Consider the following 57,204-nt stretch of genomic DNA (forward strand, 5'->3'; position numbering starts at 1 on the left):
CTCAACACGATGGTCGACCAGCTGTCGAACTTCGCCGAGCAGGTGACCCGGGTGGCCCGCGAGGTGGGCACCGAGGGCATCCTCGGCGGGCAGGCGGAGGTGAAGGGCGTCTCCGGCACCTGGAAGGACCTGACGCAGTCCGTCAACTTCATGGCGAACAACCTCACCTCGCAGGTGCGCAACATCGCCGAGGTGACGACGGCGGTGGCGACCGGAGACCTCTCCAAGAAGATCACGGTCGACGCCAAGGGCGAGATCCTGGAGCTGGTGACGACCGTCAACACGATGGTCGACCAGCTGTCGTCGTTCGCGGAGCAGGTGACGCGGGTGGCCCGGGAGGTGGGCTCAGAGGGCATCCTCGGAGGCCAGGCGCGGGTGCGCGGCGTGACGGGCATCTGGAAGGACCTGACCGACAACGTCAACCTGATGGCGAACAACCTGACCTCCCAGGTGCGCAACATCTCCCAGGTGTCGGCGGCCGTCGCCAACGGCGACCTGACCAAGAAGGTGACGGTGGAGGCGCGCGGCGAGGTCGCACAGCTCGCCGACACGGTCAACACGATGGTCAAGACGCTGTCCTCCTTCGCCGACGAGGTCACCCGCGTGGCCCGCGAGGTGGGCACCGAGGGCCGCCTCGGCGGCCAGGCGCACGTCCCGGGGGTGTCGGGGACGTGGAAGGACCTCACCGACTCGGTGAACTTCATGGCGTCGAACCTGACCGGTCAGGTGCGCCAGATCGCCATGGTCACGACGGCGATCGCCAAGGGCGACATGACCAAGAAGATCGACATCGATGCCCGGGGCGAGATCCTGGAGCTGAAGAACACGATCAACACGATGGTCGACCAGCTGTCGTCGTTCGCGGAGCAGGTGACGCGGGTGGCCCGCGAGGTGGGCACCGAGGGCATCCTCGGCGGTCAGGCCCGGGTGCGGGACGTCGACGGAACGTGGCGGGACCTGACCGAGTCCGTGAACGAGATGGCCGGCAACCTCACCCGGCAGGTCCGCGCGATCGCGGCCGTCGCCACGGCGGTGACCCGCGGCGACCTCAACCTGAAGATCGACGTGGACGCGGCGGGCGAGATCCAGGTCCTCCAGGACAACATCAACACGATGATCGCCAACCTGCGCGACACGACGCTGGCGAACAAGGAGCAGGACTGGCTCAAGGGCAACCTCGCCCGGATCTCGGCCCTGATGCAGGGCCGCCGCGACCTGGACGACGTCGCCTCGCTGATCATGAGCGAGCTGACGCCGGTGGTCTCGGCGCAGCACGGGGCGTTCTTCCTGGCGTCGCCGGCCGGCGGGACCACCGAGATCGGCACCGAGGGCGGCCCGGACGGCTCGTACGAGCTGCGGATGCGCGGGAGCTACGCGTACGCGGGCGGGCAGATGCCGACGGCGTTCAGGCCGGGGGAGGGGCTGATCGGGACGGTCGCGGAGGAGAAGCGGACGATCCTCGTCGAGAACACTCCGCCGGGCTACCTGAAGATCTCCTCGGGGCTCGGGGAGGCGCCCCCGGCGCACGTGATCGTGCTGCCGGTGCTCTTCGAGGGGAAGGTGCTGGGCGTGATCGAGCTGGCGTCGTTCCAGCCGTTCACCCAGATCCAGAAGGACTTCCTGAGCCAGATCGCCGAGATGATCGGCACGAGCGTCAACACCATCAGCGTCAACTCCAAGACGGAGATGCTGCTCAAGCAGTCGCAGGAGATGACGGAGCAGCTGCGCGAGCGCTCCGACGAGCTGGAGAACCGGCAGAAGGCGCTCCAAGCGGCCAACGCGGAACTGGAGGAGAAGGCGGAGCTGCTGGCGCAGCAGAACCGGGACATCGAGGTGAAGAACACCGAGATCGAGGAGGCCCGGCAGGTCCTGGAGGAGCGCGCCGAGCAGCTCGCGGTCTCGATGCGCTACAAGTCGGAGTTCCTGGCGAACATGTCGCACGAGCTGCGGACGCCGCTGAACTCGCTGCTCATCCTGGCGAAGCTGCTCGCCGACAACGCGGACGAGAACCTCTCGCCCAAGCAGGTGGAGTTCGCGGAGACCATCCACGGGGCGGGCTCGGACCTGCTGCAGCTGATCAACGACATCCTGGACCTGTCGAAGGTCGAGGCGGGCAAGATGGACGTCTCGCCGACGCGGATCGCGCTCGTGCAGCTCGTCGACTACGTGGAGGCGACCTTCCGGCCCCTGACCGCGGAGAAGGGCCTGGACTTCTCGGTACGGGTCTCCCCGGAGCTGCCCGCCACCCTGCACACCGACGAGCAGCGGCTGCTGCAGGTGCTGCGGAACCTGTTGTCGAACGCGGTGAAGTTCACCGACACCGGCGCGGTGGAGCTGGTGATCCGCCCGGCGGGGTCGGACGTGCCGCCGGCGATCCGCGAGCAGCTGCTGGAGGCGGGCTCGCTGCGCGAGGCGGACGCGGACCTGATCGCGTTCTCGGTGACGGACACCGGCATCGGGATCGCGGCGAGCAAGATGCTGGTGATCTTCGAGGCGTTCAAGCAGGCGGACGGGACCACGAGCCGCAAGTACGGCGGCACCGGCCTCGGGCTGTCGATCAGCCGGGAGATCGCCCGACTGCTGGGCGGCGAGATCCACGCGGCGAGCGAGCCCGGCCGCGGCTCCACCTTCACGCTGTACCTGCCGCTGCACCCGAGCGAGCTGCCGCCCCAGGGGTACGCCTCCCCGCAGCCCGGCGGCGGCCGGCCGGAGGGCCACCGGCTGCCGGGGGGCGGGGCGCGCGAGGTGCAGGCTCCGGCCGCCCAGGCGGCGCTCCCCGCGGCGCAGCCTGGGCCGGTCCCGCCGGCGGACGCACCCGGCGGGCAGGGCCGGGGCGGGGCGGCGCTGTTCCGCCGCCGCCGCAAGGCGCTGGGCGCCGAGCCGGAGCCGCGTACCGCCGGCGCGCCCGCCGCCCGGGCGGTCGGGGCGGCGCCGGAGGAGGAGGGCTGGACGGCCCCGCAGGAGGAGGCGGCGGCGACGCCGGCGTACGACTTCCACGGGGAGAAGGTGCTCATCGTCGACGACGACGTCCGGAACGTCTTCGCGCTCACCAGCGTGCTGGAGCAGCACGGGCTGGCGGTGCTGTACGCGGAGAACGGCCGGGAGGGCATCGAGGTGCTGGAGCAGCACGACGACGTGGCGGTCGTGCTGATGGACATCATGATGCCGGAGATGGACGGGTACGCGACGACGGCGGCGATCCGGCGGATGCCGCAGTTCGCCGGGCTGCCGATCATCGCGCTCACCGCGAAGGCGATGAAGGGCGACAAGGAGAAGGCCATCGACTCCGGGGCTTCCGACTACGTCACCAAGCCGGTCGACCCGGATTACCTGCTGTCGGTGATGGAGCAGTGGATGCGCGGGGAGTGACAGCCGCGGGCAGGGGACGCCCGGGGAACCCACGGGCGTCCCGCCCCGTTTCCCCTTCGTGCACAGTGACATCTTGGTGACAGGGTGTGGCGATCTCGGGACTGGGGCTACGATGACCGGCACAAGAACGGGCGGCGCAAGGATGCCGCCCTCTGGGGCGGGGCCCGGCGCGCGCGCCGGAGCCAGGAGCCGGGGAGGCCCCATGCCGGGGCGAGGAGGACAGGGCATGGTGCAGAAGGCCAAGATCCTCCTGGTCGACGACCGGCCGGAGAATCTGCTGGCGCTGGAGGCCATCCTCTCCGCGCTCGATCAGACCCTGGTCAGGGCGTCGTCCGGGGAGGAAGCACTCAAGGCGCTGCTCACGGATGATTTCGCGGTCATCCTGCTGGACGTTCAGATGCCGGGGATGGACGGCTTCGAGACGGCCGCGCACATCAAGCGGCGGGAGCGGACCCGGGACATCCCGATCATCTTCCTGACCGCGATCAACCACGGTCCGCACCACACCTTCCGCGGCTACGCGGCGGGTGCGGTGGACTACATCTCCAAGCCGTTCGACCCGTGGGTGCTGCGGGCGAAGGTCTCCGTGTTCGTCGAGCTGTACACGAAGAACTGCCGGCTCCGGGAGCAGGCGGCGCTGCTGCGGCTCCAGCTGGAGGGCGGCGGCACGGCCGACGGTGGCAAGGAGACCGCCGGGCTGCTCGCCGAGCTGTCGGCGCGGCTCGCGGCGGTGGAGGAGCAGGCCGAGGCTCTGACGAAGCAGCTCGGCGAGGAGGCCGCCGATCCGGCGGTCGTGGCGACCGCGGCCCACCTGGAGCGCAAGCTGACCGGGCTGCGGCGGGCGCTGGACGCGCTGGAGCCGGGCTCGGGCGGGGGAGCGCAGGTCATGCCCGCGCAGCACTGACCGGAAGCGGAAGGCCTGGCGGGTCGTCAAACCGACGCTCTCGTGGGCGACACGAAAGGGTGAAGGGGTGGGCACGCGTGTCCACCGGCGTGCGCACCGGTAACCTCGGGCCCATGGCCTCACGTACGTCCGGCAAGGGTTCCCAGAGCACGGCGGGCACCGCGAAGGGCCGCACCGGCCGTACGACGGCGCCGGCGAAGAAGGCGGCCCCCGCGCGCGGCGCGGCCCCGCGGAAGGCGCCCGCCAAGCGGGCCCCCGCGAAGAAGGCGCCGCCGAAGCCCGCCCCCTCCCCGACCGGGGGAGTGGTGCGGCTGGTGCGCGCCGTCTGGCTGGGCTGCGCGCACGCCGTCGGCGCGGTGTTCCGCGGAATCGGGCAGGGTGCGAAGAACCTCGACCCGGCGCACCGCAAGGACGGCGTCGCCCTGCTGCTCCTCGCCCTCGCCCTGATCGTCGCCGCCGGGACCTGGTCGAACCTGAGCGGCCCGGTCGGCGACCTGGTCACGATGCTGGTCACCGGCGCCTTCGGCCGGCTCGACCTGCTCGTGCCCGTCATCCTCGGCGTGATGGCCGTGCGCTTCATCCGCCACCCCGACCAGCCCGATGCCAACGGCCGGATCGGCGTCGGAATGTCCGCACTGGCCGTCGGCGTCCTCGGCCTGGTCCACATCGCCTGCGGCGCGCCCGGCCGGGGCGAGGGCACCACCGCGATGCAGGACGCGGGCGGGCTGATCGGCTGGGCCGCGTCCAAGCCGCTGATCTTCACCATGGGTGCGCCGCTGGCCGTGCCGATGCTCGTCCTCCTCACGGTCTTCGGGCTGCTCGTCGTCACCGCGACGCCCGTCAACGCCATCCCCGAGCGGCTGCGCCGGCTCGGCATCCGCCTCGGCGTGATCGCCCCGAACGAGTACGACGAGGAGTACGGGCTGGCCCCCGCCGCCCGGCGGGGCCGCCACGACCCCGGGCAGTGGCGGGCCCGCGGCGGCCCGGCCGACGCCGGCCCGGACCCGGTGGACGTGGAGGAGCAGGCCCTGGCGGCCCGCCGGCGCCGGCCGCGCCGGACCCCGGTCGACCCCGCCGTGGAGCGGGAGATGGACGCCGTCGACGTGGCCGCGGCGGCCGCGGCCGCCCTGGACGGGGTCGTCCTCGGCGGGATGCCCCCCTCGCCGGTGGTCGCCGACCTCACCCAGGGGATCACCCCCGGGCAGGACGGCGCGGAGCCCACGGCCCCGGTGCCCCCGGCCCGCGCCGGCGCGAAGCCCGGGGCACCCGCCGGGGTGCGCGGCGCCGCCGCGCCGGAGCCGGCCGGCGGGCTGCCGCACGACACCACGGCAGCGGCGTCCGGCACGCTGTCCGTGCCGGACCTCACCAAGGCGCCGCCGGAGCCGCAGCCGCTGCCGCCCCGGGCGGAGCAGCTGCAGCTGCGCGGGGACATCACGTACGCCCTGCCCGCGCTGGACCTGCTGGAGCGCGGCGGGCCCGGCAAGACCCGCAGCGCGGCGAACGACGCCGTCGTCGCCTCCCTGCGCAACGTCTTCTCCGAGTTCAAGGTCGACGCGGACGTCACGGGCTTCACCCGCGGCCCGACGGTCACCCGGTACGAGGTCACCCTCGGCGCGGCCGTCAAGGTGGAGCGGATCACCGCGCTGACCAAGAACATCGCGTACGCGGTCGCGAGCCCCGACGTCCGGATCATCAGCCCCATCCCGGGCAAGTCGGCCGTGGGCATCGAGATCCCGAACACCGACCGCGAGATGGTCAACTTGGGTGACGTGCTGCGCCTGGCGGACGCGGCCGAGGACGACCACCCGATGCTCGTGGCGCTCGGCAAGGACGTCGAGGGCGGCTACGTCATGGCCAACCTCGCGAAGATGCCGCACGTGCTGGTCGCCGGCGCCACCGGCTCCGGCAAGTCCTCCTGCATCAACTGCCTGATCACGTCGATCATGGTGCGGGCGACGCCGGAGGACGTCCGCATGGTGCTGATCGACCCCAAGCGGGTCGAGCTGACGGCCTACGAGGGCATCCCGCACCTGATCACGCCGATCATCACCAACCCCAAGCGGGCCGCGGAGGCGCTCCAGTGGGTCGTGCGCGAGATGGACTTGCGCTACGACGACCTGGCGGCCTTCGGCTACCGGCACATCGACGACTTCAACCAGGCCATCCGCGAGGGCAAGATCAAGCTGCCGCCCGGCAGCGAGCGGGAGCTCAGCCCGTACCCGTACCTCCTGGTGATCGTCGACGAGCTCGCCGACCTGATGATGGTCGCCCCGCGCGATGTGGAGGACTCCATCGTCCGCATCACCCAGCTGGCCCGCGCGGCCGGCATCCACCTGGTGCTCGCCACGCAGCGCCCCTCGGTGGACGTGGTGACGGGCCTGATCAAGGCGAACGTGCCCTCGCGGCTCGCGTTCGCCACGTCCTCGCTCGCCGACAGCCGGGTGATCCTGGACCAGCCGGGCGCCGAGAAGCTGATCGGCAAGGGCGACGGGCTGTTCCTGCCGATGGGTGCGAACAAGCCGGTCCGCCTCCAGGGCGCCTTCGTCACGGAGGAGGAGGTCGGCAAGGTCGTCCGGCACTGCAAGGACCAGATGGCTCCGGTCTTCCGGGACGACGTCACCGTCGGGCAGCAGCAGAAGAAGGAGATCGACGAGGAGATCGGCGACGACCTCGACCTGCTCTGCCAGGCGGCCGAGCTGGTGGTCTCCACCCAGTTCGGCTCGACGTCGATGCTCCAGCGCAAGCTGCGCGTGGGCTTCGCGAAGGCGGGCCGGCTGATGGACCTCATGGAGTCGCGGGGGATCGTCGGTCCGAGCGAGGGCTCCAAGGCGCGCGACGTCCTGGTGAAAGCGGACGAACTGGACGGGGTCCTCGCGGTCATCCGCGGCGAGGCCCCGTAGGGGCGGCAACCCGGACCGGGAGCGGATTTCGCGGGCAACCGTTTCCCTTGGGCCCACGTCTAGTTGAGGGGGGTGGCGGCACCGTCCGGTGCGGTACCCGGTGCGCGTGCGGGTCCGGGCGGCCGCCGGAACGGCACGGGCCCCGGCACGCCATTCGGATGGCGTACGGAGTCCACCCCTCCGGTTGCTCCTCCCTTTCGTCACCCCCCTAGACTGGACATCCAGCAGGTGGCTACACGCTCGAAAGGCGCCCTCGTGTCCATCGGCATCTCCAACTCCCCCGAAGATGAGCGTCCTTCGACCGGCGACCGGTCCGAGGACCGCCCCACCGAACGCACTTCCGAAGGACCGTCCATCGGGACGGCCCTGAAGAAGGCCCGGATCGTTGCCGGGCTCACCGTCGACGAGGTCAGCTCCACGACGCGCGTGCGCATCCCGATCGTGCACGCGATCGAGGCCGACGACTTCACGCGGTGCGGCGGCGACGTGTACGCCCGCGGCCACATCCGCACCCTCGCCCGCGCCGTCGGACTCGACCCGGCCCCCCTGGTCGAGGCGTACGACGCGGCCCACGGCGGCCGGCCGGCGCCCACTCCGGCCGCGCCCATGTTCGACGCGGAGCGGATCCGCCCCGAGCGGCAGCGGCCCAACTGGACCGCCGCCATGGTCGCCGCCATCGTCGCCGTGATCGGCTTCGTCGGCTTCACCGCCTTCGGCGGCGGCGGGGCCGGGGAGAAGCGGCCCCAGGCCGAGGGCTCCCCCGCTCCCAAGGCCGCGCCCAAGCAGCCCGCAGGCAAGCCGGCGCAGCCCCAGCAGAGCCCGGCGGCTCCGAAGCCGGAGCCCTCCGACAGCGCCATCGCCGCCGCACCCAAGGACATGGTCACCGTCGTCCTGACCGCCAGCGACGGCGACAGCTGGATCTCCGCCAAGGACCACAGCGGCCGGCTGCTCTTCGACGGAACCCTGGACATCGGCGAGTCCAAGACCTTCACCGACAAGGAATCCGTCGACCTCGTGATCGGCGACGCCGGTGCCGTCACTCTCTTCGTGAACGGCAAGGAGATCAAGGACAAATTCCAGCCGGGCCAGGTGGAACGCCTCACATACACCAAGGACGATCCCGCACAGGGACCGGCCCAGGCGGGCTGAGCTGCACTGAATGCAGAATTCCGGATCCCCGGGGTGTCGCACGGCACTCCGGGGATCTTGGTTTGCCCGGCCTTGGGGCGGGGGGCGCCGTTCGGACAAAGTAGTCTTGAGTCCATGCCCGAACGCCGTACCGTCGCCCTTGTCACTCTTGGCTGCGCCCGTAACGAGGTGGACTCGGAGGAGCTCGCAGGCCGCTTGGCGGCGGATGGCTGGGAGCTCGTCGAGGACGCCGCCGAAGCGGACGTAGCCGTCGTCAACACCTGCGGCTTCGTCGAAGCCGCGAAGAAGGACTCCGTGGACGCCCTCCTCGAGGCCAACGACCTCAAGGACCACGGGCGCACCCAGGCCGTCGTCGCCGTCGGCTGCATGGCCGAGCGCTACGGCAAGGAGCTCGCCGACGCCCTCCCCGAGGCCGACGGCGTGCTCGGCTTCGACGACTACGCCGACATCTCCAACCGGCTCCAGACCATCCTCAGCGGCGGCAGCGTCGAGGCGCACACCCCGCGCGACCGCCGCAAGCTGCTGCCGATCAGCCCCGCCGAGCGCCAGCAGGCCGCCGACGTCGCCCTGCCCGGGCACGCCCAGGAGCCCGTCCAGGCCCCTGCCGACCTCCCCGAGGGCGTCGCGCCCGCCTCCGGCCCGCGCGCCCCGCTGCGCCGCCGCCTGGCCACCAGCCCGGTCGCCTCGGTCAAGCTCGCCTCCGGCTGCGACCGCCGCTGCTCCTTCTGCGCCATCCCCTCCTTCCGCGGATCGTTCATCTCCCGCCGCCCCTCCGACGTGCTCGGCGAGACGCGCTGGCTCGCGGAGCAGGGCGTCAAGGAGGTCATGCTGGTCTCCGAGAACAACACCTCGTACGGCAAGGACCTGGGTGACATCCGCCTGCTGGAGACGCTGCTGCCCGAGCTGGCCGCCGTCGACGGCATCGAGCGGATCCGCGTCAGCTACCTGCAGCCCGCCGAGATGCGGCCCGGCCTGATCGACGTGCTGACCTCCACCCCGAAGGTCGCCCCCTACTTCGACCTGTCCTTCCAGCACTCCGCGCCCGACGTGCTGCGCGCCATGCGCCGCTTCGGCGACACCGACCGCTTCCTGGAGCTGCTGGACACCATCCGGGGCAAGGCGCCGCAGGCCGGCGTCCGCTCCAACTTCATCGTGGGCTTCCCGGGCGAGACCGAAGCGGACTTCGCCGAGCTGGAGCGCTTCCTCACCCACGCGCGCCTCGACGCGATCGGCGTCTTCGGCTACTCCGACGAGGAGGGCACCGAGGCCGTCGGCTACGAGAACAAGCTGGACGAGGACGCCATCGCCGAGCGGCTCGCCCACATGCAGCGCCTCGCCGAGGAGCTCACCTCCCAGCGCGCGGAGGAGCGGATCGGGGAGACCCTGGAGGTACTCGTCGAATCCGTCGAGGCGGTCGACGAGGACGGCGACGGCGCCTACGGGCGCGCCGCGCACCAGGCCCCCGAGACCGACGGCCAGGTCCTCTTCACCGACAGCACCGGCCTGGTGCCCGGCCGCATGGTGACCGCCAAGGTCGTCGGCACGCTGGGTGTGGACCTGGTGGCCGAGCCCCTGGAGCTGGAGGAGGCGGCCGGATGAGCGGAGTCCCGGCATCTGCGGCGGGCGGGACCGGCCGCCGGCCCGTTCCCGGCGCGAAGCTGGGGGCCGCGGCGGTCGATCAGGCCAGCCTGTGGAACATCGCCAACATCCTGACGATGATCCGGCTCGTCCTGGTGCCGGGATTCGTGCTGCTGCTCCTCGCCGACGGCGGGTACGACCCGGTGTGGCGCGCGTTCGCCTGGGCCGCGTTCGCCGTCGCCATGATCACGGACATCTTCGACGGGCACCTGGCCCGTACGTACAACCTGGTCACGGACTTCGGGAAGATCGCCGACCCCATCGCCGACAAGGCGATCATGGGGTCGGCGCTGGTCTGCCTGTCCTGGCTGGGCGAGCTGCCCTGGTGGGTCACCGGGGTGATCCTCGGGCGGGAGCTCGGCATCACCCTCCTGCGCTTCTGGGTGATCCGCTACGGGGTGATCCCGGCCAGCCGGGGCGGGAAGCTCAAGACGCTGGCGCAGGGCACCGCGGTGGGCATGTACGTCCTCGCGCTGACCGGGGCGCTTGCCACGATGCGCTTCTGGGTGATGGCGGTGGCCGTCGTGCTGACCGTGGTCACCGGTTTGGATTACGTCCGCCAGGCCGTCGTGCTCCGGCGCAGGGGCGTGGCGGCCGAGCGGGCGGCTGCGGCCGAGGGGGCGGCCGCGAGGTGACGGACGCGGTGGGGGATTCCGCAGGGGCCGCAGCGGCCCCGCGGAAGGCGCCGGAGCCGGCGCCCGCGGGCCGGACGGCCGCGGAGGCGGCGGCGGAAGCGCTCCGGCTGCTTGCGGACGGTGACCAGACCCTCGCCGTCGCCGAGTCGCTGACGGGGGGCATGGTCGCCGCCGCGTTGACGTCCGTACCCGGTGCTTCCCGGTCGTTCCGCGGATCGGTCACGGCCTACGCGACCGACGTGAAGGCGCGGGTGCTCGGCGTCGACGCCGAGCTGCTGGCCGCCGAGGGCGCCGTGAACCCGCAGGTGGCGGTCGAGATGGCGGCCGGGGTGCGCCGCGTACTCGACGCCTCGTGGGGGATCGCGACCACCGGCGTGGCCGGCCCGGACCCGCAGGACGGGAAGCCCGTGGGAACGGTTTTCGTCGCGGTTTCCGGACCGCTGTTCGAGAAAAGCGCCGCGTTGAGGTTGAACGGCTCCCGGGAGGAAATCCGTAGGGAGAGTGCACGCACAGTGCTCGAACTCCTCTTGAGCGAACTCCGCGAGAATGTGCGGGGGCAGGATACGGAACAGAACGGGGGGATTTGATGTTTGCAGCCCTGAGTGAACACGACATCGCTCCCCGCACGGCCGCGGCGCGAGGCGGTACGGTGGGGCGTGAAGGATGCGGCTACACGGTCAGAGGAGGGAGCCACCGATGATTCTGCTCCGTCGCCTGCTGGGTGACGTGCTGCGTCGGCAGCGCCAGCGCCAGGGCCGTACTCTGCGCGAAGTCTCCTCGTCCGCCCGAGTTTCTCTCGGCTATCTTTCCGAGGTGGAGCGGGGGCAGAAGGAGGCGTCCTCCGAACTGCTCTCCGCGATCTGCGACGCGTTGGACGTACGGATGTCCGAGCTGATGCGCGAGGTCAGTGACGAGCTGTCGCTGGCCGAGCTGGCACAGTCGGCCGCGGCAAGCGAACCCGTACCGGTGCCGGTACGCCCGATGCTCAACTCGGTCTCCGTGACGTCCGTCGCGGGCGGGCCGGAGCGGGTGACCATCAAGGCACCTGCGGAAGCGGTGAACGTCGTAGCCGCTTGAGCGCGAGTGCGCGCGCCGTGAAGGCAAGAGCGTGGCCGGAGCCCCGGTCGGTGCGCAAGCGCCGGCCGGGGCTCCTCGCCGTTTCGGGTGCGGGTGTGCGGAGTGTACGGGAGGATGGACCGCGTCCGGTCGCGGCCCTGAACCCGGGAGGCAGCCGTGCGGCGGTTGGCCGTGCCCCTCGCAGTGGCGGCGGGCGTGCTCTGGTGCTGGGCCGTGTTGCGGCTGGTGCTGGAGCCGGAGGCCTCCGGGCCGCTGGAGAGCGCGGTGGCCGTGGGCGGCTGGGGGCTGGGCGTGCTGCCGGTCCACTGTGCGCCGAACCGCGGCCGGCGGAAGGGCCGGGCCCCCGGCGGCGGGGCCGCGGCGGGCGGGCGGCCGGATGCGGCGGAGGGGGTGCCGGGACCGTACGCCCGTGACTGACGGACCGTCAGGCGGGGTGCGGGCCGGACTGGCAGCTCGGGCACCAGTACGTCGGGCGGTCGTCCTGGTCGGCCTTGCGCACGGGGGTGCCGCAGCGCAGGCAGGGCAGGCCCAGGCGCCCGTAGACGAACAGGGCGCGTCCGGGCCGGCGGCTGCCGGTGGTGTTGCGGCCCTCGCCCGGGCCGGTGTTGGCGGCGAGCAGGCGTTGCGCCGCCGCGGCCAGGCGGACGGCGGTCCTCGGCGCGTCGGGCAGGGCGCCGACCGGCGTCCAGGGGGTCGCCCCGGCCATGAAGCAGAGCTCGCACTTGTACACGTTGCCGATGCCGGCCAGGTTGCGCTGGTCGAGCAGGGCCTCGCCGAGCGGCCGCTCCGGGGCGGCGAGCAGGTTGGCGGCGGCCCGGTCCGCGTCCCAGTCCGGGCCGAGGAGGTCGGGGCCCAGGTGGCCGACGACGCGGTCCTCGTCGGCGGTGCGCAGCAGCTCCACGACGGGCAGGCGGTAGCCGACGGCCGTGCGGTCGGCGGTGCCCAGGACGGCGCGGACCTCGTACAGGGGGCCGCCGCGCCATTTCTGGCCGGGGGTGAAGACGTGCCAGGCGCCGTCCATGCGCAGGTGGGTGTGGAGGGTCAGGCCCCCCTCGAAGCGGGCGAGGAGGTGCTTGCCGCGGGGGACGACCTCCAGGGTGGTGCGTCCGGTCAGGTCGGTGGTGGCCAGGCGGGGGACGCGCATGTCCCAGACGGTCAGCTCGCGGCCGGCGAGGGCGGCGTGCAGCCGGGCCGCCGCACGCCAGACGCTGTCTCCTTCGGGCATGGGCCCATTGTGGGCCCGGGGGGCCCGGAGACGGGCCGAGCCCCTGCGGCCGGGTGGCGCCGCAGGGGCCCGTACGGGGATCGGGAGGGTTCACCGGGCCGCGGACGCGGCCTGCGGGTCACTTCCAGACGAGGCCCTTGCCGTCGCTGAGGGAGTTGTACGGGTTGCCCCAGTACTCGGCGCCGGAGACCTTGGTCTCGGCGGAGGGGGCCAGGGCGACGGCGCAGCCCGTGGCGGTCTGGCCGTTGGTGAAGCCCTTCGGCAGGGAGTCGTTCGGGCACTTGTCGAACTTGCCGATGACGGAGAGCTTGCCGGCCTCGCTGCCGTCGCCGAGGAGGCCCTTCATGTGGCCGACGGTGGTGAACGACAGGTCGACGGTGCCGACGTTCTTGACCGAGTAGCGGATGTAGTACGGAACCTTGCCCTTGACCTGGTCGCCGAGCTTGAAGACGTCGAGGTCGGAGGGGTTGCCCTGCTCGATCGCGGTGACGGTGAGGGCGATCGTGCCGCCCTTCGTCTTGCCGTAGTCGAACGGCACGGTGGCCGTTTCGCCGATCTTGAACGTCTGGCCGGGCTTGGCCATGCCGGCGGGCGTGCCGCCGGCCGGCGCCCCGCTGCTCTGGCCGGCGTCCGGGGTGGCCGGGGCGGCGCTCTGGTCACCGCCCGCGGGGGCGGAGGAGGCCGGGGCGGACGGCGCCGGGGCGAGCTCCTCGTTGCCGTTCTTGCAGCCGGTCAGCGTCAGGGTGCCGGCGACCGCCAGGCCGATGACGGCGGTGGTGGCTCGTCGCGTGTTGCTCACAGTCTTCGTCCCCCATGTAGGTGCACTTTGGTGTGGCATCGTCACGAGCGATGCCTGCGGGAATCTTGATAGCCGAGGCGCGGGGCCAGATTCCAGCCATGACCGGGTCTGTGACATGCTCCGTACATAAGCGCGACGTAAGTGCAACGGCCGAGACCTGACCGCAGCCTTACGACCGCAGCCGCAGCCCCCGCGGACTCGCGTGGAAGCCGGCCGCCTCCAGCACCCCGCCCAGCGGCGACGTCAGCGCCGGCGCCGCATTGATCCGCTCCACCGTCAGTGCCGGGAGCGTCCCCGCCCGCGACGCCTCCGCCAGCGCGGCCGCCGCCGCGGCCAGCCTCGGATCCCCGGCCTCCGGCCACGCCAGGAGCGTCTTCCCGCCCCGCTCCAGGTACAGCACCAGCTCCCCGTCCACCAGCACCACCAGCGAGCCCGCCTTGCGGCCCGGCTTGTGCGAGGCCCCCGCCGGAGGCTCCGGCCACGGCAGGGCCGCCCCGTACGCGTTCGCCGGGTCCGCGGCGGCCAGCACCACCGCCGCCAGCGGCGGCGGATTGCGCTCCGCCGACCGCAGCCGGTCCACCGCGCCGTCCATCGCGAACTGGGCGGCGCCCAGCCCCTCCACCACGTACCCGCGGCGGGCCTGCCCGCTGTCCTCGAACGCCGACAGCACCCGGTACACCGCGCTGAAGCCGCCCTCGACGCCCTCCGCGGCCACCGCCCCCCGCGTCACCACCCCGTGCCGGTCCAGGAGCGTCCGGGCCAGCGCGTGCGCCCGGTGCGTCGGATCCGGAGCCGGCTCCGGCAGCAGCGACCAGCGGCCCGAGACCGTGGGCGGCCCCTGCCGCACGGCCTGGGCCGCGCCCACCGACCCGTACCGCCCGCGCGGCACCGTACGGCGCGCCCGGTGGGCGGTGGCGCCGGCCGTGCGGCCCGACCCCAGCACCGCCCGAAGCGGCGCCAGCGTGTCGTTCGTCAGCCGCCCCGACCAGGCCAGGTCCCACAGCGCGTCCGCCATCTGCGGCTCGGAGGCCTCCGGATGGCGGGCCCGCACCGCCTGCGCCACCTGGCGGAAGAACAGCCCGTACCCGCCCGACAGCGCTTCCAGCAGCGCCTCGTGAAGCGGCGTCAGCTCCAGCGGGTGCGCGGGCGGCAGCAGCAGCGGCGCCGCGTCCGCCAAGTACAGCGACACCCACCCGTCCTTGCCGGGCAGCGCCCCGGCGCCCGCCCACACCACCTCCCCGGTGGTGGTCAGCTCGTCCAGCATGGCCGGCGAGTAGCCCGCCACCCGCGAGGGCAGGACCAGCCGCTCCAGCGCCGACGCCGGCACCGGGGCGCCCTGCAGCTGCTCGATCGCCCTGGCCAGGCCGTCGATGCCGCGCAGCCCCCCGCCCAGGTGCTGCCACTGCGGCAGGAACACCGCCAGCGAGGCCGGAGGCACCGGCTCCAGCTCCTCGCGGAGCGCGGCCAGCGAGCGCCGCCGCAGCCTGCGCAGCACCGCCGCGTCGCACCACTCCTGGCCGATGCCCGCCGGATGGAACTCCCCCTGCACGACCCGACCGGCCGCCGCCAGCCGGTGCAGGGCCCCCTCGGTGACCGCCGCCCCCAGTCCGAACCGGGCCGCCGCGGCGACCGTGGTGAACGGGCCGTGCGTCCGCGCGTACCGCGCCAGCAGGTCCCCCAGCGGATCCTTCACCGGCTCGGTGAACGCCTCCGGCACCCCCACCGGCAGCGCCGTGCCCAGGGCGTCGCGCAGCCGCCCCGCGTCCTCGACGGCCGCCCAGTGCTCCCCGCCCGCGATGCGCACCCGGATCACCCGCCGGGCCCGCTCCAGCGCCCGCGGCCACGCCTCCTCCGCCCCCCGCTGCACCAGCTCGCCGTCCGTCAGCGGCCCCAGCAGCCGCAGCAGATCGGCCACGGACTCCTCGTCCTTGGCCCGCCGGTCCGGCGTGAGCCACTGCAGCTCCTGCTCCAGCTCCGCCAGCACCCCGGCGTCCAGCAGCTCCCGCAGCTCCGCCTGGCCGAGCAGCTCCGCCAGCAGCCGCGAGTCCAGCGACAGCGCGGCCGCCCGCCGCTCCGCCAGCGGCGAGTCCCCCTCGTACAGGAACTGGGCGACGTACCCGAACAGCAGCGAGCGGGCGAACGGCGAGGGCTCCGCCGTCGTCACCTCCACCAGCCGCACCCGCCGCGCCTCGATGTCCCCCATCAGCTCCGCCAGCCCCGGCACGTCGAAGACGTCCTGCAGGCACTCGCGGACGGCCTCCAGCACGATCGGGAACGACCCGAACTCCGAAGCCACCTGGAGCAGCTGGGACGCCCGCTGCCGCTGCTGCCACAGCGGCGTGCGCCGGCCCGGATTGCGCCGCGGCAGCAGCAGCGCCCGCGCCGCGCACTCCCGGAACCGCGAGGCGAACAGCGCGGAGCCGCCCACCTGGTCGGTGACGATCCCGGCGACCTCGCCGTGGTCGAAGGCCACGTCCGCCGCGCCCAGCGGCGCCTGCCCGTCGTCGAAGGCGAACGACTGCACGGACGCGGGATCGTGGTCGAGGAGGTCCGCCGACAGCAGGTCGGCGTCCGGCAGGCGCAGCACGATGCCGTCGTCCCCGTGCATCACCTGCGCGTCCATCCCGTACTTCTCCGCGAGCCGGGCGCTGAGCGCCAGCGCCCACGGCGCGTGCACCTGCGCACCGAACGGGGAGTGCACCACGACCCGCCAGTCCCCGAGCTCGTCCCGGAACCGCTCGACCAGGATGGTCCGGTCGTCCGGCACGTGCCCGCAGGCCTCCCGCTGCTCCGCCAGGTACGCCAGCACGTTCTCCGCGGCCCGGCCGTCGAGTCCCGCAGCGAGGAGCCGCAGCCGGGCGTCCTCGGCGGTCATCGCGCCGACCTCGCGCAGGAACGCGCCGACCGCCCGGCCCAGTTCCAGCGGGCGGCCCAGCTGGTCGCCCTTCCAGAACGGCAGCCGCCCCGGAACCCCGGGGGCCGGGGTGACGAGCACCCGGTCCCGGGTGATGTCCTCGATCCGCCACGACGTGGTGCCGAGGGTGAACACGTCCCCCACGCGGGACTCGTACACCATCTCCTCGTCGAGCTCGCCGACCCGCCCGCCGCCCTTCTTCGGGTCCGCCCCGGCCAGGAAGACGCCGAACAGCCCCCGGTCGGGAATGGTTCCGCCCGAGGTGACCGCCAGGCGCTGCGCCCCCGGCCTGCCCGTGACCGTCCCCGCGACCCGGTCCCACACCACCCGCGGCCGCAGCTCCGCGAACGCGTCCGACGGGTAGCGCCCCGCCAGCATGTCCAGCACCCCGGTGAACGCCGACTCCGGCAGCGCCGCGAACGGCGCGGCCCGCCGCACCAGCGCCAGCAGCTCGTCCAGCTGCCAGGTGTCCATCGAGGTCATCGCGACCACCTGCTGCGCCAGCACGTCCAGCGGGTTCGACGGGATGCGCAGCGACTCGATGGCCCCCGCCCGCATCCGCTCCGTGACGACCGCCGCCTGCACCAGGTCGCCCCGGTACTTGGGGAAGACCACACCGGTCGAGACCGCACCCACCTGGTGCCCGGCCCGGCCCACCCGCTGGAGGCCCGACGCCACCGACGGCGGCGACTCCACCTGCACCACCAGGTCCACCGCGCCCATGTCGATGCCCAGCTCCAGGCTGGAGGTGGCGACCACCGCGGGCAGCCGGCCCGCCTTCAGGTCCTCCTCCACCAGCGCCCGCTGCTCCTTGGACACCGAGCCGTGGTGCGCCCGCGCCAGCAGCGGCGGCGCGCCCAGCGCCGCCCCCGACTGCGCCATCACCTCCGCCGGAGGCGCGCCCTCCGGCAGCCGCTCGCCCATCGCGCGCTCGTACGCGATCTCGTTCAGCCGGTTGCACAGACGCTCCGCGAGCCGGCGCGAGTTGGCGAACACGATGGTGGAGCGGTGCGCCTGCACCAGGTCGGCGATCCGCTCCTCCACGTGCGGCCAGATCGACGGCCGGTCGCCGCCCTCCCGGCCCTCCGTGGCGGGGGAGCCGCCCAACTCGCCCAGGTCCTCGACCGGTACGACCACCGACAGGTCGAACTCCTTCTCCGACGGCGGCTGCACGATCTCCACCCGGCCGCGCGGCGAGAGGTACCGGGCCACCTCCTCCACCGGGCGCACCGTCGCCGACAGGCCGATCCGGCGGGCCGGGCGCGGCAGCAGCTCGTCCAGCCGCTCCAGGGACAGCGCCAGGTGCGCGCCGCGCTTGGTGCCCGCCACCGCGTGCACCTCGTCCAGGATGACCGTCTCCACCCCGGACAGCGCCTCGCGCGTCGCCGACGTCAGCATCAGGAACAGCGACTCGGGCGTGGTGATCAGGATGTCCGGCGGCCGGTTCGCCAGCGCGCGCCGCTCGGCGGCCGGGGTGTCGCCCGAGCGGATCCCGACCCTGATTTGCGGCTCCGGCAGCCCGAGCCGCACCGACTCCTGCCCGATGCCGGTCAGCGGGCTGCGCAGGTTCCGCTCGACGTCGACCGCGAGGGCCTTCAGCGGCGACACGTACAGCACGCGGCAGCGCTTCTTCGGCTCCGCGGGCGGCGGTTCGGAGGCCAGCCGGTCCAGGGCGGCGAGGAACGCGGCCAGCGTCTTGCCGGAGCCGGTCGGCGCGACGACCAGGACGTCGGACCCCTGCCCGATGGCCCGCCAGGCGCCCTCCTGGGCGGCGGTGGGAGCACGGAAAGCCCCCGTGAACCAGGAGCGGGTCGCGGGGGAGAACGCCTCGAGCGCAGAGCCGGCCATGCCCCCATCCTGCACCTCGGCACCGACAACGGCCGTGACCTGCGCACCCGCCGCAGCCGCCGCGCCGGGCCGCCCGGCCCCGCCGCCTGCCGGGCTCCGGCCGGCGCGCAGAATGGAGGGGTGGCGCGAGCGGACGGCAGGGAGTGGGCGCGGCACTGGCGGTACGCGGAACTGCCGGGCCTGGACCTGCTGCGCGCCCGCTACGTGAGCCACTCCTTCCCCCGCCACGCCCACGACGGGTACGTCATCGCGGCCGTCACCGGCGGCGTCGAGGAGGTCGGCCTGCCCGGCGGCGCCCTGCGCGCCGGCCCCGGCAGCATCGTCCTGATCAACCCCGAGGTCCCCCACACGGCGCGCGCCGGCGTCCCCGAGGGCTGGGCGTACGCCACCCTCTACCCCTCCCGCGAGCTGGTCGGCCGCGTCGCCGCCGAGATCGCCGGGCTGCGCGGCACCCCCGGCTTCACCGTCGACTCCGTATCCGATCCGCAGACCTCGCACACGATCACCGAGGTGCACCGGGCCGCCGAGGAGGGCAACGCCCTCGCCGCCGACACCCTTCTGCACACCGCCGTGGCCCGGATGCTGGCCCGGCACGCGGGACCGCTGCCGGCCGCGCCCGCCGCGAGTGCCGGGGCCGCGGGCGCGGTGCGGGCCCGGGCGGTGCTGCTGGAGCGGATGGCCGACCCGCCGTCGCTGGAGCAGCTCGCCGCGGAGCTCGGAACCAGCCCGTTCGCCCTGCTGCGGGCGTTCCGCGAGCGCTACGGGATGCCGCCGCACACCTGGCTGACCGACGCGCGGGTGCGGCGGGCGCGCCGCCTGCTGGACGCGGGCACCGCCCCGGCCGAGGCGGCCGTCGCCGTCGGCTTCACCGACCAGCCCCACCTCAACCGGCACTTCACCCGCATCGTGGGGGTCCCGCCGGGCGCCTACCGGCGGGAGCGGGCCGGATAGCCGCGCCGCGCCCTCCGCCCGCCGGGCCTGCAAGAACGTACAAGACCGGCCCCGCCTGCCGTGCGTACCGTCGCGGCGTGCGAGAACGTCAGACGGTGACACGACAGGACCGGCCCGGCCCCGGGGACACCCCCGGCGGGACGGGCGCGGGCGGCGCCGCGGAGCCCGCCGGCCGGCCGCGCGCGCAGGTGGTGCGCGACGCCCTCGGCGTCGGGGTGGCCGTCGGCCTGTCCGGCTTCGCGTTCGGGGTGACCGCCGCCGGATCCGGGGTGAGCGCCCTCCAGGCGTGCCTCCTGAGCCTGCTCGTCTTCACCGGGGCGTCGCAGTTCGCGCTGGTCGGTGCGCTCGCCGCGGGCGGCAACCCGTTCACGGCCGCCGCCGGCGCCTTCTTCCTCGGCACCCGCAACGCCTTCTACGGGTTGCGCCTGTCGCAGCTGCTCGCCCTGCCGCGGGCCGTGCGGCCGCTCGCCGCGCACTGGGTGATCGACGAGACCGCCGCCGTCGCGCTGGCCCAGCCCGACCGCCGCTCGGCGCGCCTCGGGTTCACCGTGACCGGCCTGACGCTGTACGTGCTGTGGAACCTGACCACCCTGCTCGGCGTGCTCGGCGCCGAGGCGATCGGGGACACGGCCGCCTGGGGGCTGGACGCCGCCGGGCCCGCCGTCTTCCTGGCCCTGCTCGCGCCGATGCTGCGGACCGGCACCGAGCGCGCCGTCGCCGTGCTCGCCGTCGTCCTCGGGCTGGGCCTGCTGCCCGTGCTGCCCGCCGGGCTGCCGGTGCTCGTCGCCGCGCTCGCCGCCCCCGCGATCCTCTGGCTGAAGGGACGCCGCAAGTGAACGTGTGGCTCGCCATCGCGCTGACCGCCGCCGGCTGCTACGCCGTCAAGCTGGCCGGGCTCCTCGTGCCCGCCGGGGCGCTGGAGCGGCCCCTGGTGCGCCGGCTCGCCGGACTCCTGCCGGTCGCCCTGCTCGCAGCGCTCACCGCCCAGCAGACCTTCGGTGCCGGGCAGCAGGTCGTCCTCGACGCCCGCGCCGCGGGCCTGGCCGCCGCCGGGATCGCGCTGCTGCTGCGGGCGCCGTTCCTGCTCGTGGTCGGGGCGGCCGTCGCCGTCACGGCGGGCGTGCGCGCCCTGGGCGGATAGGGCCCGGGGACCGCCGCGGGATACTGGGGCCATGCGGTTGACGATTTTCTGGGAGCGGATGGCCGAGCACTTCGGGGCCGGCTACGCCGACTCCTTCGCGCGGGACCACGTCATGTCCGAGCTCGGCGGGCGCACCGTCCACGAGGCGCTGGAAGCCGGCTGGGAGGCCAAGGACGTGTGGCGCGCGGTGTGCGCCGCCGTCGGCGTGCCCGATTCGCTGCGCTGACGCCGGCTGCCGTTTGCCCGTACGCCCGGAGGGTGGGACAGACTGGGCGGCGTGGCAGCCACCGACGACACGACCGAGCGCACCGGGCCGCCGCCCGCGCGCACCGACGACGAGGCACGGCCCGCGGGCGGCGACCCTGCCCCGGGTCCGGCCGCCGGACCCGCGGCGGCGCCGGCCGCGACCGCGGCAGGGGCGGTCCGCGCGGCGGCCGCCGGCGAGCGCATGCCCCGCTGGCTGCCGCGCGCCGTCGTCCTCGTCCTGGCCCTGATCGCCTGCTACCGCCTCGGCAGCTGGGCCTTCCACCAGCTGATCGGGCTGCTGGTCAACATCCTGATCGCGTTCTTCCTCGCCCTCGCGATCGAGCCCGCGGTGTCCCGGATGGCCGCCCGCGGCATGCGCCGGGGGCTCGCCACCTTCCTGGTGTTCCTCGGGGTGCTCGTCGCCTCCGCAGGGTTCGTCGTCCTGCTCGGCTCGATGCTCGCCGGGCAGATCGTCGAGATGGTCGGGAGCTTCCCCCGCTACCTCGACTCGGTGATCGGCTCGATCAACGCGACCTTCCACACCGAGCTGTCCCGGCTCGCGATCCAGGACAGCCTGCTGCACTCGGACTGGCTGCAGAAGTACGTCCAGGACAGCGCGAGCGGCGTGCTCGACGTCTCCGCCACCGTCCTCGGAGGGCTGTTCCGCCTGCTGACGGTCGGCCTGTTCGCCTTCTACTTCGCCGCGGACGGGCCGCGCCTGCGGCGCGCCCTGTGCTCGGTGCTGCCGCCGGCGAAGCAGGCGGAGGTGCTGCGCGCCTGGGAGATCGCCGTCGCCAAGACGGGCGGCTACCTGTACTCGCGGGGTCTGATGGCCCTGGTGTCCGGGCTCGCGCACTACGTGCTGTTCGCGTTCCTGGGGGTGCCGTACGCGCCGGCGCTCGCGGTGTGGGTGGGGCTGGTCTCGCAGTTCATCCCCACCATCGGCACCTACCTGGCGGGCGCCCTGCCCATGCTGATCGCCTTCCCGGTCGATCCGCTGTACACGCTGTACGTCCTCGGCTTCGTGGTGGTCTACCAGCAGTTCGAGAACTACGTCCTCCAGCCGAAGCTGACCTCGCGGACGGTGGACATCCACCCGGCCGTGGCCTTCGGCTCGGTGATCGCGGGGACGGCCCTGCTGGGCGCGGTCGGGGCGCTGATCGCGATCCCGGCCGTCGCCACGCTGCAGGCCTTCCTCGGCGCGTACGTCAAGCGGTACGAGCTCACCGCGGACGCCGACGCGGGCGCCCCTACGCCTGGTCCGCGCCGCCGAGTACGGCTGCCAGGGCTTCGCTGACGGCCGCCTCGGTGGCGGCCTTGTCCAGGCCGGTGCCGGAGAGGACGCCCTCGCCGTGCTCGAGTTCGAGCAGGGCCAGCAGGACGTGCTCGGTGCCGACGTAGTCGTGACCGAGGCGCAGGGCCTCGCGGAACGTCAGTTCCAGGGCCTTCTTCGCGGAGGCGTCGAAGGGGATCAGCTCGGGCAGGGCGCCCTCGGCAGGCGCGGGCAGCGCGGCCTCGGCGGCGGAGCGGACGGCGTCCGGGGCGACGCCCTGGGCCTTCAGGGCGAGCATCGCGAGGCCCTCCTGGTCGGCGACCAGGCCGAGGACGAGGTGCTCGGTGCTGATCTCGGTGTTGCCGGCGGTGCGGGCCGCCTCCTGTGCGGCCACGACGACGTTGCGGGCGCGCGGGGTGAAGCGGCCGAAGCCCTGGGCGGTCTCGCCCGACCCGCCCTCCTTGTCGGCCTTGGGGACGAAGCGCTTCTGGGCGGCCTGGCGGGTGACGCCCATGCTGCGGCCGATGTCGGTCCAGGAGGCGCCGGAGCGGCGGGCCTGGTCCACGAAGTGGCCGATGAGGTGGTCGGCGACGTCGCCCAGGTGCTCGGCGGCGACGACCGCGTTGCTGAGCTGGTCGAGCGCGTCGGTGTGGGACTTCTTGATGACCTCGATCAGGTCGTCGAGGCGGACCGGGACGGTCGTGCGAACGGGTTCCTGAGAAGGGTTCGTCATGGGCGCAACCCTAGGTTGACAGTCGTTGAGTGTCAACCGTCGGTTGTCAGTCGGGCGGGGGTGCGGCTGTCCGGGGGAGGTCGGCGGAGGCCTTGAGGGGTCGGCTTGACAGGGAAATCGAACATCCATTCTGATGGGTTATCCACAGCCGAAACGGGCGTGGAAGCGGATTGTCAGTGGCACGCGTTAGCGTCAATGACGTGAAGCGATCGACTCAAGCAAACCGGGTGGAACCCATGGCAGGCACCGACCGCGAGAAGGCTCTCGACGCCGCCCTCGCGCAGATTGAACGGCAATTCGGCAAGGGTGCGGTCATGCGCCTGGGCGACCGGCCGAACGAGCCCATCGAGATCATCCCGACCGGGTCGACCGCTCTGGACATCGCCCTCGGCGTCGGCGGCCTGCCGCGCGGCCGCGTCGTCGAGATCTACGGCCCTGAGTCCTCCGGCAAGACGACCCTGACCCTGCACGCCGTGGCCAACGCGCAGAAGGCCGGCGGCACCGTCGCCTTCGTCGACGCGGAGCACGCCCTCGACCCCGAGTACGCCCGCGCCCTCGGCGTCGACACCGACAACCTGATCCTCTCCCAGCCGGACACCGGCGAGCAGGCCCTCGAAATCGTGGACATGCTCGTCCGCTCGGGCGCCCTCGACCTCATCGTCATCGACTCCGTCGCCGCGCTCGTGCCGCGTGCGGAGATCGAGGGCGAGATGGGCGACTCCCACGTGGGCCTCCAGGCCCGCCTGATGAGCCAGGCCCTCCGCAAGATCACCAGCGCGCTCAACCAGTCCAAGACGACCGCGATCTTCATCAACCAGCTCCGCGAGAAGATCGGCGTCATGTTCGGCTCCCCCGAGACCACCACCGGTGGCCGGGCGCTGAAGTTCTACGCCTCCGTGCGCATCGACATCCGGCGCATCGAGACCCTCAAGGACGGCACCGAGGCGGTCGGCAACCGGACCCGCTGCAAGATCGTCAAGAACAAGGTCGCGCCGCCGTTCAAGCAGGCCGAGTTCGACATCCTCTACGGCCAGGGCATCAGCCGCGAGGGCGGTCTGATCGACATGGGCGTGGAGCACGGCTTCATCCGCAAGGCCGGCGCCTGGTACACGTACGAGGGCGACCAGCTCGGCCAGGGCAAGGAGAACGCCCGCAACTTCCTGAAGGACAACCCCGACCTCGCCAACGAGATCGAGCGGAAGATCAAGGAGAAGCTCGGCGTCGGCGTCCGCAAGGGGGCCCAGCCCGCCGCGGAGGGCACCGCCGAGGAGACCGCCGCCGCTGCCGACGGCGACGCCAAGAACGTTCCCGCCCCCGCGTCGAAGGCGAAGACGGCCAAGGCCGCCGCCGCCAAGAGCTGACCCGGTGCGGGAACACGACGGGGACGGCGGCTCCGGCACGACGAGGGCCGAGCGGGAGCTGCCGCCCCAGAGTCCCGAAGAGCAGGCGCGGGCGATCTGCCTGCGCCTGCTCACCGGGATGCCGCGCACTCGGCGCCAGCTCGCGGACGCCCTGGCCAAGCGCGGCATCCCCGACGAGGCAGCCGAGGAGGTCCTCTCCCGCTTCGAGGAGGTGGGCCTCATCGACGACGCCGCGTTCGCCGGTGCCTGGGTCGAGTCCCGCCACCGCGGGCGGGGCCTCGCCCGCCGGGCCCTCGCGCAGGAGCTGCGCACCAAGGGCGTCGGCGCCGCCCTCGTCCAGGAGGCCCTCGGGCGGCTGGACTCCGAGCAGGAGGAGCAGACCGCTCGGGAGCTCGTCGAGCGCAGACTCCGCTCCACGCGCGGCCTCGACCGCGACAAGCGGATCCGGCGCCTGGCCGGGATGCTCGCCCGCAAGGGCTACCCGGAGGGCATGGCCCTGCGGGTGGTCCGCCGCGCCCTCGAAGCCGAGGGCGAGGACGGGGACCCCGGGCCCGGTGCGGGGTACCCGGAGGACTGACCGGGGCGCAGGGCCGGGGTGTCCGTCACGTGTCGGCGGGGCCGGTACCGGGGCCGGTGGTGGGATGGCCTTCGGAGCGCCAGGACTGGTAGCCGCCCGTCATGTCCGTGGCGCGGTGCAGGCCGAGGGCGTGCAGGGACGCCACCGCCAGGGACGAGGCGTAGCCCTCGTTGCAGAAGACGATCACCCGCAGGTCGTGGGAGACCGCCTCGGGGAGGCGGTGCGAGCCCTGCGGGTCCAGCCGCCACTCCAGCTCGTTCCGCTCGACGACGAGGGCGCCCGGGACCAGGCCGTCGCGTTCGCGCAGGGCCTGGTAGCGGATGTCCACCAGGACGGCGCCGCCCGCCGTGGACTCCTCGTACGCCTGGGCAGGCGAGACCCGCTCGTAGGTGCCGCGGACCCGCTCCAGAAGGGCGTCGATGCCGGTCGGCCCCGACTCCGCGCCGCCGCTCACTGCCATTCCTCGGGGCGCTCCACCTGCTCCAGCGCCAGGATCGGGCCGTTCCGGCTGAACCTGCGGATCAGTGGCAGTGGCGGGTGGTAGACGTGCACCGAGACCGCGTGCTCCTCCGCGGACGTGTTGAGCACCTCGTGGACGTGGTGCTTGCCGAAGGCGCGGCCCGTACCCGCCTCCAGGGTCCGGCTGCGGTCGACGCCCGGCGCGAGTTCCAGGCTGCGCCAGCCCTCGGAGGGGAGGCGGGCGGCGAGCGAGTGCTCGGTGAGGGAGCCCCGGGCGGTGGCGAACGCGCCCCGCGACTCGGCGTGGTCGTGCCAGCCGGTCCCCGAGCCGGGCGGCCAGCCGATCAGCCAGGCCTCACTGCCGCCCGGCCCGTCCAGCCGGATCCAGGTGCGTTCGTACGGATCGAGGGGCAGGGCGGCGACGGTGGCCGTGTCGGCGGTGGTGCGCAGGGCGAAGTCGAGGAGCTCGGCGGCCGTCACGGCCGGGGTGGCGGCGGGGGCGGGGCGTGCAGGGGCGTGCGCGGGCAGGGCCGCGGTGGCAGACATGGGGATGACCGTCCTGGAGGTTCGCGGAAGGTCGCGCCGGAGCGCGCGGGAAGGAAGGCGAATCAGCAGGAGCGGCGACACACGCAGCCCGCGTAGCGGACCAGGTCCATGTGGACCCTCCGCCACAGGCGTACGTCGTCGCTGCCGGTCATGGCGGCGAGTCAAGCACGGCGACCGCGCGGCGGTCAATCGATCACGGCGGAGGGCGTGGTGGACGGGGTGCGGTCCGGCGCGGCGGGGGCGCCCATGCGCACGGCGTCCGCCGCCTCGTACAGCTCGGCCGGCCGCACGCCCGCGAAGGTCGCGGCGAGGTGGCCGTCGGGCCGGACCAGCAGCACGGTGTGGGCCGGCGCCCCCGGGTAGCCGTCGGCGACGAGCAGGTCGGCCCGCACCGGAAGGGCGCTCACCGCCGCGGCGAGCCGCGGCATCAGCCCGGCGCCGAGCCAGTGCCGCCGGTCCCAGACACCCGTGCCGGGGGCGACGAGCACCACCAGCAGCCTGCCCCGGCCGAGCATGTCGCGCAGCGGGACGGTCGACCCGTCGGGGGCCGACACGGGGACGTTCGCGACGGCGCCGCCCGGCTCGGTCGCCGTGGGGACCTCGCGCACCGCCACCGGCGGGGCGTACGCGGGCAGCGCGCCGAGCGGGCCGCGGCCCAGGTGGCCGTCGGTGAGGAGGGCTTCGCCGCCGCGGGCGGAACCCGGCAGCAGCGTCCGCAGCCCGCCGCCCCCGCGCAGCGCGGGCACGGCCTGGTCGGCGGCCCGCAGCCGGGCGGCGACCGCGGTGCGCCGCTCGTCCTCGTAGCTGTCCAGCAGCGACTCCGACGCGCCGTGGTGCCAGGCCAGCGCCAGCTTCCAGGCGAGGTTCTCGGCGTCCCGGAGCCCTTCCTCGACGCCCTGCGTGCCGAGGGCGCCCAGCAGGTGCGCGGCGTCTCCCGCGAGGAAGGCGCGTCGCTCCCGCCAGCGGATGGCGAGCCGGTGGTGCAGCGTGTGCACGCCGGTGTCGAGGAGGTCGTACGGGGGAGTGGTGCCGTCGCACCAGGAGGCCATCGTGTCCCGGATCAGCGTCACCAGGGCGTCGGGGGTGACGAGTTCGCCGCGGGCCGGAAGCAGCCAGTCGAGGCGCCACACCCCGTCGGGCAGCGGCCGGGCCGTGGTCTCGTGGGGCGGGTCGCGGTGCAGGAGGGCCTCGCCCGGCCAGGGCAGCTCGGTGCGCAGCGCGGCCACGGCGTGCCGCTCGACGGCGGTGCGGCCCGGGAAGCGGATGCCGAGGAGCTTGCGGACGGTCGAGCGCGCCCCGTCGCAGCCGACGAGGTGGCTGCCCCGCCACCAGGTGGTCTCCGCGCCGCGGGTGTGCGCGGTGACGCCGCGGTCGTCCTGCTCCAGGGCGTCGAGCTTGCTCTCCATGACCAGGTTGACCAGCGGATGTGCCGCGGCGGCGCCGCGCAGCCCGCGGGTGAGGGCGTGCTGGGGCACGTGCAGCGGAGCCGGCTCGTCGTCGAAGGTGATCCGGCCGGTGTCGCGGCCGCGCCGCCGCGTGCGCCAGGCCGCGTACGACGCGCCCTCGTCGCGCAGGGGCGTACAGCCCAGGCGGCGCACCATGGCGGCGGTGTCGGAGTGGAGTACGACCGTCCGGGCAGGGCGGGGGAGGTCCTTGCCGGGCCCCTCGTCGAGCACGACGGACGGCACGCCCTGGCCGGCCAGGGCGAGGGACAGGGCCAGCCCGACCGGCCCGGCACCGACGACGATCACCGGGTCCACGAGGCGGCTCCCGATGTCCGGTATGTGATCACACAACGTATGCAACCCACTGGAGGTGCCTGCGTCAAGTGACACCCTCCCCGGTCATGCGTGTGGTGCGGCGGATGGGATCCGCCGCACCACACGTGCCACGCCTGTTCACTGACCGGGTGTCAGGAATCCGGCGCCGGGCCGGCGCCGTCCCTCCCGTGTCAGGGGGCCTTGCCCACGCCGGCCGCGCCGCCCGCGTCGACCTCGGCCACGTCGCCCTCGACGACCGCGCCGGTGCCCTTCTTCGACTGCCGCAGCCGGCGCTCGAGGAAGGAGGCGAGGGCGGTGAGCGCGAAGTTCACCGCGATGTAGATGAGGGCGATCACGACCATCGTCGCGATGGTGTTGCTGTAGTTGGCGGAGATCTGCCGGTTCATCGACATCAGGTCCGCGAAACCGAGGACGGCGCCGCCGAGCGCGGTGTCCTTCAGGATCACGACCAGCTGGCTGACCAGCGCCGGCAGCATCGCCGTGACGGCCTGCGGGACCAGGACGTAGAACATCATCTGGCCCTTGCGCATGCCGATCGCCTTGGCGGCGTCCGTCTGGCCGCGCGGCAGCGACAGGATGCCGGCCCGGACGATCTCGGCGATGACCGAGGCGTTGTACAGGACGAGGCCGGTGACCACCGCGTACAGCGGACGCAGGTCCGAGCTGACGGTGCCGAGCATGACGTACAGCGCCGAGCTGAAGATCATCAGCATCAGGACCGGGATGGCGCGGAAGAACTCCACGACCGTGCCGATCGGGACGCGCACCCACGCATGGTCCGAGAGCCGGCCGATGCCCAGCAGCGCACCCAGCGGCAGGGCTATCACCATGGCGATCAGGCCGGCCTTCAGCGTCTCGCCGAGCCCGGGGAGGAGGAAGGTCGTCCAGATCTGGCTGTCGGTGACGAAGGGGAGCCACTTGTCGGCGTCGAGCTGGTTCTGCTGCGCCATGCGGTCGAGGATCCACCACAAGGCCAGGGCGACCACCACCGCGAAGACGCCCGTGTAGATCCAGTTGCGCACCTTGGCCTTGGGGCCCGGGGTGTCGTACAGAACGGAGCTCATCGCTTCACCGCCACTCGCTTGGCCACCCAGCCCAGCAGCAGGCCGGTGGGCAGGGTCAGCAGGACGAAGCCGAGAGCGAAGACCGCGAAGACCGCGAAGAGCGCGTCCGCCTCGTTCTCCAGCATTTCCTTCATCAGCAGGGCCGCTTCGGCCACACCGATGGTTGCCGCCACCGTCGTGTTCTTGGTGAGGGCGATCAGTACGTTGGTGAGCGGCGCGATGACCGCCCGGAAGGCCTGGGGGAGCACGATCAGGGTGAGCACCTGGAAGAAGTTCAGCCCCAGCGCACGCGCGGCCTCAGCCTGCCCCACCGGCACCGTGTTGATACCGGAGCGCAGTGCCTCGCAGACGAACGTGCCGGTGTAGGCGATCAGACCCAGGACCGCGAGGCGGAAGCCGATCTCCTTGAAGTCCTCGCCGCCGAGCGTGATCTTCAGCGTCTGGTTGAGGCCCAGCGAGCATCCGATGATCAGCAGGGTCAGCGGCGTATTGCGCACGACGTTCACGTACGCGGTGCCGAAGGACCGCATGATCGGAACCGGGCTGACCCGCATTCCGGCCAGCATGGTTCCCCAGACAAGGGATCCGACGGCTGAATAGAGGGTGAGCTGAACCGTCACCCAGAAGGCTCCGAGCACGTCGTATTGCCCGGAAGTAAGAAAGTCGAACACGTTGCCCTGCGCTCTCCCCAGGATGGCCGGTGAGCCGCGCCGCCGCCCGCGAGGAGCGGGCGGCGGCGCGCCTCACCGAAGAATCAGCTGCCTTCGGTGATCTGCGGGGCCGGCTCGGCCTTGTAGCCGGCGGGGCCGAGGTTCGCGTCCACCGCCTTCTGCCAGGAGCCGTCCTCGACCATCTTCTTCAGCGCGGCGTTGACCTTGGTCTGGAGCTCCTTGTCGCCCTTCTTCAGACCGATGCCGTAGGGCTCGTCGCTGAGCTTCAGGCCGACCAGCTTGAACTTGCCCTTGTTCTTCTCCTGCGCGGCGAAGCCGGCGAGGATCGAGTTGTCCGTGGTCAGGGCATCGACGGTCTTGTTCTCCAGGCCCGTGAGGCACTCGGAGTAGCCGCCCTGCTCGAGCAGGTTCGCGTCAGGCGCCAGCTTGGTCTTGACGTTCTGCGCGGAGGTCGAACCGGTGACGGAGCAGAGGTTCTTCTTGTTGAGGTCCTCGGCCTTGGTGATCGAGGTGTCGTCCGCGCGGACCAGCAGGTCCTGGTGGGCCAGGAAGTAGGGGCCCGCGAAGTCGACCTTCGCCTTGCGCTTGTCGTTGATCGTGTACGTCGCGACCACGAGCTTGACGTCGCCGTTCGAGATCAGGTTCTCGCGCTCGGCGCTGACGGCCTGCTTGAACTCGATCTGGTCGGGCTGGTAGCCCAGCTCCTTGGCCACGTAGGTGGCGACGTCGACGTCGAAGCCCGTGAACTTGCCGTCGGGCGTCTTCAGGCCCAGACCCGGCTGGTCGAACTTGATGCCGATGACGATCTTGTCCTTGCCGCCGCCGGCGGTCCCGCCGTCGCCGGCCGAGCCGCTGCCGCCGCCGCACGCGGTCGCGGTCAGGGAGAGGACGACGGCCACGGCTGCGGCCGCGCCGGCCTTGAAGAGCTTCATGGTGAACTTCCCTCGGATGAGACGTTGTTGGACGGCGAGCGGCGACGGGGGCCGCCGGGCCGCCACGGGATCAGTACCAGACGGAGCCGTCAGTGGTGCAGGATCTTCGAAAGGAAGTCCTTGGCGCGGTCACTGCGCGGGTTGCTGAAGAACTGCTCGGGCTGGGCCTCTTCGACGATCTTGCCGTCGGCCATGAAGACGACCCGGTTGGCCGCGGAGCGGGCGAAGCCCATCTCGTGCGTGACGACGACCATCGTCATGCCCTCGGCGGCGAGCTGCTGCATGACCTCCAGCACCTCGTTGATCATCTCCGGGTCGAGGGCCGACGTCGGCTCGTCGAAGAGGATCACCTTCGGGTCCATGGCCAGCGCACGGGCGATCGCCACGCGCTGCTGCTGGCCGCCCGAGAGCTGTGCCGGGTACTTGTCGGCCTGTGTTCCGACGCCCACCCGGTCCAGCAGGGCCTGAGCCTTCTTCGCCGCCGTGGCCTGGTCCGTCTTGCGGACCTTCATCTGGCCCAGCATCACGTTCTGCAGCACCGTCTTGTGCGCGAAGAGGTTGAAGGACTGGAAGACCATGCCGACGTCGGCACGCAGCCGGGCCAGCTCCCGCCCCTCCGAGGGCAGTTCCTTGCCGTCGATCGTGATCGTGCCGGAGTCGATCGTCTCCAGCCGGTTGATCGTCCGGCACAGCGTCGACTTGCCCGATCCCGAAGGACCGATCACCACGACGACCTCACCGCGGGCAATGCTGAGATTGACGTCCTGAAGCACGTGCAGCGCGCCGAAGTGCTTGTTGACGTTGCTCAGTACGACCAGGTCGTCAGCGGCTTCGGCCGCACCCTCCGCGTCCTTGGTCACTGATACTCCGCTCATCGGCTTCTTGCTCCGTCCTCCTCGGTTGGGAGGACAGTAGTGATGCCGTCCTCACACCGTCACCACATCTGAGGGAGAATTGAGGATAACGATACGGCCTCGCCCCGATACGCTCCGTACGCGCCGCGGCGCCCTCCGCTCCGAGGCCCGTACCGGGTGCATAACGGAAGCCGCGCGGGACCGGAACCCCCTTGACGCGGGGGCGCTCATCAGCGTGGATGCTCTGTGGCCCTGACCGCAGACCAAGATCGACAGGACGCCAGGAAAGGGGGACGCCCGTGAGGCTGCTGCTCGTGGAGGACGACGACCACGTCGCCGCCGCCCTGTCCGCGATCCTCGCGCGGCACGGCTTCCAGGTGACGCACGCCCGCAACGGCGAGGAGGCCCTCCAGGCCCTGCTGCCCGCCGGGGCGCCGCCCTTCGGCGTGGTGCTCCTCGATCTCGGGCTGCCCGACCAGGACGGGTACGAGGTCTGCGGCAAGATCCGCAAGCGCACCTCGACCCCCGTGATCATGGTCACCGCCCGCTCCGACGTGCGCTCCCGCATCCACGGCCTCAACATGGGCGCCGACGACTACGTCGTCAAGCCCTACGACACCGGCGAGCTCCTCGCCCGCATCCACGCCGTCGCCCGGCGTACCGGCGCGGCGGAGGAGGCCGCCGCCTCCCCGGCCGCGGCGGGAGTCCCGGGCGCCGTCCGCGTCGGGCCCGTCAGCATCGAGCTGCCGACCCGCCGCGTCAGCGTCGACGGCACCGATGTGCCGCTCACCCGCAAGGAGTTCGACCTGCTGGCCCTGCTCGCGCAGCGGCCCGGCGTCGTCTTCCGCCGCGAACAGATCATCAGCGAGGTGTGGCGCACGAGCTGGGAGGGGACGGGGCGCACCCTGGAGGTGCACGTGGCGTCGCTGCGCTCCAAGCTGCGCATGCCCGCCCTGATCGAGACCGTCCGCGGGGTGGGCTACCGGCTCGTCCCCCCGGCCGCCCCCTAGGCGGGCCCCGGCGTGCGCGCCCGGCTGCTCCCGCTGCTCGTCGTCCTCATGGCGGGCGTCCTGCTCGCCCTCGGCTTCCCGCTGGCCGTGAGCCTGGCCGCCGGCCAGCAGCAGCGGGTCATCGTCGACCGGATCGACGACAGCGCCCGCTTCTCCGCGCTCGCCCAGTTCGTCTTCGACGCCGAGGCCTCCGGCAGCACGGGCGCGGCCGACCGCCGCGAGACCCTCCAGCAGGAACTGGCCCGCTACCAGGAGCTGTACGGCATCCGGGTGGGGATCTTCTACCGTGACGACAACGCCATGGTCCGGGCGCCCGGCTGGTGGCAGCTGCCGGAGGAGGGCGAGGGGCGGGAGGCCTTCACGGAGGCCCTCGCCGGGCGGCGCAGCCACGATCCGCCGCAGGTGTGGCCCTGGCAGACGCAGGCCAAACTCCTCGTCGCCTCGCCGGTCGTCCTCGACGGCGACGTCGTCGCGGTCGTCGTCACCGAGTCGCCGACCGACCAGCTGCGGGCCCGCATCCTCAGCGGCTGGCTGATCATCGCCGCGGGGCTCGCCGCGGCGATGCTCCTGGCGTTCGGCGCGGCGCTCCAGCTGACCCGCTGGGTGCTCAAGCCCGTCCGCACCCTCGACGCGGCCGCCCACGGCATCGCCACCGGGCGGATGAACTCGCGGGTGGCGGCCTCGGGCGGCCCGCCGGAACTCCGGCGGCTGGCCCGCTCGTTCAACGAGATGGCCGACAACGTCGAGGAGGTCCTGGAGCAGCAGCGGGCGTTCGTCGCCGACGCCTCCCACCAGCTGCGCAACCCGCTCGCGGCGCTGCTCCTGCGGATCGAGCTGCTCGCCCTCGAACTGCCCGAGGGCAACGAGGAGATCGCGTCCGTGCGCGCCGAGGGCAAGCGGCTGGCCCAGGTACTGGACGACCTGCTGGACCTGGCCCTCGCCGAGCACGCCTCGGCCGAGCTCAGCCTGACCGACATCGGTGCGCTGACGGGTGAGCGGGTCGCCGCCTGGAGGCCGTACGCCGAGGAGAAGGGCGTACGCCTCCGGGAGGCGGGGCGGTCCGCCGTCACCGGGTGGGCCGACCCCATCGCCCTGTCCAGCGCGCTCGACGCAGTGATCGACAACGCCCTGAAGTTCACCCCCGCCGGCGAGGAAGTGGAGGTCTCGGTCGCCGCGGACGGGGCGTTCGTCCACGTCGTCGTCGCCGACCGGGGGCCCGGCCTGACCGAGGAGGAACTGCTCCGCATCGGCGACCGGTTCTGGCGCAGCGGGCGCCACCAGAACGTCAAGGGCTCCGGGCTCGGCCTGTCGATCTCCCGGGCGCTGCTCACCGCGGGCGGCGGCTCCCTCTCCTACGAGACGAACCGGCCGCACGGCCTCCGCGTGACCGTCGCCGTGCCGCGCAGCGCCCCGCACGGCGGCTGACCCCGGCCGGGCGGCCTCCGCCCTGCCGGGGCGGCCCGGTCAGCCGGGCCACGCGAGCGCCGTGCGCGCCGGGGCGGAGGCCGCGTACAGCTCGTCCACGGCCCGCACCTCGAAGGCCGCCGCCCGCTCCCGGCCCGCCCGGACGACCTCCGGCAGGTACAGCGCGGTGCCGCAGGTGCCGCCGAGGAAGGTGCGGCCGCCGCCCGGGAGCAGCCGGTGCAGCTCGTAGTGGCGGACCGGTCCGGCGGCCCGCCGCCACGACAGGCGCAGCCGGGCCGCGCCGTCGCGCACGGCCGCGGCGTCCACGCGCAGGGTGTGCGGGGCACCCGGGCGCCGGCCGGCCGTGTCGTCGCGCACCGATACGGCGCCGACCCGCCACGCCACCGCCGTGCGGCCGAGTGCCGTGACCCGTACGGCCAGCCCGTACGCGGTCCGGCCCGCCAGGCGCGACAGCCCCACCCGCGCCGTGCGCCACCCGGCCCCCGGCCGTGCCCCGCCCGCCGCGATCCAGGTGTACGGGACCGGCCCGCCCGGGGACCGCGGCTCGCGGACCGCGACGCCGACCTCGACCGACACCGGCGCCGAGCCGGGCTCGGCACGGTGCACCAGCTCCAGCACGCCCACCGCCGGCAGCACGAACCGGGTGCCGTGCAGCCCGACGGCCGCGGGCGCGGTGAGCGGGCCCGCCACGAGGAGGCTGGAGCCGCCGCGCCAGGCCGCGGCGAAGTCCAAAACCACCTCGGGCCGCGGCCCGGCCGTGTCCACGACCCAGCGCCGGCCCGGCAGCCGGTCCTGGAGCCCGAGGTGGCTCCACGGCGCGTCGGACACGGCCCGCCCGGCCTCGTACCAGCGCTCGCCGTGGCCGGTGTTGAAGGAGCAGGCGAACGGCAGCGCACCGACCGTCGAGCGGTCCGCGACGACCGTGGCGGGCGCCCGCCAGCCGCGCTCGGGCGCCGGGCGGGCCGGGTCCGCCGACTCGCCCGTCCAGAACCGGTCGTCGGCGCGGTGGAAGGCGCCGGGGGAGCGGTCCGCGAGGTGGTTGCGCGTCCACTCCGGCCGGTAGAAGCCGATGCCGGACACGTGCTCGCGGTCGCGCGGCACGATCGCGTCCCAGTCGACCGGCGCGTCCCAGCCGCGGGCCTCCGTGTCGACCGCCGCCCACAGTTCGCGGCGGCTGCGGCCGAGCCGCTCCGCGAGCGCGCCCGACTCGGCGAGGCTGCGGCGGCTCCAGCGGAAGTCGACGAAGAAGCCGTCCGAGACGGGCCCCGCGCGGTCCTCGAAGAACTCCTGGTTCAGGTGGTTCAGCGCGCCCTGCCAGCCCACCCGCCCGGTGCCGTTCATCGCGTCGTACCAGGTGGTCCGCAGCCCGTGCGGGGCGCCGGCCGCGCGCAGGGCGCGCAGGAAGCGGCGCATCCGGCCGGCGAGCAGGCTGTCCCCGCCGTCGGTCTCGGCGTTGACGAACCAGCCGTCGAAGCCGTAGGCGGCGGCCACCTCGGCCAGCTTCTGCGCGAGCGGGAAGCGTCCCGCGGCGTCCTGCTGCACCAGGTCCCGCGTCCACTGCAGGTCGCCGCCGTACGCGACGGGCGGGAGGAAGACGTTCCCGAGGACGCGGACGCCGTTGCGGTGCGCGGCGTCGACGACGGGCGCGGTCGGGGCGAGGACGGTGCCCTCGCCGGCGGAGCCGCCCCAGAACACCAGCTCGTCGATGTAGGCCCAGTGCGTCAGGGCGTAGGTGTCGCAGGTCGGGGAGCCCTGCGCGGGGTTTCCGGCGGTCGGCCCGAAGGAGACGAGCGAGGCGATCCGGGCCTGCCCGGCGCGGGCGCCGGGGTGGACGGGCACCGGGGTGAAGCGCTCCGCGAGCGGCACGGAGGCGGTGTTGTACGCCAGGTCCGGATCGGACTCGGGGGTCCACTCCTTCAGCGAGCGCCACACGATGCCGGGGCCGGGGGAGCCCGGCGGGAGGGAGTCCGGGAACCAGTAGGAGGCGTACGGGGCGAGGTCCCCCGGGCCGCCGGACGCGGAGGCGGGCACCGGCGGGGGCGCGGCCGCGTGCGGGGTGGCTGCTCCCTGCGCCGCGTGCGCCGCGTGCGCCGCGTGCGCCCGGCCCGTCACGCCGAGCAGCGCGGCGGCCCCGGCCCCGGCGCCGGCGGCGATCAGCCAGCGCCGGGCGGGGCGCGGGCCGGCGGCACGGGCGGCCGGGGAGGGGAGCGGGGGCCGGGAGGGCGTACGAGGGTGGGCGCTGTCGTCGGCCTCGGACATGCGGGCTCCTCGGAGTGGGGTCAGGTGTCGGATCTCGGACGCCGTACGACGTCCCGTACGCGCAGCACCTCGGTGATGCCGCGCGCGGACAGGTGGGCGGGGTCCTCGGCCGCCTCCGCGAGGACCACCGCGGGGCGGACCCCGTCGGCGGCGAGCGCTGCCCAGGCCTCGAAGAACGCCCCGCCGGGCGCGCACGCCGCGCGGCCCGGCGCGGCCGGACCCCCGCCGGCGTCCAGGACCAGCGCGGTGAACCGCACGGGCGGGCGGTGCGGCCGGCCGCGCCACTGCGCGGCGATGCGGGCGACCTCCGCCGCGGCCGGCTTGGGGCGCCGGTCGTTGGCCAGCAGCCCGAGCCCGTACTCCAGCTCGGGGAAGTCGGCGAGCTCCCGGGACACGTCGTGCGAGCACCACCAGGTGACGCCCCACAGGTCCGGGCAGTCCAGGACGGCGGAGAGCGTCGCCGCGGTGAAGGCGGCCGCGTGCTCCGGCGGGATCAGCGGCGTCGGCGCCCCGACCTCCTGGAGCCACACCGGGCGGTGCGGGTCCGCGGCCCACGCCTTGGACAGCTCGACCAGGTACGCGGCGTGCTGCTCGGTGGCTGCGCCGGTGCGGCCGTGCCGCTGCGCCGTCCCGTTGAACACCCAGGAGTGCACGGCGGTGGCCGCACCCAGGCGGGCCGCATGGGCCGGGATGAAGGGGTGCCCGTCCCGGAACCAGACGGCGTCGTACTCGGCGTGCAGGTGGAGCCGGCCCGGCGCGCCGCGCTCGCAGGCGGCGAGCATCCGCTCCAGCCAGCGGCCGGCCTCCCCGGGGGTGACCGGGTCCGGGTCGGGGTGCGGAGGGCCGGAGAACTGGTTGACCTCGTTGCCGACCGTCATGCCGAGGAAATTGGGCCGGTCGGCGAGGGCGGCGGCGAGGGTGCGCAGGTACTCCTCCTGCCCGGCGACCACCTCCGGATCGCGGAAGATGTTCCTCCGGTGCCAGGTGGCGGTCCAGGACGGCAGGAAGTCGAAGCTCGACAGGTGCCCCTGCAGGCCGTCGACGTTGACGTCGAGGCCGCGCTCGGCGGCCGCGTCCACGAGGGCGGCGAGCTGCTCGACGGCGCGCGGCCGGATCAGCGTCCGGTTCGGCTGGAACACTGGCCACAGCGGGAAGACCCGTACGTGGTCCAGGCCCAGAGCGGCGATCGAGTCCAGGTCGGCCGCGACCTCGTCCTCGTCGAAGTCGAGCCAGTGGTGGAACCAGCCGCGCGACGGCGTGTAGTTGGCGCCGAACCGGAGGGTCCGGGCCGGTGCTCGGGCGGGCGGTGGCGGTGGCGGGGTGGCGGCGGTGCCGTCGTGCATGAGGGGTCCCGAAGGCTCGGCGTCGTTCTCCGGACGCCGACCAACGTGCCGCGCGGGGGAGCGGATGGCAACGACGCGGATTCCGCCACCGGCGCGGCTCCGACCCCGCGGGACCGCGGGTCCGGCGCCGGCCGCATACTGGGACCGACCCCGTCCAGGAGCCGCCGTGACGACTTCCCGCCCCGCCTTCCCCGCGCCCGGCACCGCCGACCCGGGCGACGGCGCCACCGTGGCGATCGACATCGGCGGAACGAAGATCGCCGGCGCGCTCGTCGGGCCCGATGGGACGATCGCGTGCGCCACCCGCCGCCCCACCCCGCGCGGCGCGGCCGGCGACGGCGACGCGGTGTTCGCGGCCGTCGCCGAGGTCGTCGCCGAGCTGGCCCGCTCCCCGCTGTGGCCGGGCGCCGTGCGCTGCGGCATCGGCAGCGCCGGCCCCGTCGACTCCTCGCGCGGCACGGTCAGCCCGGTCAACATCGGCGCCTGGCGCGACTTCCCCGTCCGCGCCCGGGTCGAGGCCGAACTGGCCCGCCACGGCGCGCCCCTGCCGACCGTGCTCGTCGGGGACGGCGTCGCGATGACCGCGGCCGAGCACTGGCTGGGCGCCGCGCGCGGGCGTGCCAACGCGCTGTGCATGGTCGTCTCCACCGGCGTCGGCGGCGGCCTGGTCCTCGACAACCGGCTCCACCCCGGTCCCACCGGCAACGCCGGCCACATCGGGCACATCAGCGTCGCCTTCGACGGCGAGCGGTGCGTCTGCGGCGGCCGCGGCTGCGTGGAATCCCTCGCCTCCGGCACGGCCATCGCCCGGTGGGCCCTCGCCCAGGGCTGGGTGCCCGACCGCGACGCCTCGGCGGCCGGGGTCGCCGAGGCCGCCGCAGCCGGGGACCCCCTCGCCCTCGCCGCCTTCGACCGGGCGGGCCGCGCCCTGGCCGCCGCCATCGCCGCCTGCGCCACCCTCGCCGAGACCGACCTCGCCGTCATCGGCGGCGGTGTCGCGGCCGCCGGCGACGTCCTGTTCGGGCCGGTCCGGGCCCACCTCGCCGACTACGCCGCGCTGTCCTTCACCGGCGGCCTGGAGGTCGTACCGGCCGCCCTGGGCACGGACGCCGGGCTGATCGGCGCGGCCGCCGCCGCGATGATGCTGCTGCCGGCGGCCTGACGCGCCGGACAGGCCCTACGGCTTCACGGAGCGGTAGTAGCGCTGCGCGCCCTCGTGCAGGTCCAGCGGGTCGGTGTAGATCGCCGTCCGCAGGTCCACCAGCTGCGCCGCATGCACCTGGCGTCCGATCCCGTCCCGGCTGTTGATCACGGTGCGGGTGAACTGCTCGGTCAGCTCCGGATCCGCCTCCTCCGTCGTGACCAGCAGGTTCGGCACGGCCAGCGTCGCCACCGCCGAGGTGTTGCGCGCCCGCGCGTACGCGTCCTGCGGCATCACCGCCGACCGGTAGTAGCGCGCCGGGCTCCCGCTGCCCTGGAGGTCCTCCACCAGGTCGCCGAGCTGCACGAGCCGGATGTCGAAGCGCTCCGACAGCTCCTTCACGGCGTTCGTCGGCAGGCCGCCGGACCAGAAGAACGCGTCGATGCGCCCGGCCTCCAGCTCCGCCGGCATGGTGTCGATGCCGATCGACACCGCCTTGACGTCGCGCGCCGGGTCCAGCTTGGCCGCCGTCAGCAGCCGCTCCGAGATCAGCCGCACCCCGGAGCCCGGCTGCCCGATCGCGACCCGCTTGCCGCGCAGGTCCCGCGCCGACTGCACCGGCGACCCGGCCGGCACCACGAGCTGCACGTAGTCGTCGTAGAGCCGCGCGCACCCGCGCAGCTCGTCCGCGCCGCGCTTGCCGTCCGCCCGGTACTTGGCGACCGCGTCCGCCGTCGCGATGGTGAAGTCCGCCTCCCCGGACGCCAGCCGCTGCAGGTTCTCCTGCGAGCCCTCGCTGGTCTCCAGCCGGACCTCCACGCCGGGCATGTCCTGGGCCAGCGCCCCGTCGAGCAGCTGCCCGTACCGGTGGTAGACGCCGGTGTGGACGCCCGTGCTCAAGGTCAGGTCGCCCTTCAGCTCCGGCTCGGAGAACGGCCGCAGCCACCACAGCAGCGTCCCGAGCACGGTGAGCACGGCCACCGCCCCCCACAGGACGGTGCGCCTGCCGAAACGGGGCGGAACGAGAACCATGGCCGCGATCCTGCCACCGACGCGCCGAGCTGTCACGGCCCGGCCCCCTCCCCGGGCGGGCGGAGGCCGCCCCGGCACCGCCTACCCTTGTTGCATGACCAGCAGCAGCGACCGGAGCACGGCAGTGGACGTCAAGGGAACATACGAGGTGCGCACCTACGGGTGCCAGATGAACGTGCACGACTCCGAGCGGCTCTCCGGTCTGCTGGAGGAAGCCGGCTACACCCGGGCCCCCGAGGGCTCCGACGGTGACGCCGACGTCGTCGTGTTCAACACCTGCGCCGTCCGAGAGAACGCCGACAACAAGCTGTACGGCAACCTCGGCCGGCTCGCCCCGATGAAGACGCGGCGCCCCGGCATGCAGATCGCCGTCGGCGGCTGCCTCGCGCAGAAGGACCGCGACACCATCGTCAAGAAGGCGCCCTGGGTCGACGTGGTCTTCGGCACCCACAACATCGGCAAGCTGCCCGTCCTGCTGGAGCGCGCCCGCGTGCAGGAGGAGGCGCAGATCGAGATCGCCGAGTCCCTGGAGGCCTTCCCCTCCACGCTGCCGACCCGCCGCGAGTCCGCGTACGCCGCGTGGGTCTCCATCTCCGTCGGCTGCAACAACACCTGCACCTTCTGCATCGTTCCGGCGCTGCGCGGCAAGGAGGAGGACCGCCGCCCGGGCGACATCCTCGCCGAAGTCGAGGCGCTCGTCGCCGAGGGCGTCAGCGAGATCACCCTCCTCGGCCAGAACGTCAACGCCTACGGCTCCGACCTCGGCGACCGCGAGGCCTTCAGCAAGCTGCTGCGGGCCTGCGGGCAGATCGAGGGCCTGGAGCGGGTCCGCTTCACCTCGCCGCACCCGCGCGACTTCACCGACGACGTGATCGCCGCGATGGCCGAGACGCCGAACGTGATGCCGCAGCTGCACATGCCGCTCCAGTCCGGCTCGGACCCGATCCTGAAGGCGATGCGCCGCTCGTACCGCCAGGAGCGCTTCCTCGGCATCATCGAGAAGGTCCGCGCGGCCATCCCGCACGCCGCGATCTCCACCGACATCATCGTCGGCTTCCCCGGCGAGACCGAGGAGGACTTCCAGCAGACGATGCACGTCGTCCGCGAGGCCCGCTTCGCCAGCGCCTTCACCTTCCAGTACTCCAAGCGGCCCGGCACCCCGGCGGCCGACATGGACGGCCAGATCCCCAAGGAGGTCGTCCAGGACCGGTACATGCGCCTGGTGGCCCTCCAGGAGGAGATCTCCTGGGAGGAGAACAAGAAGCAGGTCGGCCGCACCCTGGAGGTCATGGTCGCGGAGGGCGAGGGCCGCAAGGACGGCGCCACGCATCGCCTCTCCGGCCGCGCCCCCGACAACCGCCTGGTCCACTTCACCAAGCCGGACGAGGAGGTCCGCCCCGGCGACGTGGTCACCGTCGAGATCACCTACGCCGCCCCGCACCACCTGCTCGCCGAAGGCGCGGCGAAGGGCGTTCGGCGCACCCGCGCCGGCGACGCCTGGGAGAAGCGCAACGCCGCCCCGGCGCAGCCGCAGGGCGTCATGCTCGGCATCCCGACGCTGGGGGTGCCGGCTCCGCTTCCCGCGTCCGCCCCGGGCTGCGGCATCAGCGGCTGACCGGCCCGCGGTACCCCCGGGCCGCCCGCGGCCGCCGCGCGGAGCCGGGCCGGGGCCGGGCCCTGGCGGTCCGGGCGACGGCCCGGCGCCGTGCCGGGGCCGTGCCGGGGCCGGGCCGGCTGCCCGGCCCCGGCTTCGGGCCCGGCGGCGTCGGCGGTCCTGGTACCGGGCCGTGGCCGCGCCCGGTGAATCTTCTCCGCCGCGGCACTAGGCTGCGGATCATGCTCGTAGCCGCCGCCGTCTGCCCCGCCCCGCCCCTCCTCGTGCCCGAGGTCGCCGCCGGGGCCGCTGCCGAACTCGGGGCCGCCCGTACCGCCTGCTCCGACGCCCTCGCGGTGCTCGCCGCCTCCCGGCCCGACCTGCTCGTCGTCGTGGGAGCCGCCGCCGAGGACGCCGCCGGGACCTACCCCGAGGGCAGCCCGGGCAGCTTCCGCCCGTTCGGCGTCGCCGCCGACGTACGGCTCGGCTCCGGCGGGGAACCGGAGGCGGCCGTGCCGGGGCAGCCGCTGCCCGCCCCGCTCGCCGTCGGGGCGTGGCTGCTCGCCCGTGCCCGCTGGGGCGCCGCTCCCCTCGAAGGCCTCGCCGTCGCCGAGACGCTGGAGACCGCCGACTGCCTCGCCGCCGGCCGCGGGCTCGCCGCCCGCGCCGACCGCGTCGCCCTCCTCGTCATGGGCGACGGCAGCGCCTGCCGGACGCTGAAGGCGCCCGGCTACCTCGACGAACGCGCCGCCGGCTTCGACGCCGCCGCGGCCCGCGCGCTCGCCGACGCCGACCCGGCCGCCCTCGCCGCCCTCGACGCGGGCCTCGCCCGCGAGCTCCTCGCCGCCGGCCGCGCCCCCTGGCAGGTCCTGGCGGGCGCCGCCGAGGGCGCCGGCCTGGCCGGGCGGCTGCTGTACGAGGACGCCCCGTACGGGGTCGGCTACTTCGTCGCCGCCTGGTCCTGACAGGACGGCCCCCGCGCCCGTACGCGCCCGGTGCCGGACGCGGCGAAGGGGCGCGGGCCCGCAACCGGGCCCGCGCCCCTTCCGCGACCGCCTCAGGAGGAGGCGGGCGGCACTGTCGGCCCGCCGCCCGGCTCCTCCCGGTGCGCGATCCTGCCCAGGGCTTCCTTCGCCCTGCCCGTTCCGGACGTGATCCTGTCGCTGTACTTGCCGTGGGTCTTCGCGTCCACCACTTCGGCGACCTTCTCCAGGCCCGCGCCGATCCTGCCCTCGTGCTGCTGCACGAGGCCGCCGGCCTTCTCCTTCGCCGGAGCGAGCCTGGCCTTCAGATTGTCCAACAGGCCCATGGTGACCTTCCTGTCGCCGTGCCTACTTCAGGGCGCCCTCACCGGCCCCGCTGTCCGCGGCCTCCCGGGCCGACTGCTGCTTCGGGATGTCGGCGGCCTCCGCCTCCGGAGCCTCCGCCGACTCCGCCTCGCCGCCGGAACCGGCGGCCGCAGCGGCCGCCTCGGACTCCGCCGTCACGTCCGCCGCTGCGGCCGGCTCGGCCGCGGCTTCGCCCTTCCGGCGGAAAAACCGACTGAAAACGCCCATGTCTACTCCCTTAACGCTACTCGTGCGAGTGAAGTTCCCCCCGGCCCCGCCGCGCCTGCGCCGGGCGCGCGCCCGGCGGAACCACGACAGGGCAACGACCCCGCCCGCCCGCCGTCACGTAACTCGATCGGGTACGCGCCGGAGGGTTTGCGAGACTGGGGCAGTGAGTAATGCAGCCCCCGCCCCGCGGGTCATCGCCGTCGTCGGCCCCACCGCGGCCGGAAAGTCCGACCTGGGCGTGGCCCTCGCCCGCCACTTCGACGGCGAGGTCGTCAACGCCGACTCCATGCAGCTGTACCGGGGGATGGACATCGGCACCGCCAAGCTGACGACCGGCGAGCGCGGCGGCGTCCCCCACCACCTCCTCGACGTCTGGGACGTCACCGAGACGGCCAGCGTCGCCGAGTACCAACGCCTGGCCCGCGCCGAGATCGACGCCCTGCTCGCCCGCGGCCGCACGCCCGTCGTCGTCGGCGGATCCGGCCTGTACGTGCGCGGCGCCCTCGACGTCATGGAGTTCCCCGGCACCGACCCCGAGGTGCGCGCCCGGCTGGAGGAGGAGCTGGAGCGCAGCGGCCCCGGCGCCCTGCACGCCCGCCTCGCCGCCGCCGACCCCGAGGCCGCGCAGGCGATCCTGCCCGGCAACGGCCGCCGCATCGTCCGCGCCCTGGAGGTCATCGAGATCACCGGGAAGCCCTTCACCGCGAACCTGCCCGGCCACGAGTCCTTCTACGAGACCGTGCAGATCGGCGTCGACGTGGCCCGGCCGGAGCTCGACGAGCGGATCACGCAGCGCGTCGACCGCATGTGGGAGGCCGGACTCGTCGACGAGGTCCGCGCGCTGGAGGCCCGCGGCCTGCGCGAGGGCGTCACCGCCTCCCGCGCCCTGGGCTACCAGCAGGTCCTCGCGGCCCTCGCCGGCGAGTGCACCGAGGACGAGGCCCGCGCCGAGACGGTCCGCGCCACCAAGCGGTTCGCCCGCCGGCAGGACTCCTGGTTCCGCCGCGACCCGCGGGTCCACTGGCTCAGCGGCGCCGCCGCCGACCGGCGGGAACTCCCCCGACTCGCGCAGTCGTTGGTCGAACGGGCGATTACAGCCTGATCACGTGATGGCATCGGGACGCCCCGCGCGTCCGTTCGGGGCCCCCGGCCGTGCCATCATCAAATTCCGCGGGTGTGGTCACCGGCGGTGAACGGCAGCGTGCGAAGTCCGAGTGGGGAGGGCGCGTGGCAATGGAGGCCGGCCCTCGCGACACCGGGCGCGACGGGACCCGAGGCGAAGCGGACCCGACGCTCCTCGGCGAGCCCGCCGACGCCGACGGCCTCGGGCTGCCCGCGGACCCCCAGCGGCTCACCACCGACGGGCCCGACGCCTCGGAGGCGGCCGACGGCGAGGACGCCTCGGGGCCCGCGTACGAGGTCGAGCTCCGCCCGCAGCGCAAGCTCCGCATCTGGCAGATCGCCCCGATCGTGATGCTGGCGGCCGCCGGCTCCCTGATGTTCGCCTTCCCGCTGGCGTTCGAGTTCGGCGACGGCGGCGCCGTCGTCGCCATGCTCGGCTTCCTGATCAGCTCCTGCGCCGCCGGCTGGGGCATGATGGCCGCCCGCCGCGTCGGCTACACCTGGCCCGGGCTCCCGCCCCGCGGCAGCGGCCGCCGGCCCGACTGGCGCTTCGCCGCGCTGTACGCGCTCGTCGCGCTGGCCGTCGTCGCCCTCGCCGTCTACCGGGTGGCCCGGCTCCGGTAGCAGGCCCCGCCCGCCCCCGCCTGCGACCTGCGCGGAAACCGGGTCGGTACCATGGTCCCGTGACGCAGACCAGCCTCTCCTTCCTCAAGGGCCACGGCACCGAGAACGACTTCGTGATCGTCCCGGACCCGGACAACGCGGTCGACCTGACCCCGGCCGCCGTCGCGAGGCTCTGCGACCGCCGCGCCGGCATCGGCGCCGACGGCGTGCTCCACGTCGTCCGCTCCGCCGCCCACCCCGAGGCCGCGCACATGGCCGGCGAGGCCGAGTGGTTCATGGACTACCGCAACAGCGACGGCTCCGTCGCCGAGATGTGCGGCAACGGCGTCCGCGTCTTCGCCCGCTACCTCGAACACGCCGGCCACGCCGAGCCCGGCGACCTCGCCGTCGCCACCCGCGGCGGCGTCAAGCACGTCCACCTCGACAAGAGCGGCGACGTCACCGTCTCCATGGGAAGCGCCGCGCTCCCCGAGGAGCAGGTCACCGTCGTCGTCGGCGACCGCGCCTGGCCCGCCCGCAACGTCAACATGGGCAACCCGCACGCCGTCGCGTTCGTCGACAGCCTCGACCACGCCGGCAAGCTGCTGGAGGCACCCCGCTGCAGCCCCGCCGAGGTCTACCCGGACGGGGTGAACGTCGAGTTCGTCGTCGACCGCGGCCCCCGCCACGTCGCCATGCGCGTCCACGAGCGCGGCTCCGGCGAGACCCGCTCCTGCGGGACCGGCGCCTGCGCCGTCGCCGTGGCCGCCATCCGCCGCGACGGACTCGACCCCGCGGCCACCGGAGCACCCGCCACGTACACGGTCGACCTGCCCGGCGGTACCCTCTACATCACCGAACACCCCGACGGCCGGATCGACATGACCGGACCGGCCGTGATCGTGGCGGCGGGGGAGTTCGACCCCTCCTGGCTCAAGGAAACGGCCTTCGCCTGAAGGTTCCCTCTCACGGGTGATCCGTTTCACGCTCAGCGAGAGGCGGACTGCGCCACGTGGTGGGGTCGGTAGCATCAGACACCGGCCCCGAGGGCTCACCCCATGCCCGCCACAGCCGGTCGAAGCCGCCGGAGGTGCCCATGAGTGCAGAGGCCACGAACCCCGAAGCACGACCCGAAGCGCGCCCCGAACTCCGCAGACGGGGCCGGACCCGCATCGACCTGCGCCGACTCGGGCGGGCGGCCCTCCTCGGGCCCGCCCCCCGGGACCGGCTGCCCGACGCCATCGGCCACGTCGCCGAGGCGCACCGCGCCCACCACCCGGACGCCGACCTCTCCGTCCTGCACCGCGCGTACCTCCTCGCGGAGTCCTCCCACCGCGGCCAGATGCGCAAGAGCGGTGAGCCGTACATCACACACCCGCTCGCCGTCACCCTCATCCTCGCCGAACTCGGCGCGGAGACCACGACCTTGACGGCCTCCCTGCTCCACGACACCGTCGAGGACACCGAGGTGACCCTCGATCAGGTCCGCGCCGAGTTCGGCGAGGAGGTCGGCTTCATCGTCGACGGCGTCACCAAGGTCGAGAAGATCGACTACGGGGCCGCGGCCGAGCCGGAGACCTTCCGCAAGATGCTCGTCGCCACCGGCAACGACGTCCGCGTCATGTCCATCAAACTCGCCGACCGGCTCCACAACATGCGCACCCTCGGCGTGATGCGCCCCGAGAAACAGGCCCGCATCGCCAAGGTCACCCGCGACGTCCTCATCCCGCTCGCCGAACGGCTCGGCGTCCAGGCCCTCAAGACCGAGCTCGAAGACCTCGTCTTCGCGATCCTCCACCCCGAGGAGTACGAGCGCACCCGCGCCCTCATCGCCGCCCAGGCCGGCAGCGACCCGCTGCCCGGCATCGCCGACTCCGTGCGCTCCGTCCTGCGCGACGCCGGCATCGCCGCCGAAGTGCAGGTCCGTCCGCGGCACTTCGTCTCCGTCCACCGCGTCTCCCTCAAACGCGGCGAGCTACGCGGCTCCGACTTCGGCCGCATCCTCGTCCTCGTCGGCGAGAACGCCGACTGCTACGCCGTGCTGGGCGAGCTCCACACCTGCTTCACCCCGGTCGTCTCCGAGTTCAAGGACTTCATCGCCGCCCCCAAGTTCAACCTCTACCAGTCGCTGCACACCGCCGTCGCCACCCCCGACGGGTACGTCGCCGAGGTCATCGTCCGCACCCGCCAGATGCACCGCGTCGCCGAGGCCGGCGTCATCGCCCTCGGCAACCCGTACGCCACCGGCGACCACGCCGACGGCGACGAGGAGCGCGCCGACCCCACCCGGCCCGGCTGGCTCGCCCGCCTCCTCGACTGGCAGCGCTCCGCACCCGACCCCGACACCTTCTGGAGCGGATTGCGGGCCGAACTCGCGCAGGACCGGGAGATCACCGTCTTCCGCGCCGACGGCGGCACCCTCGGCCTCCCCGCCGGCGCCACCTGCATCGACGCCGCCTACGCGCAGTACGGCGAGGCCGCCCACGGCTGTATCGGCGCCCGGGTCAACGGGCGCCTCACCTCGCTGGGCTCGCGGCTCTCCGACGGCGACACCGTCCAGCTGCTGCTCTCCCACGACTCCTCCTCCGGCCCCGGCGCCGACTGGCTCGACCACGCCCGCACCACCGCCGCCCGGATCGCCATCACCGGCTGGCTCCGCCAGCACCCCGACGGGGCCACCCCCACCACCACCCCCGCCCGCGCCCCCCTGTCCGTCGTCGGGGCCCGCGGCGGAGGCGGCAACGCCGTCGCCGACCTGCCCGACGCCACCGTGCGCCTGGCCGGGTGCTGCACGCCGGTCCCGCCGGACGCCGTCGCCGGGTTCGTCGTCCGCGGCGGGGCCGTCACCGTCCACCGCGTCGGCTGCGAGGCCGTCGCCCGGATGCGCGCGCTCGGCCGCACCACCGTCGCCGTGCACTGGCGGGCCACCGCCGACTGCCGCGTCACCCTCGTCGCCGAATCGTTCGGCCGCCCCCACCTGCTGGCCGACCTGACCGAAGCGATCGCCCGCCAAGGCGTCGAAGTCGTCTCCGCCACCGTCGAACCGCCCGTCGAGCAGCGCGTGCGGCACACCTACACCCTCCTGCTGCCCGACGCCGCCGGGCTCCCGGCGCTCATGCGGGCCATGCGGAACGTGCCCGGCGTCTACGACGTCGGCCGCGCCTGACCGGCGGGCCGCCGCCGCGGACCGCGCCCCCCGGCCGCCGGGCCGGGGCGGGCCGTCAGCCGCACGGCGGCCCTTCCCGCGCCCGGAGATCCCGTTCGGGTGGAACCGTCGCGCGCCGTACCCGGCCGCGCGGCGGGCGCTGGTAAGCGGTGGGGGATGCAGCTCACCTCCCCGCGCCTGCGCGCCTCCCTGCTCGCCGCGGCCTCCCTCGGCCTGGTCGCCGCCGCGCTGCCCCCGCCGACGCCGCTGGGCATCGGAGACCCGCTGTTCCCGCACCTGGGCAACCCCGGCTACGACGTCCTCTCGTACGACCTCTCCCTCACCTACAAGGACAACAAGACCCCCCTCGACGCCGTCACCCGGATCGACGCCCGCGCCGTCACCGCCCTGGACCGCATCAACCTCGACTTCACCCACGGAACGGTCGCCTCCGTCGAGGTGAACGGGCAGCCCGCCGCCTTCGAGAGCGTCGGCGAGGACCTCGTCCTCACCCCTGCGAGCCCCGTCGCCCCCCACACCCCGCTCCGCATCGCCGTCCGCCACACCAGCGACCCGCGCGGCGCCGCCGACGGCGGCTGGGTCCCCACCGCGGACGGCCTCGCCATGGCCAACCAGGCCGACGCCGCCCACCGCGTCTTCCCCTGCAACGACCACCCCGCCGACAAGGCCTACTTCACCTTCCGTATCACCGCCCCCCAGGGGCTCACCGCCGTCGCCAACGGCGTCTCCGGCGCCCTGCCCGTCCGCAGCGCCGCCGGCCCCACCACCTGGACGTACCGGACCCTGCACCCCATGGCCACCGAGCTCGCCCAGGTCTCCATCGGCGACTCGGCCGTCCTGCACCGCACCGGCCCGCACGGCCTTCCCCTGCGCGACGTCGTCCCCGCCGCCGACCGGGCCCGCCTCGAACCCTGGCTGGAGAAGACCCACGGCCACATCGAGTGGATGGAGAAGCGCGTCGGCCGCTACCCCTTCGAGAACTACGGCGTGCTCATCGCCCAGGCGCAGACCGGCTTCGAGCTCGAAACGCAGACCCTCTCCCTCTTCGAGAGCGGCCTCTTCGCCGGCGACGGCTACCCCGAGTGGTACGTCGAGGCCGTCATGGTCCACGAGCTCGCCCACCAGTGGTTCGGCGACAGCGTCACCCCCCGCACCTGGTCCGACCTGTGGCTCAACGAAGGGCACGCCACCTGGTACGAGGCCCTCTACGCCGACCACCTCGGCAAGTACTCCCTGGAGCGGCGCATGCGCGAGGCGTACGAGCGCTCCGACCAGTGGCGGGCCTCCGGAGGCCCCCCGGCCGCACCCAAGCCCGCCGCCCCCGGCCAGAAGATCGGGCTGTTCCGGCCCGTCGTCTACGACGGCGCCGCGGTCGTCCTGTACGCCCTGCGCCAGGAGATCGGCACGGCCGCCTTCGACCGCATCCAGCGCCGCTGGGTCACCGAGCACCGCGACGGCGTCGCCGGCACCGCAGACTTCGTCCGCCTCGCCTCCCAGGAGGCCGGACGCGACATGGAGCCCTTCCTGAAGCCCTGGCTGTACGGCAAGACGACACCCCCGATGCCCGGACACCCGGAATGGGGCGGCGCGAAAAGCGTGTGACCCGGCAGGAAGGGGCATGTCACCATCGACGGGGCCGCACGGCGCCGGGAATCTCCCGGCGGCAGGCGACGTTGCACACGTCAGTAAGGTGTCGCACGTGCTTCCGGCGGCCGCGGCCGCCGGAAACGGCCCCGACCGCCCACCGCGGCCGGGCACCCGCCGAGGCGGGCCCCTTCCGACACCGCCCACACACCGACGTAAGGATCCAATGACCTCCTCTTCTTCCGCTTCCCAGGACGCGCGGGCCGCACAGGACGACGTGCGCGAACCGCAGAGCTTCACCGAGAGCCTCCGGGCCGACGCCCTGATGGAAGAGGACGTCGCCTGGAGCCACGAGATCGACGGAGACCGGGACGGCGACCAGTTCGACCGCTCCGAGCGCGCCGCGCTCCGGCGCGTCGCCGGCCTCTCCACCGAGCTCGAAGACGTCACCGAGGTCGAGTACCGACAGCTCCGCCTGGAGCGCGTCGTCCTCGTCGGCGTGTGGACGTCCGGCACCGTGCAGGACGCCGAGAACTCCCTCGCGGAGCTCGCCGCCCTCGCCGAGACCGCCGGCGCCCTCGTCCTCGACGGCGTGATCCAGCGCCGCGACAAGCCCGACCCGGCCACCTTCATCGGCTCCGGCAAGGCGCGCGAACTGCGCGACATCGTGCTGGAGAGCGGCGCCGACACCGTCGTCTGCGACGGCGAGCTCAGCCCCGGCCAGCTCATCGCCCTCGAAGACGTCGTCAAGGTCAAGGTGGTCGACCGGACCGCCCTAATCCTCGACATCTTCGCCCAGCACGCCAAGTCCCGAGAGGGCAAGGCGCAGGTCGCCCTCGCGCAGATGCAGTACATGCTTCCGCGCCTGCGCGGCTGGGGCCAGTCGCTGTCCCGGCAGATGGGCGGCGGCGGAGGCGGCGGCATGGCCACCCGCGGCCCCGGTGAGACCAAGATCGAGACGGACCGGCGCCGGATCCGCGAGAAGATGGCGAAGATGCGCCGGGAGATCGCGGAGATGAAGACCGGCCGCGACATCAAGCGCCAGGAGCGCCGCCGCAACAAGGTGCCCTCCGTCGCCATCGCCGGCTACACCAACGCCGGCAAGTCCTCGCTGCTCAACCGCCTCACCGGCGCGGGCGTCCTCGTCGAGAACGCCCTGTTCGCCACCCTCGACCCGACCGTGCGCCGGGCCGAGACGCCCAGCGGCCGGGTCTACACCCTGGCCGACACCGTCGGCTTCGTCCGGCACCTGCCCCACCACCTGGTCGAGGCGTTCCGCTCCACGATGGAGGAGGTCGGGGACGCCGACCTCATCCTGCACATCGTGGACGGCTCGCACCCCGCCCCGGACGAGCAGCTCGCCGCCGTCCGCGAGGTCATCCGGGAGGTCGGCGCGGCCGACGTGCCCGAGATCGTCGTGGTCAACAAGGCGGACGCCGCGGACCCGCTGGTCCTCCAGCGGCTCCTGCGGATCGAGCGGCACTCCATCGCCGTCTCCGCGCGCACCGGACAGGGCATCGAGGAGCTCCTGCGGCTCATCGACGCCGAACTGCCCCGGCCGTCCGTCGAGGTGGAGGCCCTCGTGCCGTACACCCACGGCTCGCTGGTCGCCCGGGCGCACGCCGAGGGCGAGGTGGTCTCCGAGGAGCACACCCCGGAGGGCACCCTGCTCAAGGTGCTCGTCCACCCGGAACTGGCCGCCGAACTGGCGCCGTTCGTTCCGGCCAAGCAGTAGCCGCGCCGCCCGGACCACCGCCGGGCGCGCGAAAGCCGAGGGCCCCCTGCCCGTGCAGGGGGCCCTCGGCCGTGTCCGGCTGCCGGACTACTTGAACTTCCTGCTCACCGCGTCGAAGATCCCCTTGGCCTCCGGGCCCAGCCGCGGACCCGCCAGCCAGCCCGCCTTCGCCGGGCCGATCGACGTGTTCGACACCAGCGCCGGCTTGCCGTCACTGCCCGCGGCGATCCAGCCGCCGCCCGACGAACCGCCCGTCATCGTGCAGCCGATGCGGTACATCACCGGATCGTTCGCCTTCAGCGTGAGCCGCCCCGGCTTGTCCGTGCACTGGTACGCCTTCTGCCCGTCGAACGGCGCCGACGCCGGGTAGCCCGTCGCCGTCATCCCGGACACCTTCGGCACCGCCGGCGCGTTGAACTCCACCGGGAGCGCCGCACCGACCGTCTCCTCCAGCGACTTGCCGGTGCTCTTCTCCGGCACCACGTGCAGCACCGCGAAGTCGTACGGGGCACCCGCACCGCCCGTCGGGCCGCCGGTGGCGATCCACTGGTCGGAGGTCTGCGCCCAGTCGCTCCACCACACGCCGTACGGGGCCACCTCCTGCCGCGGCGCGCCCTTGAGCTGCGCCGCCGACTTGCCCGCGTTGTTGTACGACGGGACGAAGGCGATGTTCCGGTACCAGCCGCCGGCCTTGCCGGCGTGCACGCAGTGCCCGGCCGTCCAGACCATGTTCGACTTGCCCGGGTGCGCGGGGTCCTTCACGACGGTCGCCGAGCACACCATGGAGCCCTCGGGGCCGTCGAAGAAGACCTTGCCCGACGCGGGGATCGCCGAGTGGTACGGCGTGGCCGCCGGCTTCGCCGGCACCGCCGCCGGAGCCGGGTCGGTGACGCCCTGGTCCTTGCCCGCGTCCGGGTCGACCGCCGGGGGCTGCGGCGTCTTCGCCGCCTCCCGCATCCGGTCCGGGTCCCACAGGCCCTCGATGACCGGGTTGATGTAGTCGCCCGCCTCGCGGAGCCAGTCGTCCTTGTTCCAGTTCTTCCACTCACCTCCCCGCCACTTCTCCAGGTCGATGCCGTGCTGCTTCAGCTTGTCCTTCAGCTGGTCCGGGATCTTGATCCCGTCGCCTCCGGGCGGAAGGCTCGCCGCCACGGTGGGCTTGGCGTCGCCGCCGGCCTCCCCGTCGCCCGGGCCGCAGGCGGCGGTCATCGCGAGTGCCGCCGCGCACAGGATCGCGGTGACCGGTCGGTTCGGTCGCATGTCGTGAGTCCCCCTGGTGTTTCCGGGCATGGGCTGCGGACGCCGTGAGGTGCGGCCGCGGATGCAGCACCCCACTATGCCGTCGCAGTCGGGGACGGCGAAGCCCGCCCCCTCGGTTCCCGTCCGGCCCCCTCCGTCGGCCCGCGCTTCCCGCCGCGCCGGCCCAAGGTTCTTGCGCCCGCCCCGTGTTCCGGCGCCGCCGCCGTCGTTGGTACGTACGGGAGAGCGGGGCGGGGGAGCGGCATCCGGGTCAGAAACGATCCGGCAGGGCGATTTCAGTGCGGGAGGTCCGACACTCGTGGCATTGACGGAGCAGGACACGGCCCCGGCCCAGGTACCGCCCCAAGGGGGCCGGGCGCCCGCAGCGGGCGGAGCGGCCGCGGCGGAGGGCATCCTGCGGCGGCAGGCTATGCGGGAGTCCGCGGCGCGCACGTACGCCCGCTCCCTGCCGATCGTGCCCGTGCGGGCCCGCGGCCTCACCATCGAGGGCGCGGACGGCCGCCGCTACCTCGACTGCCTGTCCGGCGCGGGCACCCTCGCGCTCGGTCACAACCACCCCGTGGTGCTTGAGGCCGTACGCGCCGTCCTCGACTCCGGGGCCCCGCTGCACGTCCTCGACCTCGCGACGCCGGTCAAGGACGCCTTCACCACCGAGCTGTTCGCGACCCTGCCCGGCGAACTGGCCGCCGACGCCCGGATCCAGTTCTGCGGGCCCGCCGGCACCGACGCGGTGGAGGCTGCGCTCACCCTGGTCCGCACCGCGACCGGACGCTCCGGGCTCCTCGCCTTCACCGGCGCCTACCACGGCATGACCGCCGGCTCCCTCGGCGCGTCGGGCGGCGCCCCGGACGTGCGGGTGACGCGGCTGCCGTACCCGCAGGACCACCGCTGCCCGTTCGGCGTGGGCGGCGCCGAGGGGGCGCGGCTCGGCGCCCGCTGGACCCGGAGCCTGCTCGACGACCCCAAAGGCGGGGTGCCGACGCCCGCCGGGATGCTCGTCGAGCCCGTGCAGGGCGAGGGAGGGGTCCTGCCCGCCCCGGACGCCTGGCTGCGCAGCATGCGCGAGATCACCGCGGCCCGGGACATCCCGCTCATCGCGGACGAGGTGCAGACGGGCGTCGGCCGGACCGGCGCCTTCTGGGGCGTCGACCACGCCGGGGTCGTCCCCGACGTGATGGTCATGTCGAAGGCCATCGGCGGCAGCCTGCCGCTGGCGGTGATCGTGTACCGGTCCGCGCTGGACGTGTGGGCGCCCGGAGCCCACGCCGGCACGTTCCGCGGCAACCAGCTCGCGATGGCGGCCGGCGCCGCGACCCTCGCCCACGTACGGGAGAACCGCCTCGCCGAACGCGCCGCGGAACTCGGCGCACGCATGCTCACCGCCCTGCGCGGGCTGGCCGCGCAGCAGCCGTGCGTCGCGGACGTACGGGGCCGCGGCCTGATGATCGGCGTCGAACTCGCCGACCCGGCGACCGGCGCCGCCGCGAGCGACCTCGCCGCCGCCGTCCGCCGGGAATGCCTCCGACGCGGCCTGATCGTGGAACTCGGCGGCCGCCACTCCAGCGTCGTACGCCTCCTGCCGCCGCTCACCATCACCGACGAACAGGCCTCGGCGGTCCTGGACCGCCTGGCAGACGCCCTCACCACCGCAACGCGCCACCACCCCCTCTGACCTGCCCCCGCGGCCCGACGAAACCGTGCCGCGGCCCGTATCCCACCCGGAACCACTCCCGCCAGGGGCGGCCACCCCACGAGGACCGCAGCCCCATCGTGGCGGACGCCCCCCGGAGCCCTCACCGGCCCGGGAGCGAACTCCCCAAGGCGCCGCCGCTCCCACCAGGGCGGAAGCTCCCAAGGCACCGCCGCTCCCACCGGGGCGGAAGCTCCGCAGGCACCGCCGCTCCTACCGGGGCGGAAGCCCCGAAGGCACCGCAGTCCCACCGGGGCGGGCGCCCCCGGACCCCGCACGGCCCCGGAGCGAAGCACCCCGAGGGACAGCAGCCCCACCGGGCGGGCGTCCCTCCCGGAGCCCCGGCCGTTCCAGGGGCGGACGCCCCGAGGGACCGCAGCCCCACCGGGCGGGCGCCCCCAAGGGACTGCCACCCCGCCCCACCGGGGCGGACGCCCCCGGAGCCCTCACCGGCCCGGGAGCGGACTCCCCAAGGCACCGCCGCCCCTACCAGGGCGGAAGCCCGAAGGCACCGCAGTCCACCGGGGCGGCGCCCCCGGACCCCGCACGGCCCCGGAGTGAACACCCCGGGGGAGTGCAGCCCCACCGGGGCACCGCAGTCCCACCGGGGCGGGCGTCCCTCCCGGAGCCCTCACCGCCCCGGGAGCGGGTACCCCAGGGGCCGCACTCACCAGAGGGCGGGCGCCCTGTGGGGAGCGGCGCCCGTCCGCCGGCACCGCCCCGACCGCCGCCGACGGGCCCGCGGAGCCGCAGTCCGCCCACCGCACGGCGGCGGCCCCCCGACCGAACCACCACAGCCACCCCTCCCACGAAAACGGAGACATCTCGGCGATGAGCAGGCCCCCCGTCACCCCCGAGCCCCGCCTCCCGCACACCGACCGGCACTCCGCCTGCCTGCCGCCGGCAGCCACCCCGGCCCTGCGGGCCGGCGGTGACCCGGCCGCGGACGGGCAGGCCGCGGCGTCGGGCCGGCCCGCCCCGGCTGCCTCGCCGGCCCGGCCGGCCGCAGCCGCCGCGCCGACACGGTCTGCGCCGGCCGCGCGGCCGGCGCAGGCGGCAGAGCCCCTCGGCGCGGCGGGCGGGCCGCAGGGCGAGGAGGCGGAGAGCCGGGTGCCGCGGCAGCAGAGCCGGGTGCCGCGGCAGCACGGCGGGCTCCGCGGGCACGGCGAGGCGGGCGGTGGAGAGCCCGAACCACTGCCCGAGTCGCCCGACCACCCCGACCCCGACCCCGACCCCGCCGCCGCGGCCGAAGCCGCGGCGGTGGAGAACCTCCTGCGGTGCTGGGTCCGGGAGCGGGGCATCGGCCGCCCCGACGGGCCCGTCGGGACGATGCTGCGCATCCCCCTTCCCGCATCCGGCACCGCGGTGACCGCCGACGTGCGCCACTGGTCTGCGGTCGGGTGCCACCGGTTCGGCTCCGCCCGGATCGAAGGCGCCCCTGACGGTGCCCCCGCCCTCGACGCGGTGTCCCTCGCCGCGCTGCTCGCCCGCGAGGCCGGGCACGGCGGACCCCGCGCCACCGATCTCGTCGCCCGAGTCGCGGACTCGGTCCGCCGCACCGCCGAGTTCATCGCCCACCGGCGCGAACACCCTCGGCCGCCCGCGCCCGTCGACGGTGATCCCTTCCTGACCGCCGAGCAGTCCCTGCTCCTCGGCCACCCCCTCCAGCCCGATCCGAAGAGCCGCGAGGGACTCTCCGACACCGAAGCCCGCCGCTTCTCACCCGAACTCCACGGCTCCTTCCCCCTGCACTGGTTCGCCGTCGCACCCGGCGCCCTCGCCACGGACTCAGCCTGGACCGAACGCGGCCGCCCCGTCTCCGCCGCCCGGCTCCTGGCCCGCCTCGCGCCCGGCCTCCCGGCGCCCGAGGGCACCACCCCCCTTCCCCTTCACCCCTGGCAGGCCCGCGACCTGCTGCACCGCCCCGCCGTCGCCGCCCTCCTCGACGACGGGCTCCTGTACGACCTCGGCCCGCACGGCGAGCCCTGGCACCCCACCTCCTCCGTCCGCACCGTGGCCCGCCCCCGCACTTCCGTGATGCTCAAGCTCTCCCTCGGCCTGCGCATCACCAACTCCCGCCGCGAGAACCTCCGCAAGGAGCTCCACCGCGGCGTCGAGGTGCACCGGCTGCTCCGGACCGGCCTCGCGGAGCAGTGGCAGGCCGCCCACCCCGGCTTCGACATCGTCCGGGACCCCGCCTGGGTCGCCGTCGACGCCCCGGACGGCAGCGCCGTCCCCGGACTCGACGCCGTCCTCCGCCACAACCCCTTCCTCCCCGGCGACGACGCCCTGTGCATCGCCGCCCTGACCTCGCCCCGCCCCCGGCCGGGCCGGACCGGCATGCGGTCACGGCTCGCCGACACCGTCCACCGGCTCGCCGCCACCACCGGGCGCCCCCCGTCCGCCGTGTCCGCCGAGTGGTTCCTGCGCTACCTCGACCACGTCGTCAGGCCCGTCCTCGCCTTCGACGCGCTCGCGGGCATCGCCCTCGAAGCCCACCAGCAGAACACCCTCGTCGTGCTCGACACCGACGGCTGGCCCGCCGGCGGCCGCTACCGCGACAACCAGGGCTACTACTTCCGTACCTCCCGGCGCGCCGAGCTGGAGCACCGGCTCCCCGGCATCGGCGCGGCCAGCGACACCTTCGTCTCCGACGCCGTCGCCGACGAACGCTTCGCCTACTACCTCGGCATCAACAACGTGCTCGGCCTCATCGGGGCCTTCGGCTCCGAGCAGCTCGCCGACGAGCGCGTCCTCCTCGCCGCCTTCCGCCGGTTCCTCGGCCGGGCCCGCGACCTCGGGCCGCTGCCCGCGCTGCTGCTCGACTCGCCCACCCTGCGCTGCAAGGCGAACCTGCTGACCCGCCTGGGCGGCCTCGACGAGCTCACCGGCCCCGTCGACGCGCAGTCCGTCTACGTCACCCTCCCCAACCCCCTCCACGATTGAGCGACCGATGCCCTCCACCGACACCCAGGCCCCGCCCTGCGTCCCCGCCCCCGCGCGCGCCGCCGGCCCCACCACCGCGCACCCCGCCCAGCTGCGGCTCAGGGCCGGCCTGCTGCCCCTGCTCGCAGAGGCCGACCTGCTCGACTCGCCCAGCAGCTGGGGCAGCACCCGCACCGCCGCCGGCGCCTTCCGCCTGGAACCCGTCCGCCTCGACCGCGACCTGGACCTGATCACCCGCTGGATGAACGACCCCGAGGTGGCCGCCTACTGGGACCTCGCCGGGCCCCCCACGCTCACGGCCGCACACCTGCGGGCCCAGATCGACGGCGACGGAGGCAGCATCCCCTGCCTCGGCCTCCTCGACGGCACCCCCGTCAGCTACTGGGAGGTCTACCGGGCCGACCTCGACCCGCTCGCCCGCCACTACCCGGCACGCCCCCACGACACCGGTATCCACCTGCTGATCGGGGACGGCAGGAACCGCGGCCGCGGCCTCGGGACCGCGCTTCTGCGCGCCGTCGCCAACCTCGTGCTCGACAACCGCCCGCGCTGCACCCGCGTCATCGCCGAACCGGACATCCGCAACACCCCCTCCCTCTCCGCCTTCCTCGGCTCCGGCTTCCGCTGGACCGGGAACATCGACCTGCCCGGCAAGAGCGCGGCCCTGATGGTCCGCGAGCGGGCGCTCCGC

The 57,204-nt window shown here is 74.1% G+C and carries 48 protein-coding genes (1 of these 48 only partly in view); 30 read left to right on the top strand and 18 right to left on the bottom strand.

What is annotated here, in order from left to right; genetic code table 11:
• From IE170_RS32810 to IE170_RS21455, 9 genes are all read left to right on the top strand, one after another.
• Positions 1 to 3,369, top strand: a 3,369-nt coding sequence (locus tag IE170_RS32810; RefSeq protein ID WP_229885034.1) for a HAMP domain-containing protein, incomplete at its 5' end; no start/stop codon positions are given.
• 226 nt (positions 3,370 to 3,595) lie between these two features.
• On the top strand, positions 3,596 to 4,273 hold the full coding sequence (locus tag IE170_RS21420; RefSeq protein ID WP_114054462.1) for a response regulator: 678 nt from the start codon (positions 3,596 to 3,598) through the stop codon (positions 4,271 to 4,273).
• A 113-nt stretch (positions 4,274 to 4,386) separates the two neighbouring features.
• A complete protein-coding gene (locus IE170_RS21425; RefSeq protein ID WP_189811060.1) occupies positions 4,387 to 7,173 on the top strand; it encodes an FtsK/SpoIIIE family DNA translocase in 2,787 nt (928 codons plus the stop codon).
• Between the two features lie 255 nt (positions 7,174 to 7,428).
• Positions 7,429 to 8,322 carry a helix-turn-helix domain-containing protein gene (locus IE170_RS21430; RefSeq protein WP_189811061.1) on the top strand — a complete coding sequence of 298 codons (894 nt, stop codon included), beginning with the start codon at positions 7,429 to 7,431 and terminating at the stop codon, positions 8,320 to 8,322.
• A gap of 114 nt (positions 8,323 to 8,436) precedes the next feature.
• A complete protein-coding gene (rimO, locus tag IE170_RS21435; RefSeq protein WP_189811062.1) occupies positions 8,437 to 9,921 on the top strand; it encodes a 30S ribosomal protein S12 methylthiotransferase RimO in 1,485 nt (494 codons plus the stop codon).
• Positions 9,918 to 10,595, top strand: coding sequence for a CDP-diacylglycerol--glycerol-3-phosphate 3-phosphatidyltransferase (gene pgsA / locus IE170_RS21440; RefSeq protein WP_189811063.1), 678 nt, complete (start codon positions 9,918 to 9,920; stop codon positions 10,593 to 10,595). The genes rimO and pgsA overlap by 4 nt, the downstream gene beginning before the upstream one ends.
• Positions 10,596 to 10,702: 107 nt before the next feature.
• Complete coding sequence (locus IE170_RS21445) at positions 10,703 to 11,182, top strand: CinA family protein (protein WP_223856363.1); 480 nt, start codon at positions 10,703 to 10,705, stop codon at positions 11,180 to 11,182.
• A gap of 109 nt (positions 11,183 to 11,291) precedes the next feature.
• Positions 11,292 to 11,672 carry a helix-turn-helix domain-containing protein gene (locus IE170_RS21450; protein ID WP_114054467.1) on the top strand — a complete coding sequence of 127 codons (381 nt, stop codon included), beginning with the start codon at positions 11,292 to 11,294 and terminating at the stop codon, positions 11,670 to 11,672.
• A gap of 171 nt (positions 11,673 to 11,843) precedes the next feature.
• Positions 11,844 to 12,089, top strand: a complete 246-nt coding sequence (locus tag IE170_RS21455; protein ID WP_373299030.1) for a hypothetical protein — start codon at positions 11,844 to 11,846, stop codon at positions 12,087 to 12,089.
• A 7-nt stretch (positions 12,090 to 12,096) separates the two neighbouring features.
• On the opposite strand, the gene IE170_RS21460 is transcribed toward IE170_RS21455, so the two are convergent.
• The 3 genes from IE170_RS21460 to IE170_RS21470 form a co-directional block, all read right to left on the bottom strand.
• The gene (locus IE170_RS21460; RefSeq protein ID WP_189811065.1) at positions 12,097 to 12,897 is read right to left on the bottom strand and encodes a DNA-formamidopyrimidine glycosylase family protein; all 801 of its coding nucleotides are present in this window, start codon (positions 12,895 to 12,897) and stop codon (positions 12,097 to 12,099) included.
• A gap of 118 nt (positions 12,898 to 13,015) precedes the next feature.
• Positions 13,016 to 13,696: a hypothetical protein gene (locus IE170_RS21465; RefSeq protein ID WP_189811066.1), complete on the bottom strand. Its 681-nt coding sequence runs from the start codon at positions 13,694 to 13,696 to the stop codon at positions 13,016 to 13,018.
• 169 nt (positions 13,697 to 13,865) lie between these two features.
• Entirely contained in the window at positions 13,866 to 18,458 is a 4,593-nt protein-coding gene (locus IE170_RS21470) for an ATP-dependent helicase (protein WP_189811067.1), read from the bottom strand.
• Positions 18,459 to 18,578: 120 nt separating this feature from the next.
• Here IE170_RS21470 and IE170_RS21475 point away from each other — a divergent pair, with 120 nt between their 5' ends.
• From IE170_RS21475 to IE170_RS21495, 5 genes are all read left to right on the top strand, one after another.
• Positions 18,579 to 19,409, top strand: coding sequence for an AraC family transcriptional regulator (locus IE170_RS21475; RefSeq protein ID WP_189811068.1), 831 nt, complete (start codon positions 18,579 to 18,581; stop codon positions 19,407 to 19,409).
• A gap of 188 nt (positions 19,410 to 19,597) precedes the next feature.
• Positions 19,598 to 20,245, top strand: coding sequence for an AzlC family ABC transporter permease (locus tag IE170_RS21480; RefSeq protein ID WP_229885058.1), 648 nt, complete (start codon positions 19,598 to 19,600; stop codon positions 20,243 to 20,245).
• The gene (locus tag IE170_RS21485) at positions 20,242 to 20,550 is read left to right on the top strand and encodes an AzlD domain-containing protein (protein ID WP_189811069.1); all 309 of its coding nucleotides are present in this window, start codon (positions 20,242 to 20,244) and stop codon (positions 20,548 to 20,550) included. Before IE170_RS21480 ends, IE170_RS21485 begins: the two co-directional genes overlap by 4 nt.
• A 31-nt stretch (positions 20,551 to 20,581) precedes the next feature.
• Positions 20,582 to 20,776 (top strand): DUF3046 domain-containing protein, encoded by a 195-nt coding sequence (locus IE170_RS21490; protein ID WP_189811070.1) that lies wholly within the window; start codon positions 20,582 to 20,584, stop codon positions 20,774 to 20,776.
• Between the two features lie 222 nt (positions 20,777 to 20,998).
• Complete coding sequence (locus tag IE170_RS21495) at positions 20,999 to 22,093, top strand: AI-2E family transporter (RefSeq protein ID WP_189811191.1); 1,095 nt, start codon at positions 20,999 to 21,001, stop codon at positions 22,091 to 22,093.
• Here the strand turns inward: IE170_RS21495 and IE170_RS21500 are convergent.
• Positions 22,047 to 22,802, bottom strand: coding sequence for a Clp protease N-terminal domain-containing protein (locus IE170_RS21500; RefSeq protein ID WP_189811071.1), 756 nt, complete (start codon positions 22,800 to 22,802; stop codon positions 22,047 to 22,049). The genes IE170_RS21495 and IE170_RS21500 overlap by 47 nt on opposite strands.
• 236 nt (positions 22,803 to 23,038) lie before the next feature.
• Between IE170_RS21500 and recA the strand changes: the two genes are divergently transcribed.
• Together recA and recX are read left to right on the top strand one after the other, a co-directional pair.
• Positions 23,039 to 24,163: a recombinase RecA gene (recA, locus tag IE170_RS21505; protein WP_189811072.1), complete on the top strand. Its 1,125-nt coding sequence runs from the start codon at positions 23,039 to 23,041 to the stop codon at positions 24,161 to 24,163.
• Positions 24,164 to 24,167: 4 nt separating this feature from the next.
• Positions 24,168 to 24,740: a recombination regulator RecX gene (gene recX / locus IE170_RS21510; RefSeq protein WP_189811073.1), complete on the top strand. Its 573-nt coding sequence runs from the start codon at positions 24,168 to 24,170 to the stop codon at positions 24,738 to 24,740.
• Between the two features lie 25 nt (positions 24,741 to 24,765).
• On the opposite strand, the gene IE170_RS21515 is transcribed toward recX, so the two are convergent.
• From IE170_RS21515 to IE170_RS21545, 8 genes are all read right to left on the bottom strand, one after another.
• Positions 24,766 to 25,200: a rhodanese-like domain-containing protein gene (locus IE170_RS21515; RefSeq protein ID WP_189811074.1), complete on the bottom strand. Its 435-nt coding sequence runs from the start codon at positions 25,198 to 25,200 to the stop codon at positions 24,766 to 24,768.
• The gene (locus IE170_RS21520; protein ID WP_189811075.1) at positions 25,191 to 25,745 is read right to left on the bottom strand and encodes a cupin domain-containing protein; all 555 of its coding nucleotides are present in this window, start codon (positions 25,743 to 25,745) and stop codon (positions 25,191 to 25,193) included. The genes IE170_RS21515 and IE170_RS21520 overlap by 10 nt, the downstream gene beginning before the upstream one ends.
• A 62-nt stretch (positions 25,746 to 25,807) precedes the next feature.
• A complete protein-coding gene (locus IE170_RS33510; RefSeq protein ID WP_312845902.1) occupies positions 25,808 to 25,897 on the bottom strand; it encodes a putative leader peptide in 90 nt (29 codons plus the stop codon).
• Positions 25,898 to 25,930: 33 nt separating this feature from the next.
• Positions 25,931 to 27,505, bottom strand: coding sequence for an FAD-dependent monooxygenase (locus IE170_RS21525; RefSeq protein ID WP_189811076.1), 1,575 nt, complete (start codon positions 27,503 to 27,505; stop codon positions 25,931 to 25,933).
• A 191-nt stretch (positions 27,506 to 27,696) separates the two neighbouring features.
• The gene (locus IE170_RS21530; RefSeq protein ID WP_189811077.1) at positions 27,697 to 28,590 is read right to left on the bottom strand and encodes an amino acid ABC transporter permease; all 894 of its coding nucleotides are present in this window, start codon (positions 28,588 to 28,590) and stop codon (positions 27,697 to 27,699) included.
• Positions 28,587 to 29,261, bottom strand: coding sequence for an amino acid ABC transporter permease (locus IE170_RS21535; RefSeq protein WP_189811078.1), 675 nt, complete (start codon positions 29,259 to 29,261; stop codon positions 28,587 to 28,589). Before IE170_RS21535 ends, IE170_RS21530 begins: the two co-directional genes overlap by 4 nt.
• 83 nt (positions 29,262 to 29,344) lie before the next feature.
• Positions 29,345 to 30,193: a glutamate ABC transporter substrate-binding protein gene (locus IE170_RS21540; protein ID WP_189811079.1), complete on the bottom strand. Its 849-nt coding sequence runs from the start codon at positions 30,191 to 30,193 to the stop codon at positions 29,345 to 29,347.
• Between the two features lie 89 nt (positions 30,194 to 30,282).
• Positions 30,283 to 31,068 (bottom strand): amino acid ABC transporter ATP-binding protein, encoded by a 786-nt coding sequence (locus IE170_RS21545; protein WP_189811080.1) that lies wholly within the window; start codon positions 31,066 to 31,068, stop codon positions 30,283 to 30,285.
• Between the two features lie 278 nt (positions 31,069 to 31,346).
• On the opposite strand from IE170_RS21545, the gene IE170_RS21550 reads away from it, so the two are divergent.
• Both IE170_RS21550 and IE170_RS21555 read left to right on the top strand, forming a co-directional pair.
• On the top strand, positions 31,347 to 32,057 hold the full coding sequence (locus IE170_RS21550) for a response regulator transcription factor (protein ID WP_189811081.1): 711 nt from the start codon (positions 31,347 to 31,349) through the stop codon (positions 32,055 to 32,057).
• A gap of 12 nt (positions 32,058 to 32,069) precedes the next feature.
• Positions 32,070 to 33,482 (top strand): sensor histidine kinase, encoded by a 1,413-nt coding sequence (locus IE170_RS21555; RefSeq protein ID WP_189811082.1) that lies wholly within the window; start codon positions 32,070 to 32,072, stop codon positions 33,480 to 33,482.
• Between the two features lie 39 nt (positions 33,483 to 33,521).
• Here the strand turns inward: IE170_RS21555 and IE170_RS21560 are convergent, their stop codons facing one another.
• Positions 33,522 to 35,741, bottom strand: coding sequence for an endo-beta-N-acetylglucosaminidase (locus IE170_RS21560; protein WP_189811083.1), 2,220 nt, complete (start codon positions 35,739 to 35,741; stop codon positions 33,522 to 33,524).
• 20 nt (positions 35,742 to 35,761) lie between these two features.
• The gene (locus tag IE170_RS21565; RefSeq protein WP_189811084.1) at positions 35,762 to 37,084 is read right to left on the bottom strand and encodes a glycoside hydrolase 5 family protein; all 1,323 of its coding nucleotides are present in this window, start codon (positions 37,082 to 37,084) and stop codon (positions 35,762 to 35,764) included.
• A 166-nt stretch (positions 37,085 to 37,250) separates the two neighbouring features.
• Between IE170_RS21565 and IE170_RS21570 the strand changes: the two genes are divergently transcribed.
• Complete coding sequence (locus IE170_RS21570; protein WP_373299032.1) at positions 37,251 to 38,246, top strand: ROK family protein; 996 nt, start codon at positions 37,251 to 37,253, stop codon at positions 38,244 to 38,246.
• Positions 38,247 to 38,261: 15 nt separating this feature from the next.
• Here IE170_RS21570 and IE170_RS21575 read toward each other — a convergent pair whose 3' ends face one another.
• Positions 38,262 to 39,257 carry a TAXI family TRAP transporter solute-binding subunit gene (locus IE170_RS21575; protein ID WP_189811086.1) on the bottom strand — a complete coding sequence of 332 codons (996 nt, stop codon included), beginning with the start codon at positions 39,255 to 39,257 and terminating at the stop codon, positions 38,262 to 38,264.
• Between the two features lie 94 nt (positions 39,258 to 39,351).
• On the opposite strand from IE170_RS21575, the gene miaB reads away from it, so the two are divergent.
• Positions 39,352 to 40,872, top strand: a complete 1,521-nt coding sequence (gene miaB / locus IE170_RS21580) for a tRNA (N6-isopentenyl adenosine(37)-C2)-methylthiotransferase MiaB (protein ID WP_189811087.1) — start codon at positions 39,352 to 39,354, stop codon at positions 40,870 to 40,872.
• Between the two features lie 221 nt (positions 40,873 to 41,093).
• A complete protein-coding gene (locus tag IE170_RS21585) occupies positions 41,094 to 41,816 on the top strand; it encodes a class III extradiol ring-cleavage dioxygenase family protein (protein ID WP_189811088.1) in 723 nt (240 codons plus the stop codon).
• 92 nt (positions 41,817 to 41,908) lie between these two features.
• Here the strand turns inward: IE170_RS21585 and IE170_RS21590 are convergent, their stop codons facing one another.
• Entirely contained in the window at positions 41,909 to 42,160 is a 252-nt protein-coding gene (locus IE170_RS21590; protein ID WP_189811089.1) for an antitoxin, read from the bottom strand.
• Positions 42,161 to 42,182: 22 nt separating this feature from the next.
• Positions 42,183 to 42,407, bottom strand: coding sequence for a hypothetical protein (locus tag IE170_RS21595; protein WP_189811090.1), 225 nt, complete (start codon positions 42,405 to 42,407; stop codon positions 42,183 to 42,185).
• Positions 42,408 to 42,570: 163 nt separating this feature from the next.
• On the opposite strand from IE170_RS21595, the gene miaA reads away from it, so the two are divergent.
• The 6 genes from miaA (at position 42,571) to hflX (ending at position 50,617) form a co-directional block, all read left to right on the top strand.
• On the top strand, positions 42,571 to 43,509 hold the full coding sequence (gene miaA / locus IE170_RS21600; protein ID WP_189811091.1) for a tRNA (adenosine(37)-N6)-dimethylallyltransferase MiaA: 939 nt from the start codon (positions 42,571 to 42,573) through the stop codon (positions 43,507 to 43,509).
• 131 nt (positions 43,510 to 43,640) lie between these two features.
• Positions 43,641 to 44,153 (top strand): hypothetical protein, encoded by a 513-nt coding sequence (locus IE170_RS21605; protein ID WP_189811092.1) that lies wholly within the window; start codon positions 43,641 to 43,643, stop codon positions 44,151 to 44,153.
• Positions 44,154 to 44,212: 59 nt separating this feature from the next.
• Positions 44,213 to 45,088 carry a diaminopimelate epimerase gene (gene dapF, locus IE170_RS21610; RefSeq protein ID WP_189811093.1) on the top strand — a complete coding sequence of 292 codons (876 nt, stop codon included), beginning with the start codon at positions 44,213 to 44,215 and terminating at the stop codon, positions 45,086 to 45,088.
• Positions 45,089 to 45,228: 140 nt separating this feature from the next.
• Complete coding sequence (locus IE170_RS21615) at positions 45,229 to 47,298, top strand: RelA/SpoT family protein (RefSeq protein ID WP_189811094.1); 2,070 nt, start codon at positions 45,229 to 45,231, stop codon at positions 47,296 to 47,298.
• Between the two features lie 156 nt (positions 47,299 to 47,454).
• On the top strand, positions 47,455 to 48,900 hold the full coding sequence (locus IE170_RS21620; protein ID WP_189811095.1) for a M1 family metallopeptidase: 1,446 nt from the start codon (positions 47,455 to 47,457) through the stop codon (positions 48,898 to 48,900).
• Between the two features lie 208 nt (positions 48,901 to 49,108).
• Positions 49,109 to 50,617, top strand: a complete 1,509-nt coding sequence (gene hflX, locus IE170_RS21625) for a GTPase HflX (RefSeq protein WP_114054498.1) — start codon at positions 49,109 to 49,111, stop codon at positions 50,615 to 50,617.
• Positions 50,618 to 50,704: 87 nt separating this feature from the next.
• On the opposite strand, the gene IE170_RS21630 is transcribed toward hflX, so the two are convergent.
• Positions 50,705 to 51,877: a trypsin-like serine peptidase gene (locus tag IE170_RS21630; RefSeq protein WP_189811096.1), complete on the bottom strand. Its 1,173-nt coding sequence runs from the start codon at positions 51,875 to 51,877 to the stop codon at positions 50,705 to 50,707.
• Between the two features lie 298 nt (positions 51,878 to 52,175).
• On the opposite strand from IE170_RS21630, the gene IE170_RS21635 reads away from it, so the two are divergent.
• The 3 genes from IE170_RS21635 to IE170_RS21645 all read left to right on the top strand — a co-directional run.
• Positions 52,176 to 53,549: a diaminobutyrate--2-oxoglutarate transaminase family protein gene (locus IE170_RS21635; protein WP_373299033.1), complete on the top strand. Its 1,374-nt coding sequence runs from the start codon at positions 52,176 to 52,178 to the stop codon at positions 53,547 to 53,549.
• A gap of 849 nt (positions 53,550 to 54,398) precedes the next feature.
• Positions 54,399 to 56,513: an IucA/IucC family protein gene (locus tag IE170_RS21640; RefSeq protein WP_189811097.1), complete on the top strand. Its 2,115-nt coding sequence runs from the start codon at positions 54,399 to 54,401 to the stop codon at positions 56,511 to 56,513.
• Between the two features lie 7 nt (positions 56,514 to 56,520).
• Positions 56,521 to 57,204, top strand: partial view of a GNAT family N-acetyltransferase gene (locus IE170_RS21645; RefSeq protein ID WP_189811098.1) — the 5' portion only. It continues 12 nt past the right edge of the window; only the first 684 of its 696 coding nucleotides appear in the window; it begins with the start codon at positions 56,521 to 56,523; the stop codon falls past the right edge of the window.

Source organism: Streptomyces toxytricini (genome assembly GCF_014649915.1).
Lineage (GTDB): Bacteria > Actinomycetota > Actinomycetes > Streptomycetales > Streptomycetaceae > Streptomyces > Streptomyces toxytricini.

What these genes read in the sequence shown, in the direction of transcription:
- IE170_RS21420 (WP_114054462.1), top strand. Translation starts at nt 3,596, where the DNA reads ATGGTGCAGAAGGCCAAGATCCTCCTGGTCGACGACCGGCCGGAGAAT.
- IE170_RS21425 (WP_189811060.1), top strand. Translation starts at nt 4,387, where the DNA reads ATGGCCTCACGTACGTCCGGCAAGGGTTCCCAGAGCACGGCGGGCACC.
- rimO (WP_189811062.1), top strand. Translation starts at nt 8,437, where the DNA reads ATGCCCGAACGCCGTACCGTCGCCCTTGTCACTCTTGGCTGCGCCCGT.
- pgsA (WP_189811063.1), top strand. Translation starts at nt 9,918, where the DNA reads ATGAGCGGAGTCCCGGCATCTGCGGCGGGCGGGACCGGCCGCCGGCCC.
- IE170_RS21450 (WP_114054467.1), top strand. Translation starts at nt 11,292, where the DNA reads ATGATTCTGCTCCGTCGCCTGCTGGGTGACGTGCTGCGTCGGCAGCGC.
- IE170_RS21460 (WP_189811065.1), bottom strand. Translation starts at nt 12,897, where the DNA reads ATGCCCGAAGGAGACAGCGTCTGGCGTGCGGCGGCCCGGCTGCACGCC.
- IE170_RS21470 (WP_189811067.1), bottom strand. Translation starts at nt 18,458, where the DNA reads ATGGCCGGCTCTGCGCTCGAGGCGTTCTCCCCCGCGACCCGCTCCTGG.
- IE170_RS21490 (WP_189811070.1), top strand. Translation starts at nt 20,582, where the DNA reads ATGCGGTTGACGATTTTCTGGGAGCGGATGGCCGAGCACTTCGGGGCC.
- IE170_RS21495 (WP_189811191.1), top strand. Translation starts at nt 20,999, where the DNA reads ATGCCCCGCTGGCTGCCGCGCGCCGTCGTCCTCGTCCTGGCCCTGATC.
- IE170_RS21500 (WP_189811071.1), bottom strand. Translation starts at nt 22,802, where the DNA reads ATGACGAACCCTTCTCAGGAACCCGTTCGCACGACCGTCCCGGTCCGC.
- recA (WP_189811072.1), top strand. Translation starts at nt 23,039, where the DNA reads ATGGCAGGCACCGACCGCGAGAAGGCTCTCGACGCCGCCCTCGCGCAG.
- IE170_RS21515 (WP_189811074.1), bottom strand. Translation starts at nt 25,200, where the DNA reads ATGGCAGTGAGCGGCGGCGCGGAGTCGGGGCCGACCGGCATCGACGCC.
- IE170_RS21520 (WP_189811075.1), bottom strand. Translation starts at nt 25,745, where the DNA reads ATGTCTGCCACCGCGGCCCTGCCCGCGCACGCCCCTGCACGCCCCGCC.
- IE170_RS33510 (WP_312845902.1), bottom strand. Translation starts at nt 25,897, where the DNA reads ATGACCGGCAGCGACGACGTACGCCTGTGGCGGAGGGTCCACATGGAC.
- IE170_RS21530 (WP_189811077.1), bottom strand. Translation starts at nt 28,590, where the DNA reads ATGAGCTCCGTTCTGTACGACACCCCGGGCCCCAAGGCCAAGGTGCGC.
- IE170_RS21540 (WP_189811079.1), bottom strand. Translation starts at nt 30,193, where the DNA reads ATGAAGCTCTTCAAGGCCGGCGCGGCCGCAGCCGTGGCCGTCGTCCTC.
- IE170_RS21545 (WP_189811080.1), bottom strand. Translation starts at nt 31,068, where the DNA reads ATGAGCGGAGTATCAGTGACCAAGGACGCGGAGGGTGCGGCCGAAGCC.
- IE170_RS21560 (WP_189811083.1), bottom strand. Translation starts at nt 35,741, where the DNA reads ATGTCCGAGGCCGACGACAGCGCCCACCCTCGTACGCCCTCCCGGCCC.
- IE170_RS21565 (WP_189811084.1), bottom strand. Translation starts at nt 37,084, where the DNA reads ATGCACGACGGCACCGCCGCCACCCCGCCACCGCCACCGCCCGCCCGA.
- IE170_RS21575 (WP_189811086.1), bottom strand. Translation starts at nt 39,257, where the DNA reads ATGGTTCTCGTTCCGCCCCGTTTCGGCAGGCGCACCGTCCTGTGGGGG.
- miaB (WP_189811087.1), top strand. Translation starts at nt 39,352, where the DNA reads ATGACCAGCAGCAGCGACCGGAGCACGGCAGTGGACGTCAAGGGAACA.
- IE170_RS21585 (WP_189811088.1), top strand. Translation starts at nt 41,094, where the DNA reads ATGCTCGTAGCCGCCGCCGTCTGCCCCGCCCCGCCCCTCCTCGTGCCC.
- IE170_RS21590 (WP_189811089.1), bottom strand. Translation starts at nt 42,160, where the DNA reads ATGGGCCTGTTGGACAATCTGAAGGCCAGGCTCGCTCCGGCGAAGGAG.
- IE170_RS21595 (WP_189811090.1), bottom strand. Translation starts at nt 42,407, where the DNA reads ATGGGCGTTTTCAGTCGGTTTTTCCGCCGGAAGGGCGAAGCCGCGGCC.
- IE170_RS21605 (WP_189811092.1), top strand. Translation starts at nt 43,641, where the DNA reads ATGGAGGCCGGCCCTCGCGACACCGGGCGCGACGGGACCCGAGGCGAA.
- IE170_RS21615 (WP_189811094.1), top strand. Translation starts at nt 45,229, where the DNA reads ATGAGTGCAGAGGCCACGAACCCCGAAGCACGACCCGAAGCGCGCCCC.
- IE170_RS21620 (WP_189811095.1), top strand. Translation starts at nt 47,455, where the DNA reads ATGCAGCTCACCTCCCCGCGCCTGCGCGCCTCCCTGCTCGCCGCGGCC.
- hflX (WP_114054498.1), top strand. Translation starts at nt 49,109, where the DNA reads ATGACCTCCTCTTCTTCCGCTTCCCAGGACGCGCGGGCCGCACAGGAC.
- IE170_RS21630 (WP_189811096.1), bottom strand. Translation starts at nt 51,877, where the DNA reads ATGCGACCGAACCGACCGGTCACCGCGATCCTGTGCGCGGCGGCACTC.
- IE170_RS21640 (WP_189811097.1), top strand. Translation starts at nt 54,399, where the DNA reads ATGAGCAGGCCCCCCGTCACCCCCGAGCCCCGCCTCCCGCACACCGAC.